Origin of the sequence: Paenibacillus sonchi (assembly GCF_016772475.1) — a bacterium.
In the GTDB taxonomy this organism is placed as follows: Bacteria; Bacillota; Bacilli; order Paenibacillales; family Paenibacillaceae; genus Paenibacillus_AQ; species Paenibacillus_AQ sonchi.
Genome location: NZ_CP068595.1, coordinates 1,901,558 through 1,959,228, shown reverse-complemented (window position 1 = coordinate 1,959,228; position 57,671 = coordinate 1,901,558). Strand labels below are relative to the sequence as shown.

Sequence of the window (57,671 nt, the reverse complement as noted above, 5' to 3'; positions counted from 1 at the left end):
CTCTCGCGCAGACCGGCTCCGGTAATCCGGATAAAGGAAGTATCGTTGCGAAGCTCCGTCAGTGTCTTGGTTCCGCAATACCCCATACCTGAACGAAGTCCGCCTAGAAGCTGATGAACCGTATCCGAAAGCGATCCTTTAAAAGCTACACGGCCTTCAATACCTTCAGGAACCAGCTTCTTATCATCATCCTGGAAATAACGGTCTTTACTGCCTTGCTTCATGGCGCTCATACTGCCCATGCCACGATAGACTTTGAATTTACGTCCCTGATAAATTTCGGATTCCCCAGGGCTTTCTTCCGTACCCGCGAACAAACTGCCCATCATTACAGCTGATGCTCCTGCAGCAATAGCCTTGGTAATCTCTCCGGAGTATTTGATTCCGCCGTCTGCGATAATAGGAATTCCGTATTCACGGGCTACCGTTGCACAATCATAAATGGCTGTAATTTGAGGTACGCCAATACCGGCGATTACACGAGTTGTACAGATCGATCCAGGTCCAATCCCAACCTTGATCACCGAAGCTCCGGCTTCAATCAGTTCACGGGTAGCTTCCCCGGTGGCTACATTGCCGGCTACAATGGTAAGATCCGGATACAGCTCGCGCAACTTGCGGACGGCATCAATGATATTGATATGATGGCCATGTGCGGAGTCTACAGTAATAAGGTCGACCCCGGCTTTTATCAAAGCTTCTGTCCGTTCGAACGTATCCTTCGATATTCCAATTGCTGCGCCTACGAGCAGCCGGCCCTGCGCATCCTTAGCACCATTCGGAAATTGGATGGCCTTCTCGATATCTTTTATGGTAATCAGACCCTTAAGAATGTTGTTCTCATCCACCAGGGGCAGTTTCTCAATCTTATGGCGCTGCAGGATGACTTCAGCTTCCTGGAGCGTAGTGCCCACAGCAGCTGTCACCAGGTTCTCATGCGTCATTACTTCTTTGATCTGAATATTGAAGTCATGAATAAAGCGCAAATCTCTGTTAGTCAAAATGCCAACCAGTTTGTTGCCTTCATCTACGATAGGCACACCGGAAATGCGGTATTTACCCATCAGGACTTCAGCGTCGGATACCCAGTGTTCTGGAGTAAGCGAAAAAGGATTCGTGATAACGCCACTCTCGGAGCGCTTCACACGGTCTACCTCTTCCGCCTGCTGCTCCACGGACATATTCTTATGAATAATACCGATGCCGCCCTCACGTGCAATGGCGATCGCCATGGCTGCTTCAGTGACTGTATCCATACCCGCACTCATCAAGGGAATGTTCAGCTTCACATTCTTGCTCAGTACCGTAGACAAATCCACTTCCTTTGGCAGCACCTCGGATTTACGCGGCACCAGCAGCACATCATCAAAAGTTAATCCTTCTTTGCCAAACTTATCTTCCCACACCTGGGTCATTCCTCCTCAAAATTGTATTTATTCTAAACGCCTGCAAACATTATAAATGAAGAAACCAGAGTTAAAGTCCATACCCGGCAGACACCGAGAATGACTTGTAAGCTGCACGTTTTCGTATCTTCAGATAAGGTTTGAGATGCTTGTCCAAAAATATATTATTGCCATCTTAGCAAAGGGTTTTTGGCCTGTCAAGAATATTACATCAGGGAATAAGTTATTCCGGAAACAGTTGCCGAGTAAGCGAATTCTTGGACGAAAGTCCGTTTGGAGTGGACAGTTCGCAAACCTGATATAGTCCGATTCGAGCCCGATGCAAATGTCTTTCTAATTAGGTCAGAACTCGCATTCTATTGCATTCTCTGCAGCAGATTAACCCCTAGATCAGTCGAAAAGCTGCATAATTGCACTCTGTACATTAGAATCCTCTGGAAAAGCTGTTTTGGACGCTATATTCAAAAATGTCTATTGCACGAAGTGCAGTCAAAAACAAAATCACCTGGCGAGTGATTAACAACACAGGGCAAACGGCCGCAGGGATTCCCCACCGTTCCAAAATCAACGGGGGCATGCTGAAGACGGATCGCCCCATTCCTTCACGATCTATCCGCAGCCGTTACGGACCGGAAAGCCGTTATTGATAGAAGATTCGTCTATTCCGCAGGACAACGGACTGAGATGCCTTTATTTGTCCCTTTTCCCTTTATTTCAGGCTCCATCGAACGATATAACGACTCCTGAGTCCGTAACTGCTGAAAAAGTAAGGTTTTTGGCAAAATAAGGGCTCCCCTGTCCGCTTCAGTCCGCGGATGGAGCCCAATCCTCCTACATCGCTTTATGTCCACTGAGGCTTCCAAGATATCTACAGTAAAGGGAAACCCTATTTTCTTATATAACAAAAAACCACTGTTGAGTAACTCAACAATGGCTTCATGTGCTTGGCGGCGTCCTACTCTCCCAGGACCCTTCGGTCCAAGTACCATCGGCGCTGGAGGGCTTAACGGTCGTGTTCGGGATGGGTACGCGTGGAACCCCTCCGCTATCGCCACCAAACGGGCATTTACAGCGTAAATGCTTCAGGAATTTGATTCCTGAAAACTGAATCCGAAACGAAAATTGCATTTTAGTTTATTGGATAAGCCCTCGACCGATTAGTATTGGTCAGCTCCACACGTTGCCGTGCTTCCACCTCCAACCTATCTACCTCGTCGTCTTCAAGGGGTCTTACATACTGGGAAATCTCATCTTGAGGGGGGCTTCACGCTTAGATGCTTTCAGCGCTTATCCCGTCCGTACGTAGCTACCCAGCCATGCTCCTGGCGGAACAACTGGTGCACCAGCGGTACGTCCATCCCGGTCCTCTCGTACTAAGGACAGCTCCTCTCAAATTTCCTACGCCCACGACAGATAGGGACCGAACTGTCTCACGACGTTCTGAACCCAGCTCGCGTACCGCTTTAATGGGCGAACAGCCCAACCCTTGGGACCTACTTCAGCCCCAGGATGCGATGAGCCGACATCGAGGTGCCAAACCTCCCCGTCGATGTGGACTCTTGGGGGAGATAAGCCTGTTATCCCCAGGGTAGCTTTTATCCGTTGAGCGATGGCCCTTCCATGCGGTACCACCGGATCACTAAGTCCGACTTTCGTCCCTGCTCGACTTGTAGGTCTCGCAGTCAAGCTCCCTTCTGCCTTTGCACTCTTCGAATGATTTCCAACCATTCTGAGGGAACCTTTGAACGCCTCCGTTACTCTTTAGGAGGCGACCGCCCCAGTCAAACTGCCCGCCTGACACGGTCCCCGTACCCGCTCAGGGTACCAGGTTAGAACCTAGATACGATCAGGGTGGTATCCCAACGGCGCCTCCACCGAAGCTTGCGCTCCGGCTTCTACGGCTCCCACCTATCCTGTACAGATCGTACCCAAATTCAATATCAAGCTGCAGTAAAGCTCCATGGGGTCTTTCCGTCTTGTCGCGGGTAACCTGCATCTTCACAGGTATTAAAATTTCACCGGATCTCTCGTTGAGACAGCGCCCAAGTCGTTACGCCATTCGTGCGGGTCAGAATTTACCTGACAAGGAATTTCGCTACCTTAGGACCGTTATAGTTACGGCCGCCGTTTACTGGGGCTTCGGTTCACAGCTTCGGAGTTGCCTCCTAACCGCTCCCCTTAACCTTCCAGCACCGGGCAGGCGTCAGCCCGTATACTTCGCCTTGCGGCTTCGCACAGACCTGTGTTTTTGCTAAACAGTCGCTTGGGCCTTTTCACTGCGGCCCCCTCGGGCTATTCACCCTACCGAGGCACCCCTTCTCCCGAAGTTACGGGGTCATTTTGCCGAGTTCCTTAACGAGAGTTCTTCCGCGCGCCTTAGAATTCTCTTCTCGCCTACCTGTGTCGGTTTGCGGTACGGGCACCTTCTCCTGGCTAGAGGCTTTTCTTGGCAGTGTGAGATCATGACCTTCGCTACTGTAATTTTCGCTCCCCATCACAGCCCAGCCTTTCGGTGTGCGGATTTGCCTACACACCAGCCTCACTGCTTGGACGGACATCCATCAGTCCGCGTCACTACCCTCCTGCGTCACCCCATCGCTCATAGCGGATTACGGTGGTACAGTAATTTCAAACTGTTGTCCTTCGACTACGCCTGTCGGCCTCGCCTTAGGTCCCGACTTACCCTGAGCGGACGAGCCTTCCTCAGGAAACCTTGGGCTTTCGGCGGATCAGATTCTCACTGATCTTTTCGTTACTCATACCGGCATTCTCACTTGTATGCAGTCCAGCGCTCCTTCCGGTACACCTTCAATCCACATACAACGCTCCCCTACCCCTGATGCAAAGCATCAAGCCATAGCTTCGGTGGTGTGTTTAGCCCCGTTACATTTTCGGCGCAGAGTCACTCGACCAGTGAGCTATTACGCACTCTTTCAATGGTGGCTGCTTCTAAGCCAACATCCTGGTTGTCTGTGCAACTCCACATCCTTTCCCACTTAACACACACTTGGGGACCTTAGCTGATGGTCTGGGCTGTTTCCCTTTTGACAATGGATCTTAGCACTCACTGTCTGACTCCCGGCAAGAAGTCCATGGCATTCGGAGTTTGACTGAGCTTGGTAACCCTTGCGGGCCCCGCACCCAATCAGTGCTCTACCTCCACGACTCCATTCACCGAGGCTAGCCCTAAAGCTATTTCGGGGAGAACCAGCTATCTCCGAGTTCGATTGGAATTTCTCCGCTACCCCCACCTCATCCCCGCACTTTTCAACGTACGTGGGTTCGGGCCTCCAGTGCGTGTTACCGCACCTTCACCCTGGACAGGGGTAGATCACACGGTTTCGGGTCTACGTCCACATACTTAGTCGCCCTATTCAGACTCGCTTTCGCTGCGGCTCCGGCTTCTCACCTTAACCTTGCATGTTAAACGTAACTCGCCGGTTCATTCTACAAAAGGCACGCCATCATCCATATAGAGGACTCTGACTTTTTGTAAGCACACGGTTTCAGGTTCTATTTCACTCCCCTTCCGGGGTGCTTTTCACCTTTCCCTCACGGTACTGTTTCACTATCGGTCGCCAGGTAGTATTTAGCCTTAGCAGATGGTCCTGCCGGATTCATACGGGGTTTCACGTGCCCCGCACTACTCGGGATCCGTCTCGGAGGGAACAGGGTTTAGGCTACAGGGCTTTTACCTCTATCGCGGGCCTTTCCAGACCTCTTCGCCTACCATATTCCTTTGTAACTCCATGTGAGACGTCCCACAACCCCAAGGAGCAAGCTCCTTGGTTTAGGCTGTTCCGCGTTCGCTCGCCGCTACTGACGGAATCACTATTGTTTTCTCTTCCTCAGGGTACTTAGATGTTTCAGTTCCCCTGGTCTGCCTCTTCACACCCTATGAATTCAGATGTGAGTGACTGCGAATTACCACAGCCGGGTTTCCCCATTCGGACACCCCCGGATCAAAGCTTGCTTACAGCTCCCCGAGGCAGTTTCGTTGTTCGCCACGTCCTTCGTCGGCTCCTGGCGCCTAGGCATCCTCCGTGTGCTCTTATTAGCTTAACCACGATTTTCTCCGTAGGAGAAATATCGAACATTGAATGAATTCAAAGCTCTTTACTTCCGTCAGGAAAATATCGGTCACTAATAACTATTTCAACTTGTTCACACAAGTTTCAGCTAAAAGATGTTCTAAAACGCATTTTCGTTTCGGTATCCAGTTTTCAAGGATCAAGTGTTTCCGGATTTAACTCCGGAAGAAGATCATATCATGTTTCCAAGCAGCTTGGCTACAAGCAAGTTCTGGAAACCAATATGCCCTTTGAGAGCTTAAACTCTCAAAACTGAGCAACGAGTGAGCAACAGGCCTAAACCTGAGTTTTGGAAGCAAAGCTTCCGATTTGAATGTTCTCATTGCAGAGAACGATTCTCCATAGAAAGGAGGTGATCCAGCCGCACCTTCCGATACGGCTACCTTGTTACGACTTCACCCCAATCATCTACCCCACCTTCGGCGGCTGGCCCCCTTGCGGGTTACCCCACCGACTTCGGGTGTTGTAAACTCTCGTGGTGTGACGGGCGGTGTGTACAAGACCCGGGAACGTATTCACCGCGGCATGCTGATCCGCGATTACTAGCAATTCCGACTTCATGCAGGCGAGTTGCAGCCTGCAATCCGAACTGAGACCGGCTTTGCTGGGATTGGCTCCACCTCGCGGCTTCGCTTCCCGTTGTACCGGCCATTGTAGTACGTGTGTAGCCCAGGTCATAAGGGGCATGATGATTTGACGTCATCCCCACCTTCCTCCGGTTTGTCACCGGCAGTCACTCTAGAGTGCCCAGCTCTACCTGCTGGCAACTAAAGTCAAGGGTTGCGCTCGTTGCGGGACTTAACCCAACATCTCACGACACGAGCTGACGACAACCATGCACCACCTGTCTCAACTTTCCCCGAAGGGCACCTAATGCATCTCTGCTTCGTTAGTTGGATGTCAAGACCTGGTAAGGTTCTTCGCGTTGCTTCGAATTAAACCACATACTCCACTGCTTGTGCGGGTCCCCGTCAATTCCTTTGAGTTTCAGTCTTGCGACCGTACTCCCCAGGCGGAGTGCTTACTGTGTTAACTTCGGCACCAAGGGTATCGAAACCCCTAACACCTAGCACTCATCGTTTACGGCGTGGACTACCAGGGTATCTAATCCTGTTTGCTCCCCACGCTTTCGCGCCTCAGCGTCAGTTACAGCCCAGAAAGTCGCCTTCGCCACTGGTGTTCCTCCACATCTCTACGCATTTCACCGCTACACGTGGAATTCCACTTTCCTCTTCTGTACTCAAGCTGCCCAGTTTCCAGTGCGACCCCAGGTTGAGCCCAAGGTTTAAACACCAGACTTAAGCAGCCGCCTGCGCGCGCTTTACGCCCAATAATTCCGGACAACGCTTGCCCCCTACGTATTACCGCGGCTGCTGGCACGTAGTTAGCCGGGGCTTTCTTCTCAGGTACCGTCACTCCGGCAGCAGTTACTCTACCGGACGTTCTTCCCTGGCAACAGAGCTTTACGATCCGAAAACCTTCATCACTCACGCGGCGTTGCTCCGTCAGGCTTTCGCCCATTGCGGAAGATTCCCTACTGCTGCCTCCCGTAGGAGTCTGGGCCGTGTCTCAGTCCCAGTGTGGCCGTTCACCCTCTCAGGTCGGCTACGCATCGTCGCCTTGGTAGGCCGTTACCCCACCAACTAGCTAATGCGCCGCAGGCCCATCCTCTAACAGCAGATTGCTCCGCCTTTCATCCCAAACCCAGGAGGGTCAAGGAATTATCCGGTATTAGCTACCGTTTCCGGTAGTTATCCCAGTCTAGAGGGTAGGTTGCCTACGTGTTACTCACCCGTCCGCCGCTAAGCTTACCCCGAAGGATAAACTCCGCTCGACTTGCATGTATTAGGCACGCCGCCAGCGTTCGTCCTGAGCCAGGATCAAACTCTCCAATAAGGTTTTTTCGAGCGGCCACTTCCCTGAATTGCTTCAAGAAAATAACCATCCGAAATGTTATTAAAAGAGCGATAGCTCATTTTGAAACATCTGACGAGAATTTGCATTCTCTCGATGAAATTTCTAAAGCGTGAGACACGCTGTGAAACTCATCTATTTTGGATCTCACTTGCGTGAAATCCCACTCACTCGTTGTTCAGTTTTCAAAGATCAAACTCGTTGTCGATGATGATTATCTCGTCACCAGCAACTCTTATAATATATCACGTTCGGCCGATTAATGCAAGCTCTTTTTTTAATTTCTTTTCGAGCTCGGCATTTAACTTTCATGGCCGGAATAAGAATATACCATGTATGAGGATTCGTTGCAAGCATTATTTTTCAATCCATAACGCCTAAGGAAGCTGCATCCTCGCAGCTCCCTTAGGATCATGAAGAGAGCCTTGGCAATTACTCCATACGGTTGCGCATATGCGGGAACAGCAGCACATCACGGATCGATGCAGCATCGGTAAGCAGCATGATCAGCCGGTCCACACCGATTCCGAGTCCGCCTGTAGGCGGCATTCCGTATTCAAGAGCACGAATGAAGTCGTCGTCCATTTCATGCGCTTCATCGTTGCCTTTTTCCTTCTCCTGAATCTGTGCCTCAAAGCGCTGACGCTGGTCGATTGGATCATTCAGCTCGCTAAACGCATTCGCATGCTCGCGGGCCACGATAAACAGCTCAAAGCGGTCCGTAAAGCGCGGGTCTTGGTCATTCTTTTTGGCGAGCGGGGAGATTTCAACCGGGTGTCCAGTAACAAAAGTCGGCTGAATCAGTGTTTCTTCTACAAATTGCTCAAAGAAGGCATTCAGGATATGTCCAAAGGTCATGTGCTTCTCAACCGGAACACGGTGTTCCTTCGCCAAACGCTGAGCTTCCTCATCCGTCATATGAACGCCGAAATCGACACCTGTCACCTCTTTGACAGCATCCACCATGGACACACGGCGCCACTGCGGGGTCAGGTCTACTTCCTGGCCTTGGTAATTAATCTTCTGTGTACCCAGAACCTCCTGGGCGATATGAGCAATCATGCTCTCGGTCAGGTGCATAATATCCTTATAGTCGGCATAAGCTTCGTACAGCTCAATCATTGTAAATTCCGGATTGTGGCGCGTTGAAATGCCTTCATTGCGGTATACTCGGCCAATTTCATACACTTTTTCCAAACCGCCCACGATGAGACGCTTCAGATGCAATTCGATAGCAATACGCATATACAGCTGCATATCGAGTGTATTGTGGTGAGTAATGAACGGGCGGGCTGCAGCTCCTCCGGCGATGGCATGGAGGGTTGGCGTTTCCACCTCAAGGTAGCCAAGCGAATCCAGATAACGGCGCATCGATTGGATGATCCGTGAACGGGTAATGAAGGTCTGCTGAACCTCCGGGTTAATAATCAGATCCACATAACGCTGGCGGTAGCGCAGTTCTACATCTTTCAGGCCATGATATTTCTCGGGCAGCGGAAGCAGCGATTTGGATAGAACCTCAAGGTTATGTACCTTAATAGAGGTTTCTCCGGTTCTGGTTTTGAACACTGTACCGCGAACGCCGATAATATCCCCCAGATCAAGAACGGTAAACGCAGCATATTGTGCTTCCGGAAATACTGTCCTGACGGACATAGATTTGGATCTTCCCGCTAAGGTCCTGAATGTGCGCAAAGCTGGCTTTACCCATTACACGCTTAGCCATAATACGGCCGGCAATGCTGACTTCGAGATTAAGCTCATCCAGTTCCTCTTTGGTCTGCCCATCATACTTGTCCATAATATCTCCGGCACCTGCCGTACGCTCATACTTCTTGCCAAATGGATCGATTCCCAGCGCACGAAGCTCGTCCAGTTTGCCGCGGCGGATGGTTAGAAGCTCACTAAGCTCTTTTTCCGTATTCTCCGCAGTGTTCATTTCCTCGGTCATGTCTTTCATCCTCTCTTACTCACTCTGTCAACTACACAAGAAGAAACGGTTCCGTCCCTATGCAAGAGGACAGCCCGTTCCCGTACAAATCCAAGCTGTATGTGTTTGTGAAAAAAGCTTCCCTAAGGAAGCTTTCTTGACTTATTCCTTATCGGTACCTATTACTTCATTCTAATATCAAGAATTTTATATTGAATGACGCCTGCAGGAACACTAACATCAACAATGGTGCCAACCTTCTTACCAATAATGGCCCGGCCTACCGGACTTTCGTTCGAAATCTTATTATTAAGCGGATCGGATTCGGCGGTACCCACAATCGTATATTCCATCACGTCGCCATATTCCAAATCCTCGACGCTTACGGTAACCCCAATGCTCACCACATCGGTAACGATTTCGTCGCTGTTGATGATACGCGCATTACGGAGCATTTTTTCCAATGTAATAATACGGCCTTCAATAAAAGCCTGCTCGTTCTTTGCGTCTTCGTATTCCGAGTTCTCACTAATATCCCCGTAGCCAATTGCCACTTTGATCCGTTCAGCGACCTCACGGCGTTTTACGGATTTGAGGGTCTCCAGTTCTTCTTCCAGACGCTTAAGTCCGTCCGGTGTAAGGATGACTTCTTTATCGCTCATCTCAACCGATTCTCCTGTCGTATACATTTATTGAAAACACCATACTATATGCGAAGCTGGAGGGATCAGAACCCTCCTTCTGCATTGCCACTGCTGTAACGGCGATTTTATACTGTGAAATTATATTGGAACCGCTACAAAATGTCAATGATGCCCCATATAATGTTCGTGTGTTAAGCAAAAGACAGGAGTTTCTGTGTTTAAACCGCAGTCAGCGAGGGATTAAGGCCTTCCTGCTCTTCCTCTTCTTTAAGCTGTATGACAAATTGGTTCAATATCCGCACCATTTCATCGCGCTTGGTTTCTTCCATAATGACATCCTTCACACGGGCAGCGGCCTTCATGCCTTTCAGATACCAGGCCATATGTTTGCGCATTTCCCGGACAGCCACCGCTTCGCCCTTCAGGCTGATCAGACGGTCCATATGAAGAATGGCTACTTTGATCTTTTCCTCCGGACCAGGCTCAGGCATCAGCTCACCTGTGTTCAGGTACTGAATGGTACGGTACAGCATCCATGGGTTGCCCAACGCCCCGCGTCCAATCATGACACCGTCGCAGCCGGTCTGATCGAGCATCGCCCGCGCATCCTCCGGCGTATTTACATCCCCATTGCCGATAACCGGAATTGAAACCGCCTCTTTGGCCATACGGATGTACTTCCAATCGGCATGACCGGTGTAGAGCTGCTCACGGGTCCGCCCATGAACACTCACGGCCTGGCCTCCGGCACGTTCAACGGCACGCGCATTCTCCTCGACAAAAATATGCTCACTGTCCCAGCCAATCCGCATTTTTACCGTTACCGGCTTATCTACGGCGTCCACGACTGCGGATACCATCTCGTAGATTTTGTCGGGATTCAGCAGCCAGCGCGCTCCAGCATCGCATTTGGTCACTTTGGGTACAGGGCAGCCCATATTAATGTCGATAATATCGGCATTCGATTCTTTATCAACGACCTTAGCCGCTTCAACCAGGGACTTCCGGTCACCGCCAAATATTTGCAGGCTCAGCGGTTTCTCCCGCTCATCCACAAACAGCATCTCGCGCGTACGCAGATTGCCGTGCAGAATCGCCTTATCACTGACCATTTCAGCGCAGACCAGGCCGGTTCCAAATTCTTTGGCAATGAGACGAAATGCCGGATTGCACACGCCGGCCATAGGCGCAAGCACGACCTGGTTCTTCATCTCAATGCCGCCAATCTTCAGCATATTGTATTCACTTCCTTAATTGGTTGTTGGATCTATGATAACGTCCCTCAGGTAGAGGGGTTGGCCAATTCGTCGACGGCAATCCCAAGAACGTCCGCAATTTTATTTAAAATTTGATCTTCCAAACGTCTGTTGCCCCTTTCCACTGCGCCAAGCACAGCCAAGGATATTCCGACAGAATCCGCCAGTTCCTGCTGAGTGTATCCCTTCAGCTTCCGGAATGCTCTGACCCGCCGTCCCATACGTTTGTTGTCCACAAGCGAATTCCTTCCCTTCCGTCAATGTCTTGTAGCGCTGCTGTTATAAACTGCCGGAGTCCGGAAGACTCTTCTTTTTGTGGTACGACATCATTCAGTGGAATAAGCACAAATGCCCGCTCCAGCATCCGGGGATGCGGCAGCGTCAAATCAGGCGTATCGAAGCTCTGGTTCTCCACCCACAACAAATCCAAATCAACCGTTCTCGGTCCATAGCGGACATCCCGGACGCGGCCCAGTTGACTTTCGATGTCCAGCATCTCGTGAAGCAGCGCCTCCGGTGCAAGGGTTGTGCGGAGGACTGCCGCCATATTCAGAAACTGCGGCTGGTCCAGATAACCGACAGGCTCCGTTTCGTACACACTTGAACAGCGGACCACTTCAATCCCGGCATGCTGATTCAGCCTGTTCAATGCTTCCTTCAGGGTTCCCTCACGGTCGCCCAAATTAGCCCCTAAAGCAATATAAGCCTCTGATGCCTCAGAGGTAGAATGTATGGTCATTACGGAGTTCTCACTTTCTGGTTCTGTGCAGTTCTACGGTCACTCCCTGAAAGTGAATGTCGAACGGCGGATGCGGCTTGGTCACCTTCACCGTTACTGCATTGATAACAGTATAAGTGTCCAGTAACGAGGATGCAATATATTCAGCCAATGCTTCTATGAGTTTAAATGATTTTGTTTCGACAATTTTTTTAACGAGGAAATGCACTTCGGCATAATTTACGGTAAGCGTAAGATCATCACTGCGGCCAGCAGCCTGCAGATCAAGCTCAAGCTCCAGGTCAACGTAAAAGCGCTGGCCAAGCTTGCGCTCCTCTTCAAACACTCCATGGTAACCATAGTACTCCATACGGTGCAGTGTCATTTTATCCATGCGGGTTCCCTGCCTTCTGATATCTGTTTTTCGCTCCGGTGGTTCATCGTTTATTCAAGCGCCAATGGCGCCGCAGCATAAAGCATGGCATCGCACATCTGCACAGTCCGCTTAATCCTGGCTACATCGTGTACCCGCACGATTTGGCACCCTTGGGCAATTCCGAATGCCACGGTAGCGGCCGTACCTTCAACCACATCATCCGGCGGGAGATCAAGTACGGTGCGAATGAATTTTTTGCGGGAGGTCGCCAGCAGCAGCGGATATCCAAGCTCTGTCAGACGGTCCAAATTCATCATGGCCTGAAGGTTCTCTGCATAGTCCTTGGCAAAACCGATTCCGGGATCAAGAATAATGTTCTCCGGCTTCACTCCCGCAGCCAAGGCCAGCTTCACGCTGTCCCCAAGATCGGCACACATGTCACTGACCAGCTCCCGGTAATTGCGTTCACGGCGGTTGTGCATTAAAATAACCGGACAGCCCGCTTCCGCAGCTACTGGTGCCATATCCGGGTCAGCTTTGGCGCCCCACACATCGTTAATAATGTGAGCACCTGCTTGAATGGCCCGGCGGGCCACTTCCGCCTTATAGGTGTCGATGGATAAAACCAGTTGGGGAGCTGCACGGTGAATACTCTCAATGACCGGCAGCACGCGGGCCAGTTCTTCTTCCAGGCCTACCGGCTGATGGCCGGGCCGCGTTGATTCACCGCCAATATCAATAATATCGGCACCCTCTTCCGCCATTTGCAGCGCATGTTCGACGGCCTTTTCCGGTTCAGCCCACAATCCCCCATCAGAAAAAGAATCAGGGGTGACGTTCAGGATGCCCATAATCAGCGTTCGTTCACCCAGTGCCAGCTCTGCAGTCCCCAGGCGGTAATTCCGTTTGTATATCAAGGGTCTCATTCCGGTAATCCCGTCCTTTCCCTGTATGCTTCCCGCAATAACGCCGTAATTCTTCCGCAGCATCCGCCGCTGACGGTCTGCCGTTCATTTGCACGCCATAGTGTTGTAACCGGAACAATCTCCTGCACCGAATTGGTAAGGAAAATCTCATCCGCTTCTGCAAGCTGTTCCCACTGGTACATACCTGCTTCAATCCGGATTCCAGCAGCCAGTGCCAGCTCCAGAACCATTTCCCGGGTAATTCCCGGCAGAATGCCTGCGGCGATGTCCGGGGTGTAGAGCACATTATTGGTAATGAAAAAAATATTGCTGACAATGCCCTCGGCAACCATGCCTTGCGCGGTCAGCATTAGTCCTTCCGCACCGTATGCCGCTGAGGCATAACCTGCCAATTCACGCTTCGCGAGTATATTGTTCATGTAGTGCAGCGACTTCAAGCGCACCGGCCCCTCCGGTGTATTGCGCGGCAAGTTCAACAATTGCAGGCCTTTCCCCTCATGGTAGAGGGTGTCCGGGAGACGCGGCAGCTCCTTGATGTAGAGCAGATGGTTAGGCTGGTTGTAGTCTCCGGCAGGCAGCCCCAAAATATCTTTACCGGCTGTTACAGTGTAACGGATATAGGCATCCTGTAATTCATTTTTGCCCATTACATGCTGAATCCAGTCACGCAGCCGGACCGCGTCTCCTTCAAACGGAATCCCGAGCTGCCTGCAGCCCTCCGCCAGCCTGTCCACGTGCCGCTGCAGCAGAAACGGTTCACCCTTGTACGTGCGAAAAGTCTCAAAGAGGCCCATACCATACAAAAAGCCGTGATCCAGAGCGGAAATCACGGCATCTTTGGCATCCACTACCTGGTGGTTGAATCCAATATAATTCATACCGGTTCTCCGGCTCTCCGTTTCAGGAAATTGCGCAGCATGGTATGCCCATGATTCGTAATAATCGATTCAGGATGGAACTGCACGCCTTCAATCGGATACTCCTTATGGCGCAGCGCCATAATTTCGCCTTCAGCCGTTTCCGCTGTGATCTCCAGGCAGTCTGGCAGAGTTTCGCGCTCCACGATCAGTGAATGATAGCGGGTCGCGGTGAACGGAGACTCCAGCCCTTCGAATACGGAGGTGCCGTTGTGGTGGATCGGTGAGGTTTTGCCATGCATCAGGCGCTCCGCCCGGATGACATTGCCGCCAAAAGCCTGTCCAATGGCCTGATGGCCCAGACAGACGCCAAAGATCGGGATAATGCCCTTGAAATGCTGAATCAGCGCAAGGCTTATCCCCGCTTCATTGGGTGTGCAGGGCCCTGGAGAAATCAGAATATGATCCGGTGCAAGCGCCTCAATCTCCTCAATGGTAATCTCATCGTTGCGGGATACCTGGACTTCCTCCCCAAGCTCCCCCAGATACTGCACCAGGTTGTACGTAAAGGAATCATAATTATCGATAACTAAGATCATAATGTTGCTCCTCCTTCGGCGCCGCCGGCGGCACGTGATTCCTGCTGGTATTCGCTGCAGAGAACCGCCTTCACTACGGCTTTGGCTTTATTGTGGCATTCCCGGTATTCCCGGTACGGGTCAGAATCAATCACAATGCCCGCACCTGTCTGGATATAGCCTATTCCGTCCTTCACCGCCAGTGTCCGTATAATAATATTTAATTCCATATTGCCGTTATAGTCAATCCAGCCCATCGATCCAGTATATGGACCACGCCGGACGGGCTCCAGCTCCTCGATGATCTCCATGGTGCGCACCTTGGGCGCACCGGTGATGGTGCCGCCGGGGAACAAGGCAGCCATAACATCGTAAGCGCCCTTGCCGGGCGCGATGGTGCCCTCCACCTGCGAGACGAGATGCATCACATGCGAGTATCGCTCCACGGTCAGCAGCTCCGGCACGCTGACCGTTCCGTATGCAGCGACACGGCCGATGTCGTTGCGCTCCAGATCGACAAGCATGATATGCTCGGCGATCTCCTTCTCGCTCCCGCGCAGCTCCGCCTCCATGGCGGCGTCCTCCGCGGGAGTCAGGCCCCGGCGCCGGGTGCCGGCAATGGGGCGGGCGCTGACCTTGTCCCCGTGCAGCTTGACGAGCAGCTCGGGCGATGCGCTGGCGAGGGCCAAGCCGGGCGAGCGCAGCAGCCCCATGTACGGGGACGGGTTGAGCTTGCGCAGCCATTCATACACATCCTCCGGCGAGGAGTTCAGCTGGGCCTCCTGGCGCAGCGACAGGTTCACCTGGAATACATCTCCTTGGCGGATGTATTCCTGGACCTCGCGGACCGCCTGCTGAAATTGCTCAGGCGGGAAGGCGGTAGTCATGCCCGGCCATTCGCCGGAGACACCGGCATGGGCTTCTATTGCAGCAGCCTCGGCAGTAGCCCCCGCATCGTCCCCTGAATTCCCAGGTGCAGCAGAGATCAGCCTCCACTGCTCCAGCATCCGTTCAGCCCGCCGGGAAGCCTTCTGGTACAGGTCTTTCAGTCCGGCGGGACCGGATGACTGCGCAGCAGCAGACACAGGCATATGGACTGTGCAGTACAGCATGTCCTCCTGGTGGTCATAGATCCACAGCTCTTCCAGTCTCATAAAGAGGTAATCGGGAAATTCCGGATCATCCTTGGCCCAAACGGGCAGCTTCTCCAGAGAACGGACCACATCATAGCTAAGGAATCCAATACACCCGCCGATAAACGGAGGAAGCTCCGTGACTTGAACCCGCGGAGAATTGAAATCCTTCATCCAAAGCTCCAACACCTCCAAAGGATGACCTGTCCGTGAGGTTTCTAATAATGGCTCAGCTGTCCCTGATGCGTCTGACGGGAAACTGTATATTTCTGCTGTGCCCGCTTTGCCTTGCAGCACAGAAACAGGATGCAAGCCAAGGTATGTGTACCGGCCGCCCTTGCCGCTCTCCAGCACCACTGAATAGGGAGAGGCCAGCTCCCAGGCCTTCATCCAGGAGGCGGGCAATCCCCCCTTGGCCTGCGGCGTTCGTATAATAAGGGGGAGTAGGCTCCATTCTTCCTGCGCCCATTGCTCCCAGTCCTGCCACGCTGTTATAATCTCCAAAGCCATCCCCCTAAAAGTTTTGTACGGCGTACGCTTCTTGAAATTCACTTCGCAAAACTTGCTTCGGAAGCATCCGCTTTGTTTTGTATAGCATAAACTTCTTAGAATTCACTTCGTACAAAACTTGCTCCAGAAGCATCCGCTTTGTTTTGCCTTTGCATGTGTAAAACCCATGTACTTATCCTGTGGTTTATTGCCTGTCAGTATACTGTACTTTGAACCGCTTTGAAAAGCCTGAATGATCGTTTTTCCAAAAAAGAGCCTTCTCCATCCCTGTGACAGCGGATAGGAAGGCTCTATGAATTTGCGTATCAGCAATTACACTTCAAAATTGTAAAGTGGAGTGCTCAGGTAACGTTCACCGTTACTTGGGATAATCACTACGACTTTTTTGCCCGCTCCCAGCTCTTTGGCCACTTTGAGGGCTGCGAATACGGCGGCTCCGGAAGAAATACCGGACAGAACGCCTTCTTCCTTCGCTACGCGGCGTGCGGTCTCGAACGCTTCGTCGTTCTCTACGTGGATAATCTCATCATAAACATTCTGATTCAGAATATCCGGAATGAAGTTTGCACCTATCCCTTGGATCTTGTGAGGACCAGGCTTGCCGCCGGCCAGAATTGGCGATGCTGCAGGCTCTACCGCATAGATCTTCACATTAGGATATTTACTCTTCAAAACCTCACCGGCGCCTGTGATGGTTCCGCCAGTCCCTACTCCGGCAATAAAGGCATCCAGTGGTCCGCCAATGGACTCGATGGCTTCAACGATTTCCGGACCGGTGGTTTCGCGGTGGATCTTAACGTTGGCCTTATTCTTGAATTGCTCAGCCAGGAAATAATCAGGGTTCTCGCTCAAGATTTGCTCAGCCTTCTTAACTGCACCGTTCATACCTTCCGATCCCGGAGTAAGCACCAGCTCCGCACCGTAAGCGCGCAGCAGATTGCGGCGTTCAAGGCTCATCGTTTCAGGCATAACAATAACCGCTTTATAGCCTTTGGCCGCAGCAACAAGTGCCAGCCCGATACCGGTGTTCCCGCTGGTAGCTTCGACTATCGTGCCGCCCGGCTTCAGCAGCCCTTCCTTCTCAGCCTCTTCCACGATGCTGATCGCGATGCGGTCCTTCACGCTGGAGCCCGGGTTTTGATATTCCAGCTTCAGGTAGATTTCCGCAGAACCTTCAGGAACCACCCGGTTGAGACGAACGAGCGGCGTGCCTCCGATCAAATCTGTTACACTGTTGACGACTTTAGCCATGAGTGAAAACCTCCTTGGAATGATAAATGAATGGATGCGTAACTTGTGACAATAGTCTCCAGCATAGATCTCCGGGTGTATGAAAAAAACGGCTAGGTCTGCACCAGGATATTCAACACCGCAGCACCAAGTTATAGCGCTGGACAGCGGAATTGGACCATCCGCCGTTACTTATTTCCGACTAATTCAGTGGGTTTTACATTTAAGACCATATTATCAATCTTGCAGGCTGTTGTCAATATATATCGCCGTATCATATTTAGCGCGCAGTTCATTTTCCACCTGCTGAAGCGGCGGGGCTTTCTCCAATGCAAGCTCTTCCCGCACCTGCTGCCTGATTTCCGCCTGATTCTGCTCCCGGGGCACCATGGCTTTCTCCAGCCGGATCACCGCATAAGCATTCCCGGCCTGCAGCGGACCTGCAATATCACCCGCCTCCAGGCCGGCAGCAGTTTGCAGGAGATCCTCCGGCCAGAACGGGTCATCCTCTTCCACCATACCAATACTGCCTCCATGCAGGCGGCTCTCCTCGTCGATAGACACCTCTGTGGCCAGCGCCGCAAAATCCTCACCCTGCTCCAGGCGGTCCATTACCTTCTCTGCTTCTTCGTAGGTGTGTACCTTGATCATGGAGAGCTGCATTTCCTTCTTGGGAGTGAACCGCCCGGCATTTTGCGCTAAATAATCATCGATTTCGCTCTCACTAATGGTAATCCCTGCTGTAGCTATCGCCTGGAGGGTGAGACGGTAGGCCGCCTCCTCACGCACTTCCTCGCGCGAAAGCCCCAGCTCGGACTCCATCTGCTCGTAATACTGCTGTTCGGAGCCATAGCCGGCTATACTGCTCTGCAGTTCCTCCTCAATCTCCTTATCAGTCACGGTAATCCCTAGTGCCTCGGCCTCTTTGCTGACCACAATATGGTTAAGCAGCGTAAGCAGTACTTCATCGCCATGCTTTTTTTTGAGTTCACTTATCCATTGCTGATCTGTTACCGGCTGATCCCCCGCCCTGGCAATGTCCGAGGACTCCCCCTCTGCGGCTTCTCCCTTGAGAATAGCCATGGCCCGCAGACTCCAGAACAATAGACCCCCGAGCATTAATGTTGCGATCGCCAAAAGAATAACGGCATTGCGCAGCAGGCGCTCCTGTCTTGTCATCATCTCATAGCCCTACGATTTCGCTTGATCCAGGATAACCTGCAATTCATCTTTATTAAATACATAAGCCTCGTTGCAAAAATGGCATACCACTTCAACCTGATCATCTTCTTCAATTAACCGCTCCAGCTCATGCTGGCCCAGACTGACCAGTGTTTGCTCTACTCTTTCACGGGAGCACTGGCAGACAAAGCTGATATCCAGTCCATCCATGATGACCACATCGGGAAGCAGCCAGCGGAGCATCTCTTCCGGCTCAAGTCCCTGGTCCAGCACAGCCGTAACAGAAGGCATTGCACCTACTGCCCGTTCGATCTCCGTAATTTCATCATCGCTAAGACCCGGAAGGAGCTGTACAATGAACCCTCCAGCCACCTTCACAGAGTTATCCGTTTCAACCAATACTCCAAGCCCTACAGCGGCCGGAGTCTGCTCCGATACAGCAAAGTAATACGTAAAATCTTCGCCAAGCTCTCCCGAAACAATTGGCACACTGCCGCGGTAAGGCTCCTTTAAGCCCAAATCCTTGCTGATATCGATGAACCCTTCCGTCCCCACAGCCCCGGCGACATCCAGCTTGCCAAGACTATTGCTGGGGAGATGAACATGCGGATTCTGTACATACCCGCGCACTTCTCCGAGGGCATTCGATTCCGCTGTAATTTGCCCAAGCGGCCCGTTTCCTTTGACCATTATGGCCAGCTTTTCCTCGCCCTTGAGCATTGCGCCCATCATCGCAGCAGCGGTAACGGTTCTTCCCAGTGCTGCCGTAGCTGTTGGGTACGTATCATGCCTGCGCCGCAATTCGTCGACCAGCGCCGTGGTACGGACTGCAAAAGCTCTTACTTTGCCGTTCATCGCGGTTCCCCGGATCAGCCGGTCCTTCTTGTTATCCATTGGGTGCGTACTCCTCCTGTCGCCTGCCTTTAAGGCTTCTATATTTTTATTTGTTGCGGTCGTAAATAATACGCAGGCCTTCCAGCGTCAACATCGGATTAACCTCATCGATACATTCCGTTTCACCGGCAATGAGTGTTGCCAGCCCCCCGGTAGCAATCACCTTCAGCACAGGGGCGTTCATCTCCGCCTTAATCCGTCTTACAATCCCTTCAACCTGTCCCGCATAGCCAAAAATAATCCCTGCCTGCATGGCATGGACCGTATTGCGTCCGATTACCTTTTTTGGCTTCTCCAGTTCGATCCGCGGCAGCTTGGAGGCCCGCTGATACAAGGCTTCTGTAGAAATGCCCAGTCCAGGCACAATCGCTCCGCCAAGATAGTTCGCACCGGCGTCAATGCAATCAAATGTAGTCGCCGTTCCGAAATCAACGACAACCAGCGGGCATTGATATTGTTCAATCGCAGCAACCGCATTCACAATCCGGTCAGCACCCACCTCGCGGGGATTCTCATACCGCAGATTAAGCCCGGTCTTAATCCCCGGGCCTACAAGCAACGGCTCCTTGCCGATGTATTTCACGCACATTTCCACAATGACCTGCACAAGCGGCGGAACAACCGAGGAGATAATGACTCCTTCCACATCTCTGAACGAAATGTTGGACATATGGAACAGATTATGAATCAACACCCCATATTCATCTGCAGTGGATTGACGGGCCGTACTGAGGCGGAAATGGTGAAGCAGCTCACGTCCCCGGTATACCCCAAGGACGATATTAGTATTGCCTATATCTACAGCAAGCATCATGAGAAGGGCTCCTCCTTCTTCGCATTCAGATCCAGGCTGATATCCAGACTGGAGAAGGAGTAGGTCAACCTGCCGACAGAGATCACATCAACCCCGGTCTCTGCGATACGGCGCACGGTTTCCAGAGATACGTTGCCGGAGGCTTCCGTTTTGACATGCGGCGCTTTGGTTTTGATGCGTCTCACAGCTTCTGTCATCAGTTCAGGAGACATATTGTCCAGCATAATAATATCGGCTCCTGCCGCGAGTGCTTCCTCTACCTGCTCCAGGCTCTCCGTCTCCACTTCAATGGTCATCGTGTGCGGAATATTGGCCCGGGCCCGCCCGACTGCCTGACGAATCCCTCCGGCTCCCTTGATATGGTTGTCCTTAATCATCACGGCATCGTAGAGACCGAATCTGTGATTGGCACCGCCGCCAACACGCACCGCATATTTCTCCAGCATCCGGTGACCCGGAGTCGTTTTACGGGTATCCACCAGCCGGGAAGGCAATCCTTCAAGCTTCTGCACAAAGGAATGGGTACGCGAAGCAACTCCAGACAGACGCTGCATCAAATTCAGAGCCAAACGTTCTCCGGTTAGAATCGCATGCGTGCTGCCTTCCACTTCAGCGATAATTGTGCCTTTGGTGACAGCCTGGCCTTCCTGCACCAAGGCAGTGAACACCAGAGAGGGGTCAACCACTTCAAATACCAGCTCTGCCACAGGAATGCCGCAGATGATCCCATCCTCTTTGGCATGGATAATCCCTTTGGACTCGTGCCCGGCAGGAATTGTTGTGCGGGTTGTAATATCACCTGAGCCTACATCTTCATGCAGCCAGCCTTTAATCGTTTGTACCAGTTCTTCATTGTAGCCGTTAAACATCATCACTTAATTCCTCCACTATTCCCAGTTCGCGGATCAGGAGCAGATGCTTCTGCCACTCTGCATCATTACGCTGCGGGTAGTCCTCACGGTAATGCGCACCACGGCTCTCATGACGCGCCAAAGCCGCTTCGGTAATCAGCAGACAACAGGTCAGCATATTGGCGAACTCGTATTCCTCGCGTTTGGTCAGAGCCGAATGAAAAATAGGCAGCTGTCGCTTCAATTCATCCAATCCCTTGGACAGCATCTCTTCATTCCGGCGCAGCCCCGCGTACCGCACCATTACCTTCTGCAGCTTCAGCCGGCGCTCGACAATAGCCTGGGTCGGGGATTCCACCCGCCCTTCGTCGCAGCCTGCTGCTATAACACCGCGGCCAAGCGGCGGCAGCTGGCGGATGCGTTCAACAATCCGCCGCCCGAAGACAACCGCTTCTGACAGTGAGTTACTGGCCAGCCGGTTGGCTCCCTGCACCCCGGTAGAAGATACTTCCCCGCAGGCAAAGAGGCGGGCGATATTGCTCTCTCCGTTAAGATCGGTTTTAATGCCCCCCATCATATAATGCGCAGCCGGAGCCACTGGAATCCAATCACTTGTAATATCCAGTCCATAGCTCATGCAGGTCTGATAGATTGTCGGGAAGCGGTGTCTGACCATTTCTGCCGATTCGTGTGTAATATCCAGATATACAAAAGTCGATTTCGTCTGCTCCATTTCGCTGACAATGGCCCGGGCAACGATATCACGCGGGGCCAGTTCCAGCAGCTCATGATAGCGCTCCATGAAACGTTCGCCATTGATGTTGCGCAGGACAGCTCCCTCACCGCGTACAGCCTCGGAGATGAGAAAGCGCGGCGCTCCCGGATAACTGAGTGCAGTCGGGTGGAACTGGATGAATTCCATGTCCCGAATATGCGCTCCGGCCCGGTAGGCAATCGCTACGCCATCTCCGGTTGCCACCTCGGGATTTGTGGTATAGCGGTACAATTGCCCGGCTCCTCCGGAGCATAGGATGGTCGCGTCCGCCTGAAGGAACAAACGGCCGCCGCCCGGACGCTGCACCAAGGCACCTGCGCATTCACCACCGTCGGTAATGAGGTCAATCACAAAATGCTCATCCCATACCTCGATGTTCTTATGCTCCGCTACCTGCTCTGAAAGAGCACGTACAATCTCGTATCCGGTAGCATCTCCATTGGCATGCAGGATACGGCGGTGACTGTGCGCACCTTCCTGGGTGAGCGCGATCACGCCGTTCTCCTTATCAAAAAGTGTGCCTAAACGGATTAACTCACGCACCCCTTCAGGCCCTTCATTTACAAGCACGTCTACAGCCGCCGAAGAATTGAGACCCGCTCCGGCCATCAGGGTATCCTGGCGATGATACGCCGGAGAATCATCTTCAGCAAACACTGCGGCAATGCCGCCCTGGGCATAGCGGGTATTGCTCTCCATAAGCGTTTTTTTAGTTATCATAATGACTTTCCGGTCTTCACTGGCTTTAATGGCTGTGAACAAACCGGCGATGCCTGAGCCGATGACGATACAATCTGTTCGTACCGTTGGAAGCTCCCTAAGGTCGAAATCAACCAAATATTGTGGAATCATGACCGCTTTTCACCTGTTTCAACGAAAGAGTAGCGCATGCTACCGGACTTGTAGCATGCGCTCTAGGGATGTTCTGGCTTTGTCGGCGACTGCGGGCGGTACATAAATCTGCGGCTTCATCGTCTCCAGGCATTTGACCAGTTTTTTTAGATTATTAACTTTCATATTCGGACAAACGAGGAATTTGGTGGCAAAATGAAATTCCTTATCCGGACTGTCCTTGCGGAGCTGATAGCCGGTACCGTCTTCTGTTCCGACAATAAACTGCTTGCGGTCAGATTTCTTGCAATAATCAATAATGGATGTAGTGCTGCCTACATAGTCGCCCATGGCAACTACCTCAGGACGGCATTCCGGATGCACGACAAATTCAGCCTCCGGATATTTCGCTTTCATTTCAACCACATCTTTGACCGTAAGCATATCATGAGTATTGCAATAGCCTTCCCAGATAATCAGCTTCTTGCCGGTCTGATCCTGCACGTATTGGCCCAGGTTCTTATCGGGTACCCAGATAATCTCTTCAGCATCCAGAGACTCAATTACCCTCACCGCATTGGCAGATGTACAGCAGATATCCGTTTCCGCTTTGATTTCGGCTGAAGAGTTGATGTAGGTGACCACTTTGGCATTGGGGTGCTGTGCCTTCAGCTTACGCAGTCCGTCCACGTTCACCATGTCTGCCATCGGGCAGCCGGCACGTTCATCCGGAATAAGCACGGTTTTGTCCGGTGCCAGAATTTTGGCGCTTTCCCCCATGAAGTGGACGCCGCAGAATACGATGACATCGGCATCTGTCTCCGCAGCCTTTTGAGCGAGCAAAAAAGAGTCCCCCGAAAATCTGCCACTTCCTGGATTTCATCGCGCTGATAATAATGAGCCAAAATGATTGCATTCCGTTCTTTTTTTAGCTGTTCGAGGCGCACACGAAGTTCACGATTCTGTTCCTGCTTGCGCTCAAGCGCCAGAGCTTCCACGGTCTGTTCTCCCCCTTATGTTTTACGGCCTAGGCCATCCCATTCTAATCAAATTTCCCGGAGTCTCGCGGGTACGCAGCAGCCACCCGGCGCTGCAATTGCTTAGCCATTAGATTATTTAATATTTAATCACTAATGTACACAACGTTACTCCCACTGTCAATGTAACGAAGCCTCCGGCAGAGGGACCCCAGACCGTCTGTGGGACAAAAAAATCCGGAGAACCCTAAGGCATCTCCGGATCATATTTAGAAACATTCCGTTCAGGTGACAATTAGACTAGGCTGCCGCCGCCGTCTTTATTGCCGTTATTAGAATCATTTCCATCCGCCGGGTCCGGGTTGTTCGGAATATCCTTGGACAAGTCCCCGATCGTGGATGAAGTGTCATCAGTTTTGCCTTGAATCCGGACACGCACATCACCGATGGAATCGATGACAGGCTCGCCTTCTTCGTGAGTCACGCCTGCAGCATCCTCAGGTTTGCCGTCTTCAGTCAGGTAGCCTTGCTCAATCAGTTCTTTAATCTGATCCAGCTCCAGCGTTTCCTTCTCAAGCAGCGTGTTGGCAATCAGGTGCATTTCTTTGGAGTATTTGGTCAGCAGCTCTTTGCAGCGTTCATAACTGCTGCGGATAAAGTTCTGCATTTCCTGATCGATTTCATAAGCGATGGAGTCACTGTAATTCTGCTCATGTCCGATATCCCGGCCCAGGAATACCTGGCCTTGGGAAGTACCAAACTGCATAGGTCCCAGTTTATCACTCATACCGTATTCCATAATCATGCTGCGTACAATTCGTGTAGCCTGCTGGAAGTCACTGTATGCGCCTGTACCGATCTCGCCGATGAATAGTTCTTCAGCGACACGTCCGCCGAGCAGCCCGGTGACTTTATCAAGCAATTCCTGCTTGGTAACAAGCATCCGGTCTTCTTTTGGAAGCATAATTACATATCCGCCTGCGCGGCCGCGCGGGATAATGGTAACCTTGTGAACCATATCCGCATGTTCCAGGAAATAACCGACAATCGTATGACCCGCTTCGTGGTAAGCCACGATGCGCTTCTCGCGTTCACTGATGACGCGGCTGCGTTTCTCGGTACCCACGATTACCCGGTCAATGGCCTCATCCACTTCCGTCATGGAAATATCCTTGCGGTTGCGGCGTGCAGCGAGAAGGGCTGCTTCATTCAGCAGGTTCTCCAAATCAGCGCCGGTGAAACCGGTAGTACGCTTGGCGATAACGTCAAGTCTGACATCCTTGGTCAGCGGTTTATTGCGGGAGTGAACCTTCAGTACAGCTTCACGGCCCTTGACATCCGGACGGTCAACCGTGATTTGACGGTCAAAACGTCCCGGACGAAGCAGCGCCGGATCAAGAATGTCTGCGCGGTTGGTAGCCGCGACGATAATAATGCCTTCATTGCCGCCAAAGCCGTCCATTTCGACGAGCAATTGGTTGAGGGTCTGCTCACGTTCGTCATGTCCGCCGCCGAGTCCGGCGCCGCGTTGACGTCCGACTGCATCGATCTCATCAATAAAGATGATACAAGGGGCATTCTTCTTCGCATTCTCGAACAAATCGCGCACACGGGATGCACCGACACCGACGAACATTTCCACGAAGTCGGAACCGGAGATGCTGAAGAACGGAACACCGGCTTCACCGGCTACCGCACGGGCCAGCAGGGTTTTACCTGTACCTGGAGGGCCCACGAGAAGCACACCCTTAGGAATACGTGCGCCTACCGCTGCGAATTTGCGCGGATCCTTCAGGAATTCAACGACTTCGACAAGCTCCTGCTTCTCTTCATCGGCTCCTGCAACATCCTCGAAGCTGATTTTCTTCTTCTCTTCATTATATAACCGGGCTTTGCTCTTGCCGAAATTCATGACCTTGCCGCCGCCACCCTGCGCCTGATTGAACAGGAAGAAGAACAGGATGAACATGATAACGAGCGGAATAATGGAAGAGAGGAACGTCAGCCAGATGCTGTCACCCTCCATTTTCTTCTGCGTCAGCTCTATTCCGTTATCATCACTGGCAACTATGAGTTCGTTAAGGGCTTCATCTGTAGGAGGAACAAAAGTGGAGAAGTTTTTCGATTTAGCATCTGAAGGCTGTTGCTTGTATTCGCCGGTTACGGCAAAAGCATTGCCTTCGAACTGAATCGTCATGCTCTTCACATTGTTATTCTTGATCTCCTGTCTTAACTCATCGTATCTAGGGAAATCGGCGGATTCATTTCCATTGCTTACAAACTGGACAATGCCCACCACGACTAAAAATAAAATCAAATAAAAACCAGAATTCCGGATGAACCGATTCATCCCCTACCTCCTCTCACAACGCTCAAGTTATTGTACCATAGCCTGCCCAGACTCCTCAAATTGTCAGAGGCCAGGGGTTCTGATCCGTAGATCTAAGGCTGTCGATTAGCTCATTTGGAATAAATTTCAGGCTTCAGTACACCGACGTAAGGGAGGTTCCGATACTGCTCGGCATAATCGAGTCCATAACCTACGACAAATTCATCCGGAATAACAAATCCGGTATAAGCGGCTTCCAGATTAACTGTACGTCCTGCCGGTTTGTCGAACAGGGTAACCACAGTAACTGAAGCGGCATTGCGGCCCTGCAGCATTTCAATCAAATAGCTGAGCGTAAGCCCGCTGTCAATGATGTCCTCCACAATCAGAACATCGCGTCCTTCAACGGAAGTGTCCAAATCCTTGATGATTTTGACTACGCCTGAAGATTTGGTGGATGCTCCGTAGCTGGATACAGCCATAAAATCCATTTCTACAGGGACTGTAATCACTTTGACCAGATCCGCCATAAAAATAAACGCGCCTTTCAGCACACAAATGACGAGTGGCGTGCGTCCTGCATATTCCGTACTCAGCTGGGCGCCGAGCTCCCTGATTCTTTGTTGAATTTCCTCTTCGCTGATCAAGATTTCCTGAATATCGTTCTGCAACTTGCGAACCTCCTAAGTTATACTATGAAAGACTTACTTCGGCCATAACGCTTCTTCGCTCTTCTCCATATCCTCCAGAGACAACAGAAGAACCGAGGCCGTGTGCCGCCCTACTGCGGCATGCATCGAGCGCCTTACGCCCGGAATCCAGACGATATTGCCCAAATCATCACAAACGAGGGGAATCGCAGCGCGTTCGGAAGAAGGTATTTTATCATCAATGTAAATATCTTTTACCTTTTTGCTTCCGTTTAATCCCATAACCCTTATGGTATCTCCAGGCAATCGGGAACGGATGGTGAGTGGCAGAACCAGCTCTCCGCTGTCAAACCACGCCAACATTTTCCCAGAGTCCTCCCCAGTACAGTAAAATTTTCTCTCTCCAGCACCGACATCGTCAATACTTTTCCTATCTCCTTAATTTCAACACGGGGATGAGGCAAAGACAGCCGATATGTATAGCTTGATTCCTGCTGCGGAGGCTTGGACGAGAACACAATAGTATCATATTGCCGCATGCAGATCAGACCTCTGCCCATATTCAAACTCCATACAGTAGGATAATCCTGCAGCGTTCCCCGGCGTACTGCTTCAATCTTGGGGAAATCCAAGCTCGATGAATCCGCCGACAGATAATTTAATATTAGTTTAATCAAACGCCGTTGTAAAGCGGAGGGTATAGCCGTAAATAATGCTCTCTGCATGGTGCATTTTCCGGCATCGGCCAAAACAAGTTCGTTAAAGTATTTTTGTGCCGCCGCCTCCATATACTCATCTTCCGCCTGGACAATTTCGGACAATTGCAGAAGCGATTGCCTCACTTTCGGATTAAACGCTTCAAGCGCCGGAATCAGGTTCAGCCGGACCGCATTGCGTCTATATTCTGTCATTAAATTACTGGCGTCCTCGGCGTATGGCAGGCCCTCCTGCCGGCACAGGCTGACAAGAGCTGTTTTGTTAATACGCAGGAAGGGCCGGATCAGTTCCACCTTTTTTTCGGTGCGTTTCCAGCGCATTCCCGCCAGGCCCGATGGGCCGCTCCCCGGAGCAAGCGCATCAGCACTGTTTCCGCCTGATCGTCTGCATGATGCGCAAGTGCCACCGAACGGGCAGCATAGCGGTGCGCAGTGTCGATGAGAAACTGGTACCGTTTTTCCCGTGCTGCCCCCTCAGGCCCGAGGCCGCTCTCTTTGACGAGTGAGGGAATATCAAACTCCGCCAGCTCAAAGGGAAGTCCAAGCCTCTCAGCCATTGCACGGACTGCTTCGGCTTCTTCCACCGACTCCGGTCTGAACCCATGATTCACATGGGCACATATTAAGGTCAGCGGCATGCGGTTCAGGGAAATTTCATGCAGGATATGCAAAAGAGCCACAGAGTCCGGCCCTCCGGAAACTGCGACTACAATGGTGTCATGGGGCGACCACAGCCCATGCTCGGCTGCAGACTCCAATACGGATTCCACCAGTTCATTCATTTGCTCCATACGGCTCCCTTTCTACCCGGTCGATAGGCCAGAACCGGACCAGCCGTCCAGTTTCACCTATAGTATGTATGATTTCAAAAACGGAATACGTAATAAATCATAAAGATCAGCACAAATAAAGATAGCGCAAATGCACTTTTTAGCCAACCGGGTGTCGCCATCGTTTCCTTCCCCGGTTTTCTTGTGCTGTAAATATGAATCTTCCAGGCTTCCATGGCCGCTTCACTTCCCGGAAATCCGCCTTTCAGGGCCAGACACAGCCAGGAGGACAGCTTCTTGTCAGGCAGGCTTCTGGCCAGCTTCACCAGTTCGTCTGCGCTGCGGGTCTGCGGCAGCTGCGCTGCTGCGGCCTTTAAGCCCTCTTCATTAAGCAGCCGCAGACACAGCACAGCAAACGCAAAAAGATCGTAATTCTCATCCCCCGTGCGGCTTCCGGCATTCCAGTACCCGCGGTCATGCCATTCGGTAAATTGCTTCACGCTGCGGCCCAGCGGGCTGGCGCCGCCGTAATCGATCAGCTCAGCCTCTCCGTAATTGGAGACCAGTACATTCTCCGGCTTCAAATCTCCGAACACAAAACCGCACTCATGCAGGTTCCGGAGTTTCTCCAGCAGCTTGAGGCCCACCAGCCCAAGCCAGGAAGCACCGTTTTTGGCCAAAAAATGATGCAGCGGCCGGCCTTCTACATAACGCATCACATAAAACGGCACGCTGTCCTTATAATCATCCGATTCAAGTAAATAAGAAGACAATGCGGATTCACGATGCGCCCGGTGCTCTTTTCGCTTCCTGCTGGATTGCAGACTGGTCAGCACATTGATTTCCGATTGCAGTTCAAGGGTATCGTTGCCGATCTTCAGCGCATAGCGCTCCCGCCTGCCTTCACGCTGCACGAGATATACAGTTCCGTTCGCTCCTCTTCCCAGCATACGCTCCACGACATAACGGTTGCCCCGCCATTTGCCGCGGATTACTGTGCCGGCAGGAAAGGGCGGATTAGACGACATACCCACCAATCATCCCTTCTTTTTCATCGTAACCGCCATCTGTCGGACGTTCACGGTGTTCATCCAGTGTATCATAACGGTAATGCTCAAGCACCTTGAAAATGGCTGGTCCGGTAGGTGTGGCCCCACGCATCTTCAGCTTGGAGAACAACGAACGGACCTCCGACACATTGTGCGTCCAGTCCATATCGAGCATGGCCTCTTCACTGCTGGAGCGTCCGGGAAAATGGAAAACAGCAATTTCGCTCTTGCCCTCCCGCGCCTCCAGGCTAAGCGCCAGATCACGGATCGCATCTTCTACAGCACCCAGCTTCGGCTTCATGCTCGCACTGGCGTCAATGAGCAGTGCGATGCGCAGCGGAGTGGTCTCGGTCAGCTCATCGACAACCGTCACCACCTGCGAACGCTGCAGTGGAGGCAGCTCTTCCAGCGAACCTTCACCAAGAATTTTTTTTACCTCTTTATTAACCGCCTGCTGAATCGTCTGAACCACTGTCTTGCGGGTCATCATCTGAATCGTCTGTGCCAGCTGCGGCGTTCCGACGATCCGGCTGAGCCCGCCGCCGGCTTTCGCAATATCAGCAATCTCCCGGCTGCCCATCTCTCCGATGGTCCCATAATCAACAACACCGACCACATTGACGGTGATTCCCTCCTGCCGGGCATGCGCCGCAGCCATCACCGGACTCTCCCCTACGTTCGAACACCCGTCAGTAATAAGCAGGATTTGCTTCATAACCGACCACTCCCTTCCTTGTATATGTCTCTAGCATATCCAAGGTAGAGAGATTTCAAACGCCGCTATGCGGGGAAGATGATTACTTATGTGTGAAAAGGCGTCACTGCGATGAACTTTTGGGCTTCCGATCGCTGTTGTCTTCCGATTTCTTGATTGGAAACCGCTGATACAGCGGCCTCAGACAGCAGCGTCAGTTAAATGATAGATTAGCTCACGGTGCGCGGGCGCTCCATCCGCCCAATACCGGGCAGGTGCAGGCTGGACCATTCCGGATGGAAGTGATCCAGGCGGCTGACCACAATCGTCATGTCATCATGAATTTCATTGCCCTGATACCGGATAACCTTCTCCAGCAGATTATCCGCCAGTTCCTGGGGATCATCACCCTCAAGCTCCTGGATTAGTCGTTTCATCCATATCTCTTTATTAACGGCATATCCGGGCGCATCGTAAATACCATCAGTCATCATGATTAGAATATCGCCCGGACGCAGCTGCATGCTGACAAGATCAACCTCTATCTCCTTGATGATTCCGATCGGCAGATTGCTGGCCGTTACCGGAATAACCTCGCTGCCGCGCCGGATGAAGCTGGGAGCCGAGGCAATTTTCATAAATGTAGTCTGCGCCGAGTACTGGTCGATTAGCGCCATATCCACAGTCGCATAGAATTCATCCGGAGAACGCAGGAGCAGAATGGAATTGACGGATTTAACGGCCAGCTTCTCGTCCATTCCGGACTGCAGCAGCTTTTCCAGCATTCCCAGCGCCGCGCTGCTCTCCATGCGGGCCCGCTCTCCATTACCCATCCCGTCACTGATGGAAACCGCAAAGGTTCCGTTGCCAAGTTCAACGGTACTGAAGCTGTCCCCCGACAGCATATCTCCGCCCTTGGCCGCCCCGGCAACTCCGGTATTGACCTCATAGGCTTTGGCTGAACCGAAGGTCACCATCGACAGCCCCTCCCGGGGATGAACTGCCGTTTCGTTCACCACGGCAATATTCTCTTCCAGAATGTCAGAGAGCAGCGGAGCAATCATCTTGCGGCATTCGTCGAAGCCGCGGGTATAAGCATGAACCACTTCAATCTCTACCCGCCCCGGGTCCAGACTCAGGATTTCAATACTGTGGATGGATAAGCCCAGCTTTTCCAGCGCCTCGCGGATCTGGCTTTCCTGGCGGTACATCGCCTGTCCTTCGCGCTTGATCTCATTGGCCAGGTCCTCCATTACCTGGGAAACCCCTGACAGCTGCTCGGCAACAAATTGGCGGCTGTCGTATATTTGTCTCTTCCAGCGCATATCATGCTGGTATAGCTCATATTGGCCTTTCATCACTTCCAGCACTTCCCCAGTTTTGCCGCAAATCCGGCTCCATTCCGGCGGAAGCTGGGCAGCGGTAATATTCGGGCATTCCTCCACAGTTGTCATCATATCGGTCATATAGCGGTAAGTCTGATAGAACTTGGCGTCCCAGCAATGTGTGCGCCGGATGCAGCCCGAGCAGGCTCCTTCCGTCACGGTATTCATGAAATCTTCCATTTCACGATCCGATTTGCCCGCTTCTCCGGCGCGGGAAATCTGGCCGAAGCTGCTTGACAGCTGCCGGAACACCTGGGAGAACTGGGTTACCCGGTCTGCTGTAATATCCCTGACTCTTCTGGCATATTCATGTTGGGAGCGGCTATGGTCAGGTGTGCCCGGCACATACTTGGCAATGGCAGAAATCATCCCTTTAGGTGTTAGAAGAAACAACACTACGGCTGCGCAGGTTTCCCAGGTGGAGGCCATCACATCACCCGGACCGAGAAAATAGACGGACAGAATCGTTGACCCCAGCAGCATTCCGATGGATACTGCACCTTTACGTCCAGATTGCATCATGCCTGCCAGCATACCGGAGAAAGCAAGGAGGCTCATCTGATAGATGGCCCCGATATCTGCGAGGCTGAGGATCAGTCCGGTCACCACACCGACGGCTGCACCGAGCGGAGCACCTCCGGCCAGGGCAAAAATCAAAATCAGAAAACGGGATAGAATATGCTCAAGGGACAGCCCATTGACACTCCAGCCGACAAGGCCAGTCATGACCGAAGCCAGCAAAATAATCAGACAAAGCACTTCATCGTTGCGCAGCGCCCTGCTTTTCTGCTTATAGGTAAAGACCGGAAGCGCCTGCAAAAATACAAGAGTGAGCACAAATCCGAGCAAAGCATCAAGCGTTACCATCATCAGCGAGTACCACGTAATCGATGGCCCCATCACGATTTTAAATAAACCCACCATAAAAGAAGAGACAAACACCATCAGCGGTGCGTAGGAAAGCTCTACTTTTTGAAAGCTCTCCAGCCCTTTATAAATCAGGAAAAAGATAATCAGTTCGGCGGCAACCATCACAGCACCGGGGAATGGAGTGAAAAGGCTTCCGAGAATAATTGCGCCGGCTACAGGCAATATGGAGTCTCTGCGCATAAATACAATAACGGCAAAATAAGCTGCTGCAAAAGGGGACAGCTCGTCCAGTATCATCGCACGGCCCAGCAGAAAGCCCATAAGACTTAGCAGCAGCATCCATTTTTTCACTATGAAAAACTGGATCATCGGCTGCTTCAGACTCCACGCTTTAGCGCGTTCACCCCAGCTATCCTTCTGACCCTTGTCATTGCTTCCAGCTCTTGTCCACTCCGGCAAATTCACCACATTGCTTTTACTCATTTCTCTGCACCACCCGTTTTAGAATTTATGGTTCTCATTATATAGCGGGGGTCTTACGAAAGTTTGTCAGAAACAGAGAGCAGTCTGCAAGAAATTTCCGACAAAAAAGCCTGTCCCGACATTCCGTGGAAAAGCTTGCGCATCCCTTGCGGGACAGCCGGTTGGCGGCTATTTATGGAAACCATTCCCACTTCTGCAGGTCCTGCTGCTGCAGACATTCGTCAGCGATTGCTCTGGAGTTATGTGAAAATGGCTAGGATGCTGTCGGCAATTTATTTCCTGCCGACAAAAAAACCGCCACAAAGTGAAGGCTGAGCGATAAGCAGAACAAAATCACCCTGGCGGGTGAATAGCAACACGGGGCTTATGGCCGCAGGGATTCCCCACCGCTCCAAAATCAGCAGGGCATGCTGAAGACGGATCGCCCTATTCCTTCACGATCTATCCGCAGCCGTTACGGACAGGAAAGCCGTTATGGATAGAAGATTCGTCTATTCCACAGGACTACGGACTGAGATGCCCTTATTTGTCCCTTTCCCCTTTATTCCAGGCTCAATCGAACGATATAACGGCTCCTGAGTCCGTAACTGCTGAAAAAACAAGATTTTGAACAAAATAAGGGCTCCTCAGTCCGCTTCAGTCCGCGGATGGAGCACTCCTGAAAGAGTAATATTGCCCAATTAAGTTTCTTTTTTTCACTTCAATCTCTCTATTGTTGATTTGAAGGAAAAATAAGTTTCTTTTTTCCAACTAACAGTTGTTCATCCGCTTCTTCGCCAGTGCGAATTATGAAAATCTATCGAATCCGGCTCGGCTGATTTCCGCTCTTTGGAGAGAATTCACTGAATTGACCTCTGCTCATAATTTCCTGTAATACAAAAAAACCGCAAAGGGCACTCTGCCCCCGGCGGTTATTAATGATGTGCAGGTATTCAAATTATACGCGCTTGGCTCCACGGCCTCCGCGCTTTCCTTCTGTGTTCTTCTTGATCGAAGATATCCGTTCTTCGCTGTCTTTCAGGAAGCGTGACATTTTATCCTCGAATGAAGGTTTACCGGCTGCAGGCTTGAATGGACGCCCTCCCCGTTCACGATTGTAACCACCGCCGCCTCCACCACTGCCGCCACCGCCGCCGAAACGGTCTCCACCGCTTGGACGTTCAGGTCTTGGAGCTCTGGGGGGACGTACTTCCGATGCCGGCTTATCTACGGCCTGCTTGATGGAAAGTCCGATCTTGCCGTCCTTGTCAACATTAATCACTTTGACGGTTACCACATCAGCAATCTTCAAATGATCGTTAACATCCTTGACGTAGTTATCGGCGATTTCCGAGATGTGAACGAGACCTGTGACACCTCCTGACAGATCCACAAATGCTCCGAAATGCGTGATGCCTGTCACCTTGCCCTCTAACTTGGTGCCCACTTCAATTGCCATAGAATAAAATGATCCTCCCTTAAAAATATACAGACGAATATAAAGTCCATCCAGTCTGCGGTGATTTGATTATACAGTAAAGAACAAATCAAGGCAACACAGCGAAAGCCCCTTTTAGCCTGCTTTATTCCCCTGATTGCTCCGTACGAATAGGTGTTTCGCCTGGCGGATACATATTGTACCATTTGCGGGCTAATTGTCCGATATACTCATCATCTTTCAGGCGGGAGACTTCATATTTCAGTTGATTCAGGGAAGTCGTAACGGTCTCATGGCTTTCCTGTTTCTGGGCGAGCCGTTCACTCTTATCCGCAATCACCGCACTCTGGGCAAAGAAAATATAACCGGCCCAGCCGAAAAACACCGCGACGACGAGTGTCCATATGACTCTTCTTCTCTTCGCACCTGCGGCCGAAGCTTTGTGGTTACTCTCCTTCTCTTCCGCAGAGAATCTGTTCATGCAGCGTACCTCCAGTACAAGGTCAGTGTTTCCGTTTGGTGTGTATCCATGCCATGAATCCCGTGATCCAGGCGCTGTGATAGAGCCGGGAAGCATGAGGCGAGATCCATCTTACAGGAAATACCCAAATCGGCTTCGTTAGACGCAGCAGCAGCTTAAGAATAAATAGAAGGATACGGCCCAGCAGCCGGAATATGCCTCTCAAGAGGCGCCATAACCAGCGGAGTGGAACACCAATCAGCACTTCTATAACTCTCCACAGCAATCTGCACGTATACTGAACCGACTGAATTAACATTACCACAAATCTCCGCACCGTAACACTGAAGATCAAAAAATAGATCCATACGCCTAGAAACAGCCCTACAAAGACATAAAACCTCAATTGTCCCTGATTTCCGGCATAAAGCATGCGGAAGACCAGCAGCGCTGCCCAGAGCCAGTACAGCAAATCCAGCAGCGCATTCAACCACTTGGGAAAGCTCAATTTCAGCGACAGCACCCGGTAGCTGTCATAGGCCAGTCCCATGGCTGTACCGGCCAGCATCATATAGAACAGGGTCACCCACTGAACTGCGGGATTCATTTGAATAGCTTGCCGAGTATTCCCTTATTTTTGCCTTGCGCGCCGGGATCCAGATAAATCAGGGAATGCACATTGCCTTCCAGGGACAATAGGCCATTCTCCAGACTTAAGTTCTTGATATGTAAATGATTCCCGCGGATGGTGAGATGGCCAAGTTCCGTACGGAGCAAAAACTCTTCGCTGTCGAAGCTTTCCACATTCTGCACACCGGTAAGTTCAAGCTGCTTGCGGCTGTGCATGTGCAAATCGTGCTGTTTATTGACCTTTGCTGGCTCGATCATAGCATGTACCCCTCCTTCTTGTTTCTAATCTATGGGGAAGGGAGCGTTTATAGAACAGCCGCCGCAGCAAAAAAGCGCAAGCTCTGCGTGAATGCAGAGCTGCGCTTTTCTCAGTAATCTTACAAATCCGTCTACCAGTCCAGGCCGCTTGTTTTGGCAACAGGCTCTTCGCGGAGCAGTGTATACATGCCTGCAGCTTCGTCCTTGCGGGTCGTCTCGACCAGCTTTTCCACTTTGACCGTTACAAGCTTTTGACCGAATTGTACGGTAATCTCGTCACCGATCTTTACCGTGCTGCTCGGCTTCGATTCCCGCCCGTTGATAAGTACCCGGCCTTGTTCGGACACATCCTTGGCCACTGTGCGGCGCTTGATCAAACGGGAAACCTTCAGGAATTTATCAAGACGCATTAGTTAACGGCTTCTTTGAGCTTGTTCCCAGCCTTGAAGGCCGGTACAGTGGATTCAGGAATTTCGATCGGTGTGCCCGTTTGCGGGTTGCGGCCCGAGCGGCCGGAACGTTTGCGGGTTTCAAAAGTGCCGAAGCCGATAAGCTGCACTTTGTCGCCTTGTGCCAATGCATCGGTAATTTCACCCAGCACTCCGTTCAATACGGTTTCCACATCTTTTTTTGCCAATCCGCTTTTTTCGGAAATGTTGTTAACCAAATCTGTCTTGTTCATAATTTGAAGTTCCTCCTAGGATACAAAAAAATAAATGAAACGCGATAGTACCGCAGGGGTTCTGCCGCAATCGTCATTTCGTCTTTATGATATTCTTGATGCCAACCCGAATTCCTGCCATGAATCGCCGATTTTTTTAAAAAAACAGGCTTTCACCGCAAAAACGGACTTACAGCACTATAAAACTATAAACTGCTCATTGCCGTTTAAATCAGAGATTCGCGCGCATTCACAGCATTGCCGCTTTGCAGGCCGACTATACCAGATGAACAGGAGCTCTATTAAATTTTCTTCCTGCTATATAAACTGAACTTGTGATTTTTTTATTTGGGATTGGTCGTGGCTCCAGAGAATGTTTGGACTTCCGACCGCTGCCCATTATATAACTTGAACCAGCCACCGGGTGTGCAACGGACTGCTGCTGTTTTACAGCTCCCGTTCCTCTAATTTGGCTTCCTGCCAGAGGGCTTCCATCTGTTCCAGACTGCTGTCCTGAATGGTTGTCCCCTGGCTCAGCAGCCTCTGCTCGATATATTGAAACCGGGAGACAAACTTGCGGTTGGTGCGGGTAAGCGCCTCTTCCGGATCTGCGCCGATAAAACGGGCGGCATTGGTTGCTGCAAACAACAGATCCCCCAGCTCCAGCATCTGCTCCTCCGCTGAAGCACCGTTCTCGATCGCTTCCTGCAACTCGTCTGCCTCCTCACGGATTTTGGCCAGAACGTCGTTTACATGATCCCAATCGAAACCCACCTTGGAGGCTTTCTTCTGCAGCTTGTAAGCTTTCATCAGCGCCGGAAGGTCACGGGGCACGCCGCTGAGCGCAGACTCGGCTTCGGGTTTCAGCCCCTTGCGCCGCTTCTCTTCAGCCTTCATTCCTTCCCAGTTCTTGAGCGCCTCCTCGGCATTGCCGGCTTCGGTGTCCCCGAATACATGCGGATGGCGGAAGATCAGCTTATCGTTCAGACCTTCAATGACGTCGTAGACATTAAAGGTTCCAAGCTCCTCTTCCATCTGGGCATGGAGCATAATCTGAAGCAGCAGGTCGCCAAGCTCTTCCTTCATATGATCCGGATCATCCTCATCGATCGTTTCAAGCACTTCATAGGTTTCCTCTATGAGATTCTTGCGGAGGGATTCATGGGTCTGCTCCGGTCCCAGGGGCAGCCCTCCGGACTGCGCAGAATATCAACAATTTCATGCAGACGGGCAAAGCTGCGCCGTCTTGCAGTCTCCGCACGGTTCGCCGGAACGTATACCAGTGACAGATTACCATAGCCCGTCAGCCGGTCCAGCTCGAAGAGCGGTACGCGTTCAATCTGCTCTTCGCCCTCCACCCCAAGCGCATGGCCGACAATGACTTCATACTCCGGCGGATACAGCTCCATCAGGCAGAGCTTGGTCTCCGATGCGGTAAAGCTGTCATACACCTGGCCGATCAGCGTGTGCAGCTCGGGCTGAAGCTGGGAGCTGCGGATGCCAGAAGCATCCAGAAGCTGAAAGCCCTCGATGGGATCAAAGCCAAGACGCACAAACGCCTCGTCCAGGAAGCTCTCGCCGCCGAGAATCTCCAGCTCGATTCCTGCTTCCGGGCAGCGCCCCCGCAGCAAGGAAACGGCCGACTCGGCAACCATGGGATGTCCCGGAACGGCATAGACAATTTCTGCACCTGCCGGCGCCGATGCACATTCCTCGATGATTTTCGCCGTAATCGCCTCATAAACATCAGGAAAAGAAGACAGCGATTCATACAGATAGTCAAAGGACTGTGAAGCAATCTCAAGCTCTTCCAGCGCCTTCATCACGGGATGCTCAGCGGTGCGCACGTAAACGGCAGATGCCGCTTTCAGCTTTTTGATAATTCCCAGCGTCAGCCGGTCCGGGTTCCCCGAGCCCAGCCCGACTACGGTTAGTCTTGCACTCATACGATTTCTACTCCTTCCAGGCGGCCGCTGCCCTCTTAACGGGTGACCGCTCTATGTACTGCTGATTTACGAGAATATCCGAAAGCGCTGACCCAAGCCATGCCTAGGGTGCGGCTGGTTTTCAGGGAAGCAGCCGAAGCTTTTTCAGCTTGTCCGCAAGCGATGGGCCGAAGCCCGGCAGCTGGCGAAGTTCGCTTTCGCTGAGCAGGCGCAGGGCAACCGCGCCAATGGCGAAGACGGCGCAGCCTGCGAGCACGCCGAGCAGGCTCTGCGCCAGGGCCGCAGTGCGGCTGCCGCCAAGGCCCGCGGCATCCGCCGCAGCGCCGGCAGCGCAGCTCACGGCGGCGGCGGCCAGCGCCAGGCCCGCCAGCAGCAGCGCGGGCCGCAGCAGGGCATCTGCGAGGCGCAGCCGCAGATGGCCCTGGCGGTACAGCAGCAGCACGTTCAGCGCTGCTGCGAACCCGTGCGCGGCCACGCTGGCGATGGCCGCGCCGGTAATGCCCTGCTGCGGGACCAGCAGCAGGTTTAGGGCCGCCTTGAGCAGCGCGGCGGCCAGAAGGTGCAGCGCCGGCGCGCGCACGGCGCCGAGGCCCTGCAGCAGCGCGGCCGAGATGATGCTGACCGTGCCGCCAGCGGCGGTGAAGGCCAGCCAGATCATCGTGCTGCTGCCGGAGGCGTCGCCGTAGAGCGCGATGTTGACCGGCTCAGCAAGCACAGCCAGGCCTGCGGAGGCGGCCAGGCCCAGCAGCCAGAACCAGCGCAGCGACAGGCTGCAGCGGGTCTGGATCAGCCCAAGGTCGCCCCGGTACTTGGCTTCGGCGAGTGCCGGGATAAAGACAACGGACAGCGAAGTTGCGAGCATCGTGACGATCTGTACGAGCGGCAGGCCGCGGTTATAGATCCCGAACTGCGCCATCGCTGCCGCCTCACTCCCGCCGGAGGACAGCAGGCGGGGCACCGTGAACACATCCACCAGTCCGATGAGCGGCACGGCCAAAGCCCCCAGCATGACGGGAAGCCCGTATGCCAGCAGCTGTCCGATCCGTATACGTTCTCTCCGGTTCTCCGGGGCAAGCTGTCTTTGCTCTTTCGTCCATGATATTCCCCCTGCTGTCTCTGAGGCAGCCGCAAGCTCAGGCTCCGGCTGGCGGCGGCGGTGCTGCCGCAGATACAGCAGCATAATCAGCAAACCTGTCACACCGCCGCCGGCTGACCCCAGCAGCGCGCCGGCGGCAATGCCTGCCGCATCTGCATGGATAGAGGTCAGATAGAGCAGCAGAGCAATCATAACCGCCACACGCACGGTCTGCTCGGCAACCTGGGAAACGGCAGTAGGGACCATGTTATGCAAGCCTTGAAAATAACCGCGCAGCGCAGCCATAAGCGGAACAACGGCCAGCCCCCACGCACTGCTGCGCAGCGCAGGGGTAACATGCGAATTGCCAACCCATACCGATATCAGGGGTGCGCCCGCATAGACAAGAATTCCGATCAGGACGCCGCTGGAAGCGGTCAGAACAGCGGAGAGCTTCAGAATCCGCCGTCCCTCCTGCTCCGCTCTTCCCGCAGAGGCCTCCGCCACGAATTTCGAAACGGCGGACGGCAGTCCCAGCATTGCCACGGTTACCAGCATCGTATACAGCGGATATACGGTGTTATAGATGCCGAATACGGCATCTCCGCCCAGATTCTGCAGCGGGATTTTCTGCAGGGTGCCAATCAGCTTGGAAAGGATGGCTGCAGCACTAAGAATGAATGCTCCCTGCAGCAGCTTGGAGCCTTGCGACTTAAGTTTCATACACATACCTGCTTCTACAGCTACAACTGCTATGATGGGATGAATTTCTATATTATAACGCATATGGACACCGGACGACAAAAACCCCGCCGTTCCTTTTGATTTGTCTTGCTCAAAAGGTAGGCGGGGCCTTAGTGTCCCGGCGTTACTGCTCCATTTGTTTGCCCAGGAATGCTGCGGCCGTCTCGGCCATTTTCACTTCCATCTGCGCCATTTTTACCGAATCATCCTTGCTCAGCAAGACCACACAGCCGATGGGGTCCCCACCCGAAATAATGGGAGCAGCCACATAGGAGGACACGGTTTCCGGATGGTCTTTACCGATGTCGTAGCTGCCCGCATTCGTCTCAAGCACCGTCTTGCGGTTTTCCATGACTTTCTCAAGAAGTGGACCCACCTGCTTCTCCAGATAATCCTTTTTGGAGCCCCCGGCCAGAGCAATGAAGCTGTCTCTGTCGGTGATCATGGTAATATGGCCTGTTCCTTCAAAAAGAGACTCCGCATATTCCTTGGCAAAATCGCCCAGCTCGCCAATCGGGGAGTACTTTTTCAGTATGACTTCACCGTCACGGTCGACGAAGATTTCCAGTGGATCACCTTCACGGATACGCAAAGTGCGCCGGATTTCTTTGGGGATAACAACTCGTCCGAGGTCATCAATACGTCGTACAATTCCAGTAGCTTTCATTTCACATGTTGCCCCGCTTTCATAAGAAGTTTGGTCCAACTACTGTCCATTATGGGAAAGGATAATCCCAGTGATTTATCGTAATATCTGACCATAGTATTCATCTCTTCCCAGTTCCTTATACATCCTCCGGCATGTATATAAAAGTTTCGGCCCTTGCGCAGACATCGCCCCGTAAATTTCCATAATCCCTTAATTTATGAACGCCAAACAGCCCCGCGCATATAGCGCGGGGCTGTTTGGGTCTAGAATAAATACTGTTATTTGGGTGCTGCCGTAGCAGCCGGAGCTTCAGCGCTTGGTGCGGTTGTAGGCTCAGTTCCGCCTTTGGATGTTCCTGATTCACCAGCAGCCGCAGAGCTCTTCGGCAGATTGATTTTAACATCAAGCGACTCCAGATCCTTTTCGAGGAAGGACTCCAACCCCTGGGATGCGAGTGATCCCTTAATGGTTTCCTTCTGCTCAGCGGTCAGCTTGTCGAAGGTTGTCTCTGTGCGGGATTCCACTTTTATAATGTGATAACCAAAGGTTGTTTTGACCGGATCGCTGACCGTGTTCAGCGGCAGGGTCTGGGCTGCCTGCTTAAATTCCTCCACATAGCCGCCCAGCGCCTTGTCCTTAATTTGGCCGCCGTTCTCCTTGGAGCCGGTATCATCGGAGTATTCTTTTGCCGTTGCCGCAAAATCCGCCCCGCCATCCAGCTTCGCCTTGACTTCCTTTGCCAGCTTCAATGCGTCTGCATCTGTGCGTTCCTTGCCTGCAGCATCTGTCAGGCCAATCAGCACATGGCGGAGCGTAGCTACGGTGAAGTCGCCTTTAGTTTTTTCAAACTCAGTTTTTACCTGGTCGTCTTTTACTTTAAGCAGCATATCCTGATATACGGTAAGCACACGCAGCATATACGAACGGATATCATCTTCAGTCAAATTGGCTTGCTTAAGGGTACTATCGTAAGTGTCGCCAAGGCCAGTTTTGATGGCTTTCACTTGTTCATCCGCTTCCTTCTCGGCTTCCTTCTTCGCGGCATCCGTCGCTTTGCCGGCAAGATATTCAAAAGCGACCTCCTGCTTCAGGATGGACTCCTTGAAAGCATCGATTTCCAGGTACTGCGCCTGCTGCGGTGACAGGAGCTTCATGACCCGTGTATCCATATCAAATTCTGTTTCGGTAATGGTGCCGCCCTTGTAGGTGGCTACCGCTTTGCTGTTGTCCTTAGCACCATTGCTGGTGTTGTTGTTGCTGCTGCAGGCTGCCAGCATGGAGAAGGAAACGGCCGCCGCCAGTGAAACGAGCAGCACTTTCCAGGATTTTGTTTTATTTAATGACATTGTGTAGTTCTCCCTTCGATTTTAGAGACTGTTTGGCCGCCGCCAGGAACTGTTCCAGCAAGTCAAGCAGCTCCTTATCCTCCAGGTTCTTCGATTTCACGCGGATGGTTGCTTTGGCGTCCCTATCAAATTGTACACGTCTTTCAAAGCTATTTCCAACTTTAGCAAGCTTCGCCGTATCAAAAGCACCAGTGCTGCCTTCGTGGAAGTTGAGCGAAACTTCATCGCCCCGCCGGACCATCGATTCCATGCCGTAAAGCTTGCCGTACACTTTCAGGCGGGCAACGGACAGCAGATTGACTACGGCTTCAGGCAGCTCCCCGAAGCGGTCCAGCAGTTCATCTTCCAGCTCAGCGGCATCCTCAAGCGTAGCCACAGCGGCAACCTTCTTATAAATCTCAATTTTTTGAATGCTGTCGTAAATATATTCGGATGGCAGATAAGCATCAATCGACAAATCAATGACCGTATTCCCTTGCTTAAGGGAAGTGTCTTCCTCGCCGAGCACACTGACTTTGCGTTTGCGGATTTCTTCCGCAAGCATTTGCGAATAGAGGTCGAACCCGACAGAGGCAATGAACCCATGCTGTTCGGCGCCAAGCAGATTGCCCGCTCCGCGAATGGAAAGGTCGCGCATGGCGATTTTGAAGCCTGAACCCAGCTCTGTGAATTCCTTAATCGACTGCAAGCGCTTCTCGGCTACCTCAGTTAGCACCTTGTCGCGCTGGTACGTAAAGTAGGCATAGGCAATCCGGTTGGAGCGGCCTACCCGTCCACGCAGCTGGTACAGCTGGGACAACCCCATTTTGTCGGCATCATGGACAATTAGAGTATTCACGTTAGGAATATCCACCCCGGTCTCGATGATGCTCGTGCTGACCAGCACGTCGTACTCCCCGTCCAGAAAGTCAAGGATGGTCTTCTCCAGCTCTGACTCCGACATTTGGCCATGGCCGATGCCGACCCGTGCTTCCGGAACGAGCATGGAGATCTGCGCGGCCATTTCCTGGATTCCCTGGACACGGTTATAGAGATAATAGACCTGTCCACCCCGGGCCAGTTCGCGTTCCACGGCCTCCCGGATGAGCGTCTGGCTGTGTTCCACCACATACGTCTGCACGGGAAAACGGTTCTCCGGCGGCGTCTCAATAACGGACAAGTCCCGCACACCGAGCATTGACATATGCAGGGTACGGGGAATAGGCGTAGCCGTAAGCGTCAGCACATCGACATTTGTCTTCAGTTTCTTAAGTTTCTCCTTATGGGTGACACCAAAACGCTGCTCCTCATCCACGATCAGAAGTCCCAGATCCTTAAAGACCATATCCTGCGACAGCAGCCGGTGTGTGCCGATAACCACATCTACTGTGCCTTGGCGAACCCCTTTAATCGTCTCGTTCTGCTCCTTGCGGCTGCGGAATCTGCTGAGTACCTGGATGTTAAGCGGATAGTTGGCAAAACGCTCGCGGAAGGTCTCATAGTGCTGCTGGGCCAGAATGGTCGTTGGCACCAGCACCGCAACCTGTTTGCCTTCTATCGCCGATTTAAAAGCGGCACGGATCGCCACCTCAGTCTTGCCGTAACCAACGTCACCGCACAGCAGGCGGTCCATCGGCCGGTTCTGCTCCATGTCCTTTTTGATTTCCTCAATCGCCCGCAGCTGATCGCGCGTCTCTTCATAGGGGAACATCTCTTCGAATTCCCGCTGCTCCTGGGTATCCTTCTCAAAACCATAGCCCAGTGCGCTCTGGCGCTCGGCATAGAGCTTGATCAGATCGTCGGCGATATCCTGCACGGATGAACGTACCTTGCTGGTGACCCTTGTCCATTCGTTGCCGCCAAGCTTATAAACCTTCGGCTCCTTGTCTTCCGAGCCTACATATTTTTGAATCAGATCAATCTGGTCGATGGGTACGGAGAGCTTATCTCCTCCGGCATACAGAATATGCATATAATCACGGTGGATTCCGCTGACCTCCAGCGTCCCGATCCCCATATATTTGCCGATCCCGTGATTCTGGTGAACGACATAATCACCGATCTTCAGCTCAGTGTAGCTTTTGATCCGTTCAGCATTATCGATGCCTTTGGATACCTTGCGTGCCTTGCGCTGCTTCTGGGAGAACATTTCCCCTTCAGTAATGACCGCAAGATGTATGGAGGGCAGTTCAAATCCGGAGCCCAGATTTCCTTGCAGGATCGTAGGTTCCTCAATCCCGTAATCATACAGAACCCTGCGGACCCGCTCTATCCGTTCTTCGCCGTTGGCCAGCATAATGACCTTTACGCCTGATTTGTGCCAGCGCTCCATCTCCGATTTCAGCACATTCATCTGACCGTGGAAGTCCTGCATGCCCCGGCTGATGAAGCCCAGAATATTCTGCGGCTGGATATGCGGAACCTGGCGCAGGAAAATCGACATGAACAGGCTCTGAAACGGCCGCTGGTACATAACGGCATCACTCTCTACAGAAAGCTGCAGGTCAGGCAGTGTTTTTCCGTTCTGCAGCAGATGCAGGTTCCATTCCGACTCATCCCGCTCAAGCTGCTTCGCTGTTTCCAGCAGCCGGGCCGGTTCATCGAGCACCAGAAGCGTATCCTGGGCCATGTAATCGTACAGATGGGTACGTTCAGGATATAGAAGGCTGATATATTTATAGATTTCCGGAAAATAAGTGCCCTCGCGGAGCATTTCCAGCTCCCGGCCCATTTCCTCGCGCAAGCGCAGCTTGGCTTGGCGGTCGGTCATTTTCTCGAGCTGGCGTTCCAGCATTGCCGCTGCTTCTGTAGAAGCAGAATCCAGGCGCATCTGATCGGCAATAATTTCTTTGGCAGGTGTGATCTTCACGCTGCGCACCTTGTCGATGGAGCGCTGGTCCTGCGAATCAAAGGTACGGATCGAGTCCACCTCATCATCAAACAGCTCCACCCGGTAGGCCAGGGGAGAAGTCATGGGGAAGAAATCAATAATACCGCCCCGGACGCTGAGTTCGCCGCGATTCTCTACCCGTTCAACCCGTTCGTAGCCCATTTCGATCATGGACATCAGGAAATCATCAAGCACGAGTGTTCCATCCTGCGAAATGGTCAGTTCAGCCCCAGCCATCACATGCGGGGAAGGAAGCAGGCGGCGGACGCCGGAGTAGGGAACTACGACTACGCCACGGAAGCCTTGGGCGCACTTGGTCAGCACATCAATCCGCTGAGCCAGTGTCTCAGGGCTGGAGACCGCCGCTTCAGCGGCTACCAGCTCGTTGGCGGGATAGAGCAGCACGCGGTCCGGAGAAAGCGCTTCCTGTAAATCCTCGGCCATCTTCTGGGCTGAGAACATATTATGAGTCACTACAAGCAGCGGACGCCCCGTTTCTTCATGAAGCGCCGCCAGCATAATTTGCCTGGCCGAACCGGACAAGCCCGAGATGAGCTGCTCCTTCATGCCTGCAGCAACACCGCGGGTAACGGACTGAAAATCGGGATCTTTGGAAAATGCTTCTATAATACCTTGTAACAACAGGCGCACCTCTCTTACTAAACAGGCTGGCACTGCCCCGAAGAGCAGATGCCACCTATTATTATTAGAATCGAAAACAAGCCTTAGCGATAAGGCCAAGGCTTGCGGAAGACAATAGAGACTGCCGCTTCCCACTTTTACTGAAGCGGACTGGCCAGCAGACTGAGCTCAGGGTTATTATCCAAGGCTTCCTTGCAGTAATCGCAGGTCACCTTTACCGTAATCTCGCCGTCTGAATCATACGCTATGATATCTCTGCGCTCCGCAGGGGTCAAGGAATGAAGGCCCAACTGCATTTCTGTAACATCGCTTCTCTGAATGCTTCCCAGAAAAGTCCGGCAGTGCCTGCATACGTAGTTTATTGCCATCTATATGCCTCCTGAAGATAGTATATACCTTCAGTATGCCCCGCGTGACTTCGCTTTAGCCTTAAGGGAATGTTGCATCATCTTGCAATTAGCCGTTGAATTTGGCCATAGTCTGCTCAAACGAATGCTTCAGACTGAACTCTAATGCTGAACCGGTATCCTGAATCATCTTCTCCAGTTTATCTCCATCCTTCTTGGGAAAGGTGGAGAGCACGTAGTCAACGATGGCAAAGCCCGGTTCCGGGCGGGATATCCCCATCCGCACACGGTTGAAGCTTTGGGTTCCGGTATGCTGTATGATCGATTTGATTCCGTTATGGCCGCCGGCGCTTCCTTGGTAGCGCAGCCGGATTTTGCCCAATTCCGTATCCAAATCATCATATACCACAATCATATCCTCAAGCTGCACCTTGTAATAATCCATATAGGCGCGGACAGCTTCCCCGGAAAGATTCATAAATGTCATCGGTTTGATGAGGACGGTCTTAACCCCGTCAATCACACCTTCACCGATAACAGACTTGCATTTGTTCTGATTAAACACTATGCCGTGTCTGGCCGCCAGTTCGTCCAGAGCCATAAAGCCGACATTATGCTTCGTTTTGGCATACTGCGGTCCGGGATTTCCGAGTCCAATAATCCATTTCATGAGGGGGGCTATCCTTTCCACGCTTGTCTCCTCGGCAGAGACGTTCCGTTTTTGGTACAATAACTGTATATTCCGAAGACAGGTGATGAAACATGCTACAACAAGGCGAAATCTTAACACTTCTGCGCCACTTTCAGTACCATATCCAGAATGCTGTGCCTGTTGAGGTATATAGAGGCAGCGTGTATGTTGACATCGGTATGGTGACCGCCGTCGATGAAGGCTTTGTCGAGCTGCAGGGAACCCTGTATAACCGCAGTCTGTTCACCTTCATCTCGCGTCCAGGGTACTAAAAAGCGGCGCCGCATTACGCCGACAAGGGTTACATCTTCCTCGCGAAAGGTGTAACCCTTTTTTCTAGATATAAGGACTTATAGGTCTTACTCCATCCATCATCCTTATATTTCCCGCTGGAACGGAAGCCGCCTCATTTAGAGAGCGGGGAAGCCGTTTCCACTCGATATCTGCCAGTCTATTCGATCTCGAACAATTTGCTGATCGACAGCTCTTCATGAACGCGGATAATGGCCTCGCCCATGAGCGGGGCTACGGATAGAACCTTCAACTTGGAGGTCGGATTGTTGCTGCGAATTGGAATGGTATCCGTCACGATAATTTCTTTGATTGGAGAGTTTTCCAGACGTTCATGCGCAGGGCCGGATAATACAGGATGGGTACAGCAGGCGTATACTTCCTTCACGCCGCCTTCCATCAGGGCATTGGCACCAAGCACGATGGTTCCGGCTGTGTCGATGATATCATCGATCAGAATCGCTGTTTTGCCCTCGATGTTACCGATGATATTCATGACTTCGCTGACATTCGGCTCCGGACGGCGTTTGTCGATAATCGCCAGCGGTGCATTCAGGAAATCAGCCAGCTTTCTTGCCCGCACAACGCCGCCATGGTCAGGAGACACGACCACAGGGTTCTGAATCTGCTTGGAGCGGAAATATTGGGCCAGTATCGGAACACCCAGCAGATGATCCACCGGAATATCGAAGAAGCCTTGAATCTGCATCGCGTGAAGGTCCATAGTAATGACGCGGTGTGCCCCTGCTTTTTCAATCAGGTTCGCTACCAGCTTGGCCGTAATTGGATCACGGGAACGGGCCTTACGGTCTTGGCGCGCATACCCGTAATAGGGAATAACCACATTGATGCTCTTTGCGGAGGCGCGCTTGAGCGCGTCGACCATAACCAGAAGCTCCATAAGATTATCGTTAACCGGACCACAGGTGGACTGCACAATGTATACGTGACAGCCGCGGACGCTCTCTGACAGCTTAACCTGAATTTCTCCGTCGCTGAAGCTGGTGGTATGGGATTCCCCCATGGGAATACCGATATAATCAGCGATTTGACTAGCCAGCTTGGGATTGGAATTGCAGGTAAAAATCTTGAGTTTGGAATCACAATAAGTCATAAAATATAAACCCTCCGTGACGGAATTTAACTTCCAAGTGGCGCCGGCGCGGATTTGCGGGTCCGTCCGGCGCTTTGGCTTCTGGCGCTCTACGATGGACTCGACTGGTCTTTCTTTGCTTTGGCCCGGGCACGGATTTTTTCAGCATACCCTGGCTTGTTTTCCTGTCTTACTCTGGCAATGGCCAGATCATTCTCCGAAACCGAACGTGTGATAGTCGAACCTGCAACAACAAAGGCGCCTTTGCCCACTGTAACCGGAGCTACAAGGTTCACATTGCTGCCGATAAAGGCATCATCGCCAATCTCGGTTCTGGATTTATTATAGCCGTCATAATTGACGGTAATTGCACCGCAGCCCACATTAACATTCTTGCCAACTGTTGCATCGCCAACATAGCTTAGGTGCGATACTTTGGAGCCATCCCCAATGCTGGCATTCTTGATTTCCACGAAATCGCCGATTTTGACCTCTTCGCCAAGCACAGCGCCTGGTCGCAAATAGGCAAACGGCCCAACAGAGGTGCGTGCACCAACCTGTGCCTGATTCAGCACGGAGTGCTTAACTTCAGCACCGTTCATGATTACACAATTCTCAATCTCACTGGAAGGTCCGATGATGCAATCTTCTCCGATTACCGTCTTCCCTTTCAGGACAGTTCCCGGATAGAGTGTAGTGTCTGCTCCAATCACCACATCAGCTGCGATATAGGTTGAAGCAGGGTCAATAATGGTCACACCATTCAGCATATGCTGGCGGTTGATGCGCTGGCGCATCAGACTCTCCGCCTCCGATAAGGCCAAACGGTCATTAACGCCAATAGACTCCGCAGCATCATGAGCCTGATATCCCAGAACGATATCCCCCTGTGCCCGGAGTATGCCGATAACATCGGTCAAATAATATTCCTGCTGGTTGTTGTTGTTCGTGACCTTGTCCAGAGCTGCGAACAGCTTGGCGTTATCAAAACAATAAGTCCCTGTATTGATCTCGTTCACAGCAGCTTCCTCAGGAGTGCAGTCCTTCTGCTCCACAATCTTCTGTACGCCGCCATCTTCGCCGCGTATAATTCTCCCATAGCCTGCAGGCTGATCCATGACCGCCGTAAGTACGGTTGCGGCCGCGTTCTGGCCTTCATGCAAGGCCATAAGCCCTTCCAGCGTTTCTGCAGTTACGAGCGGCGTATCTCCGCAGATCACAATGGTTGTGCCTGCTTCACCGCCGAGAAGGTCCTTTGCCTGCTTTACGGCATGGCCTGTGCCCAGCTGAGTTTCCTGAAGCACATACTCCGCGTCCTGGCCTACATAAGCTTTCACTTTCTCTGCGCCATGACCGACAACTACAACAGTGCGCTGGCACCCGGTCGCTTTTACTGTATCAAGTACATGCCCAACCATCGGTTTGCCGCAGACGGGGTGCAGCACTTTGTATAATTTAGATTTCATGCGCTTGCCTTGACCTGCAGCAAGTACAACAGCCATTCTTTTCAAGAATGCCAACCTCCTACTTCTTTAGCTCACTACTGAATATATCTCATTCCGGGCAAAAAGAAAAGAGAACCATGAAGGCATGGTTCCCTTTTCTTCGAACCCCAATAAAAAACGGCATGGCCTTCAGCCGCCCGAACGAGGGCAGCCGTCCTTCAGAGTCAGCCCTTAGGCTCCCTCTTCAATGACCTCTTCTTCTTCAGTAGCGGCGCGATCATACTCGGCCAGAACCGCGGATTGAATCTTCTCGCGTGTTCCCGAAGAAATCGGGTGTGCGATATCGCGGAATTCCCCATCCGGTGTACGCTTGCTGGGCATTGCAACGAACATCCCGTTATTACCGTCGATAACGCGAATGTCATGAACAACAAACTCGTTATCAATTGTAATGGATGCGATTGCTTTCATTCTCCCCTCAGAGTTGACGCGGCGGAGTCTGACATCCGTAATTTGCATGTGTGTGTTCACCACCTTTTTCCATCAGAGACTTGGTGTATAATTCCACACAGCAAAGCGAATTCCTTCTTTTGGATTCCAAAAAATGGCTGATTAAGAAGAATATTTTTGCCGTACCAGCGTTTTCGACATATTTCGTGAAGTTCTCTGTGTATTCCTCATAGATTCGACATTATAGCCTATCTAGGAGATTTGGTTAGCTGCCGATTAGAAAACGAAATAATTCCCCGGATGTGCAGATATCCGCCGTCCTTTGGAATCGACCTCGCTTAGCTTTACGAGTGAGACATAGTCATGCAGAAGACGTTCCTCATTTTCCACTGCGCCGGATTCTACCAGCACCCCGACACCGGCAACCTCGGCATTGAATTCACCCAGCAGATCAACCATGCCGCGTACAGTGCCGCCAGCCTTCATGAAGTCATCCACAATCAGCACTCTGGACTTCTCCCGGAGCGCCCGTCTGGACAATGACATGGTGTGAATGCTCTTATGTGATCCCGAGACATAGTTGATGCTCACCGCCGAGCCTTCCGTAACCTGATGGTCGCGGCGGACCAGCACTACCGGCAGTCCCAGCTGCGCAGCCGTGGCATAAGCCAGAGGAATCCCCTTGGTCTCTACTGTCATTACCACATCAATCTCCACTCCATAGAAGGCTGTTGCAATAATCTTGCCGGCTTGCTCCATTAAGGATGGAAGACCGAGCAAGTCAGACATATACAAATAACCGCCAGGCAGGATCCGGTCGCTTTGTTCAAGCTGCCCGCACAGGCCGTCCACGAAGGCAAGCGCCATGTCAGTAGGCATCCGCGGGATATAGCGCACTCCCCGGCCGCACCGGCCAGTGTCTGCAGTTCTCCCATGCCTTCGCCTTCAAATACCTCTTTTATAATAGCCAAATCTTCACTGATGGATGACTTTGCTGCTCCATATCGGTCTGCAAATGTAGACAGCGGCAAAAGATCATGCGGTTTCTCAAGCAAAAATTGGGTCATATCTACCAAACGTTGGCTTCTTTTAAGTTTTTTCACGGAATGCTCCTCGCCAAAACCGAATATTATTAAAAATAATATCACTTTTGTACGGATTTATACAAGCATGGTAATCTTCCAGGCACTTTCAGGACAGCGCTCACTTAGCTCAGTGAACGTACGGCGTATACTTCTTTGCAAAAACCGCGCAGCCCGTTATAGATTCTGGCCACCTTCGATTGCTTCGACACTAGGCCGAACACCGTTGGCCCGCTGCCGGACATGAGCACCCCATCGGCGCCCAGCTTCACCATGGCTTCCTTCAGCTGCTGCACCTCCGGGTGCAGCTTCAGGGTCACATCCTCCAGCACATTGCCCAGACCCGCACAGACGGCCGCGAAGTCGCCTGCTTCGATGGCAGCCTGCATCCGGGACGCAGACGGATGCACCGCTATGCTGTTCGAGCGTACGTGTCCGTACACCTCAGCCGTCGATACATTGATCGGCGGCTTGGCCAGGACGACCCAGCACTGCGGCGGACTCGGGATCGGAGTCAGCCGTTCGCCTCTGCCCGTGGCCAGGGCAGTGCCGCCCGTGACGCAGAACGGGACGTCCGAGCCCAGCTCGGCTCCCAGTTCCTGCAGCTCCTGCGCCGGGATGCCCAGGCGCCAGAGCCGGTTCAGGCCGCGCAGGGTAGCCGCGGCATCACTGCTGCCGCCGGCGAGGCCGGCAGCGACCGGGATTCTTTTGTCCAGATGGATATGTACACCGCTCTTCACGTTGTAACGGTCTTTAATAAGCCTGGCCGCCTGGAAAGCCAGGTTCTTCTCGTCCAGTGGAATATAACCGGCCTGGCTTGAGATAATAATGGAGTCCCGCTTCAGCTCGGACAGCTCCAAACGGTCCGCCAGATCGACCATAGTCATGATCATTTCCACCTCATGGAACCCATCCGGGCGCTTGCTAAGCACATCCAGCATCAGATTAATTTTGGCCGGCGCTTTTTCATACATTTTCAAGGCGTTCACCCACCTTCACTTTTCCCGTAAAAACAACTTAACATATTATATGAGAAACTCGTAACGAAGTCCATTAAGATATATAAATCCTCATATTTTAACAAAAGTTCGGCACATGCCGAAAGAGGGTGCTGCCGTCCCGGCAACACCCCTCGTCCAACTGTTTACTGCAAAACCTATTCCGACCTCCGCGCTGCCTCTTCAGCGAGCTGGATGGCCCTTTTTACCATATTGCCGGCATCCTTCGCCCGGATTCCGCCCCAGCCTTCGCGTTCAACAGTCTCATAAAAACCCAGTTCTTTGGCCAGCTCCGTCTTCAGCTCTTCTGACATCATGCCCCGTTTTCTGCGGCTCATTAACGGAATTCCTCCTTAAAAAATGGATGACGAGATTGTTGCTGCTTTAGTATGCTGCCAAGACGCGGCGGCCATTCAGGCAAGATCAAACAAAAAACAGCCTCCCTCGCGGGAGACTGCCCAAAAACCATTAAGCTTTAATATACATAATCCGCATCTGCCCGTCATCTTCACACACTGTGATTTCCACAGATTCCGTAAGGATGTCAGCGTAGCTGTAGGAGACTCGCTTGAAGGTTTGCTGCTCCTGATCCAGTTTGACAATAAATACAGAAGGGTACGTTTCTTCCAGGACACCGGTGCGTTCAACGGTCTTCCGACGGCCACCGTTTGCACGCAACGTGATCTTATGACCGACGTGAGCTTCCAGACTGCGTTTAATTTCCAACAGCGCATTATTAGCCATTGCCTGACGACCACCTCTTTCCTTGTCCATTATACAACTTTCTATAACCATTGTCAAATTAAATAAATAATTATAGATGATGACAAAAACGTTGTCAACGGATTTTTTTTAGCGGGGTTCAATGCTGGCTTTAATCCCTTGTTAGCGGTAACAGTCAAACAAAGTGAAGTAACCGCCTGGACCGCCAACGATCCGCCCTTAAACAAAAAAGCCCCACCAAAGTGGGACTTTCCTGGATGTATAATCCGTTAACCGGCCGCTACATCATGACCGAAGGTGCTACCTTCAGGGTAGACAGGTTCTGCAGGCGGGGCATACCGATGCGGAAACTGCCACGGGTCTCGATTCCCCCCATGCCCTGGCTGCCGCTGATGGTATTGTTCAATACATCCCCCAGGCTGACAGAGTCCCGTATAGAGGTAAAAGATGCCTTTGCCGCTATATATACCGGGTCCAGGGCGTGGATCAATATTCTCCCGGGGGAGCTGGCAAAGTTAGCCCCTGCACCCAGCAGGGCTTCGAAATGCGACTGGCAGGCTCCCGCCACAATCGTCAGCGTGTCAAAATTGCGCTCATATTCCCTTGCAACCTGAACCGCAGTGACAAAGTTCTGCGAATTTTTATAGCTGTTCAGGCTGTAAAGATCGTAAGTATGCTGCTGCTTAAGCACTCCGTCATGTCCGGTAATCACCACAATATCCGGACGCACACGCGGCAGCAGCCGGTATAACGTTTCGGCCATCTTCGATTCGTGGACATGATGGCCCTCTGCGGGAATCCGCAGCTGCTCGTATAGACCAAGGCTCTTCTTCAAGTAAAGGGCATCCCCGTCGAGGTGAAGCACTTTTCCCGGTACCTCAAAGTATGCTGCTTCCTTGGGGGACTGGGGCCATACCCCGGTGAGGCTCTCTCCGCTGCGCTGGCTCTGCTCCTGCCGGTCTTTACGCAGTTTGGTCAACGATTCTGTTGCTTTAATCTGCGCCTGCTGCCCCCGCTCCGTAATACGGGTGGGAGGCACCTGAACCAAGTCGTCCAGGGGGGCATCCGCCAACAGGCGGAATTCGGTGCCTTTGATTACGGCCCCGTTCTGCACAATATTCTCCACCCGGAACGTTACATCGCCACCGTAAGATTTACGAACGACCAAGTCTCCTAAATTCATTTCAAACACCACCTCTATCCCATCGTATGGGCAAAGGCCCCGGTTGGTTCTTAATCGGCGGTGATTTGGCTTACACAATCCCGGCAGCAAGGAGCACAGCACTTAACCGGGCGTACTCCTCAAGGCTAAGTGTTTCCCCGCGGCGGCTTGGCTCAATTCCGGCTGCAGCGAGCAGGGACTCCAGCCGCTCCCGCCCCTCCTCCGGAAAGAACCTGGCCTTGAGGTTATTCGCAATCGTCTTGCGCCGCTGGGTGAAGGAAGCCTGCACGACCTCAAAGAAATGTTTTTCATCCGCAACCTCTACCGGCGGACGCTCCCTCACCTTAAGACGGATAACCGCCGACTCCACGTTGGGCTGTGGAATGAATACCGTACGCGGTACGATACAGACCAGTTCAGGTTCGCTGTAGTACTGCACGGCGATGCTGAGACTGCCATATTCCTTGCCGCCCGGGGAGGCTGCCATACGTTCAGCAACCTCCTTCTGGATCATTACAACGATGTTATCCAGGGGCAGCTTCTCTTCCAGCAGCTTCATGAGTATAGGTGTGGTCACATAATAAGGCAAATTGGCCACTACACTGACTCGCTCGACTGCGGCAAAATCCTCGGCAAACAGTTCCCGCAAGTTCACCTTCAGCACATCATCGTTACGGATTTTCACATGCGGATAAGAGGCCAGAACATCCCGCAGAATCGGAATCAGCCTCTGGTCGATCTCCACTGCCGTTACAGCTCCGGCTACAATGGCCAGCCTTTCGGTCAAGGCACCAATACCGGGGCCGATCTCCAATGCACCGGCGGCCTGATCCAGGCCTGCAGCATCCACAATCTTGTCCAGAATATTCTGGTCAATCAGAAAGTTCTGGCCCAGGCTTTTCTTGAATGAGAACCCGTACCGCTGAATAATTTCCTTGGTGCGTGCCGGGGATGAGATATTGTTGTTCCCGCTCATGAGGTAATGCCTCCCTGATCAATTTGCGCGAGAGCAATCGAAAATTCCTCCCGTGTAATGCCAAACATCGCCAGCCGCTTATATAATTGCTTGCCGTTGCAGTAGCCGATCCCGAGCAGATTGCCAAGCGCCATTCTCCGCTCTGCCGCCCGTGGATGCACCATCATCCCCGCAGCCATCAGGTCTTCCATCCCAATCAGGGCCGGGGCCCCCTCAAAGGAGGTGTGCACACGCTCAAGCGCATGGCGGATTGCCTCCGGGGAGGCATTTTCCACTCCTATGTCACCTTTCCGGGTAGCATCCTTTTCGGGAATGAACGCATGTTTGCAGCCCGGCACCTTGGAAGAGACAATCTTCCGGATGCGTTCGCCCGCATGATCAGGATCCGTAAGGATTATAACCCCTCTGCGTTCCATAGCGAGCGCAATCTTGGCGATGACCTTGCGGTCGACTGCCGATCCGCCGGTCTCGATAGTATCGGCTTCTACAGCCCGCTTTATGGCAACGGTGTCGCTTTTGCCTTCCACAACGATTAATTCCTTGATCATTTTTGTACTCCTTACTCTGCAACGCAAAAAGAAGAGGATTCGCTCCCCTTCTTTTTGGCTAAAGAATGTATAAGTGATGAGCGGCAGCTCTGTAATTCCACGCTCAGATTTCTGAGAATTCCTTAAGTGCTACCCTCACTATATCTTATATACCGCTAATTTGCAAAGCAGCCGCCACTTAGTTCAGTTCTGGCTTCACAGGCCCTATCACATAGATCGTGCGTGATTTCCGGCCAAAGTTACGGGCATGGCTCAGTGATTCATAATACACATCCACCTTGTTGCCTTTAATGGCACCGCCGGTATCCTCTGCACGGCGAAACCCAAGTCCCTCAATGTACACCCACCAGCCGATAGGGATTACGCTCGGATCCACAGCAATGGTCCGCCCTTCCGTTACGCGTGTGCCGGAAGCCGTACGGGTACCAATACCCGGCTCTTCCGATGAATAAGCCGTCATGGATACATTTCTGATCATTTTCTTGTACTCAAAATCTACGCCTGCTTTACTGGCAACATTGTTGCTTTTTGCGCTCACTTTGGATGTTTTAGAAGTCGTTGCTGATTTAGAAGTCGCAGTAGTGGCTACAACAGGTTTTGGAAGCGGTTTGGTACCAATGGCAATGATCTTGTCTTTGGTGACCGTCTGCACTTCCTTGCCAACCATACGCATGGATGCCAGCTCGCCATCTTGGTAGATTTTCTCGATGTGCTGGATCATTACGCCCGGCTTGCCCGCTTGTGCAACTCTTACGGTTCCCTTGGTCAGGGAGGGGTCTGCGGTCTTAATGACACGGAAAGGCAAAGCTGTTGTCCGTTGTACCACTTGCTTGTTGATCCGGACAATTTTGACTTCCATGTCTGCAGAAACTGCGGTGCCTAGCGAAGGGTAAATCTTGTCATAGCTTTCCAGGCCAATGCCCAGTTTGTCAATCGCCTGACCGAGTGTATCTTCGGTCGTGTACAACGTTTTGGTGGTCCCGTCCGTAGTGATCTTAATCGCCTGCGTACGGTTGATGACGACACGGTCTCCGTCCTTTATTTCATCACTAAGGCCAATAGATAAAGCATCATGCGGCTGCAGCGAAATTTGTTCCTTTGCCAGCACATCGCTGAGCAGCGCGTCCCGCGTCTCCAGCGTTTGTACCTTCCCGTCTATTACTAAAGTTATTTCTTTAATGCTTCGACCGTGTACGTACAGCAGAATTACCAGCGCGATAATAATTGAGGCCGCGCCTGCAAGCGAAAGTATGCGAGGATTCACTTGCTTCCACCGAAATGCGAAAGACCTGCTGGATGATTGCGAATCATGGGATACTTCTGGTTGGAATACGCCCACTCTCTCCATCCTCCTTACATAGCCCCGTCGTCCAAGTTGTATAACAAAGGTGACTTCATCACTTCTGACGAAACTAGGTTTGAGATTACACAGGATACGCCCGCATTGCTTTAGCGTTTCCTGCTCATGGATCGCCTGCTCGGCATAACTGCTCCAGATACCTGTTATATAACAGTATGCCGGGAACATTCGCATTATTCAAAAACAAAAAAAGCCCGAAAGAGTTCACAGAGGACTCTTTCGTGGCTCTCCGGTGTCAGAATACGCGGGAATGTTTATGCACGAGGTTTCCTCTCTTACTTACGCTTACGGGGTTAGCTGTCGGGTTCGGGCATAAGAGAGACGCCCTATCTCAGGTCACCCGCTCACGGCGGTTGCCCTCAAATTCACCCCAAAGACCACGTAAAGAAATCAAATAACGTCTGCGGCATTTCTGTGTTGTACTCATGTACGGACATGCGGCAGAGCATTATTGGTTCCCCCGTTCTCCATACGGAGACTCAGCGAGACGATCCATGAATTTGGTGACTGTCACAATAACAACAGCTCACTTCACTGAAAAGATGATATCCTGTTTTGATGCATGTTGTAAAGGAGCATTCAACCACGTTTACGCAAAAAAATGATTAAAATATTGTAATAATCAGCTGTTTCTATGTTAAAAAAGTTTAATATATCGGCTATACTTCTTTTTTCACCGCTTTTACTCCCGTTTTCAGACAATCCCAAATCGTTCCAGGGCGTTCGCATACGTAATTTCAGCTAATTCCTGTAAATCAATCCCTTTTATTTCCGCAGCAGCCTCAGCCACAAGCTTCACATAGGCACTCTCATTTCGCTTCCCCCGGAAGGGGTGCGGCGTCAGATATGGAGAGTCCGTTTCGATCAAAAGCCGGTCCATTGGAGTCTGGGCCAGCACCTCTTTTGGCACCCTCGCATTCTTAAAAGTTACAGGTCCCCCGAAGGACAAATGAAAGCCTAAATCAAGGC

The 57,671-nt window shown here is 52.1% G+C and carries 47 protein-coding genes, 3 rRNA genes, 5 pseudogenes and 1 riboswitch (2 of these 56 running past the window's edge); of the genes and pseudogenes, 3 read left to right on the top strand and 52 right to left on the bottom strand.

Going from position 1 to position 57,671, the window contains the following annotated elements; all coding sequences use genetic code 11:
- On the bottom strand, positions 1-1,406 hold the 5' portion of the coding sequence (guaB, locus tag JI735_RS09055) for an IMP dehydrogenase (protein WP_039832654.1). Its footprint begins 52 nt before the window's first position; the window shows 1,406 of its 1,458 coding nt (coding positions 1-1,406); it begins with the start codon at positions 1,404-1,406; its stop codon lies off the left edge, out of view.
- A gap of 467 nt (positions 1,407-1,873) precedes the next feature.
- Between guaB and JI735_RS09050 the strand changes: the two genes are divergently transcribed.
- Entirely contained in the window at positions 1,874-2,053 is a 180-nt protein-coding gene (locus JI735_RS09050; protein ID WP_202677324.1) for a hypothetical protein, read from the top strand.
- Between the two features lie 295 nt (positions 2,054-2,348).
- Here JI735_RS09050 and rrf read toward each other — a convergent pair.
- The 26 genes and pseudogenes from rrf to spoIIE form a co-directional block, all read right to left on the bottom strand.
- Positions 2,349-2,465 (bottom strand): 5S ribosomal RNA (rrf, locus tag JI735_RS09045).
- Positions 2,466-2,543: 78 nt separating this feature from the next.
- A 23S ribosomal RNA gene (locus JI735_RS09040) occupies positions 2,544-5,471 on the bottom strand.
- A gap of 371 nt (positions 5,472-5,842) precedes the next feature.
- Positions 5,843-7,393 (bottom strand): 16S ribosomal RNA (locus JI735_RS09035).
- The 16S, 23S and 5S rRNA genes sit together here, the layout of an rRNA operon.
- Before the next feature lie 450 nt (positions 7,394-7,843).
- Positions 7,844-9,362 (bottom strand): annotated as a pseudogene (lysS, locus tag JI735_RS09030) (lysine--tRNA ligase).
- Between the two features lie 161 nt (positions 9,363-9,523).
- Entirely contained in the window at positions 9,524-10,003 is a 480-nt protein-coding gene (gene greA, locus JI735_RS09025) for a transcription elongation factor GreA (RefSeq protein ID WP_020425624.1), read from the bottom strand.
- 200 nt (positions 10,004-10,203) lie between these two features.
- Positions 10,204-11,220, bottom strand: a complete 1,017-nt coding sequence (gene dusB, locus JI735_RS09020) for a tRNA dihydrouridine synthase DusB (RefSeq protein ID WP_039833045.1) — start codon at positions 11,218-11,220, stop codon at positions 10,204-10,206.
- A gap of 47 nt (positions 11,221-11,267) precedes the next feature.
- Entirely contained in the window at positions 11,268-11,477 is a 210-nt protein-coding gene (locus JI735_RS09015; protein ID WP_039785042.1) for a helix-turn-helix domain-containing protein, read from the bottom strand.
- Positions 11,429-11,980 (bottom strand): 2-amino-4-hydroxy-6-hydroxymethyldihydropteridine diphosphokinase, encoded by a 552-nt coding sequence (gene folK, locus JI735_RS09010; protein ID WP_020425621.1) that lies wholly within the window; start codon positions 11,978-11,980, stop codon positions 11,429-11,431. The genes JI735_RS09015 and folK overlap by 49 nt, the downstream gene beginning before the upstream one ends.
- Positions 11,981-11,990: 10 nt before the next feature.
- On the bottom strand, positions 11,991-12,353 hold the full coding sequence (folB, locus tag JI735_RS09005; RefSeq protein WP_020425620.1) for a dihydroneopterin aldolase: 363 nt from the start codon (positions 12,351-12,353) through the stop codon (positions 11,991-11,993).
- Between the two features lie 50 nt (positions 12,354-12,403).
- Positions 12,404-13,261, bottom strand: a complete 858-nt coding sequence (gene folP / locus JI735_RS09000; RefSeq protein ID WP_039834153.1) for a dihydropteroate synthase — start codon at positions 13,259-13,261, stop codon at positions 12,404-12,406.
- Positions 13,258-14,139, bottom strand: coding sequence for an aminotransferase class IV (locus JI735_RS08995; protein ID WP_039834154.1), 882 nt, complete (start codon positions 14,137-14,139; stop codon positions 13,258-13,260). The genes folP and JI735_RS08995 overlap by 4 nt, the downstream gene beginning before the upstream one ends.
- The gene (pabA, locus tag JI735_RS08990) at positions 14,136-14,717 is read right to left on the bottom strand and encodes an aminodeoxychorismate/anthranilate synthase component II (protein ID WP_039834155.1); all 582 of its coding nucleotides are present in this window, start codon (positions 14,715-14,717) and stop codon (positions 14,136-14,138) included. The genes JI735_RS08995 and pabA overlap by 4 nt, the downstream gene beginning before the upstream one ends.
- Complete coding sequence (locus tag JI735_RS08985) at positions 14,714-16,333, bottom strand: anthranilate synthase component I family protein (RefSeq protein ID WP_233476315.1); 1,620 nt, start codon at positions 16,331-16,333, stop codon at positions 14,714-14,716. Before JI735_RS08985 ends, pabA begins: the two co-directional genes overlap by 4 nt.
- Before the next feature lie 318 nt (positions 16,334-16,651).
- Entirely contained in the window at positions 16,652-17,590 is a 939-nt protein-coding gene (cysK, locus tag JI735_RS08980) for a cysteine synthase A (RefSeq protein ID WP_020426064.1), read from the bottom strand.
- A 216-nt stretch (positions 17,591-17,806) separates the two neighbouring features.
- Entirely contained in the window at positions 17,807-18,751 is a 945-nt protein-coding gene (locus JI735_RS08975; protein WP_051051636.1) for a peptidylprolyl isomerase, read from the bottom strand.
- Positions 18,752-18,760: 9 nt separating this feature from the next.
- Positions 18,761-19,645 carry an Hsp33 family molecular chaperone HslO gene (hslO, locus tag JI735_RS08970; RefSeq protein WP_039834157.1) on the bottom strand — a complete coding sequence of 295 codons (885 nt, stop codon included), beginning with the start codon at positions 19,643-19,645 and terminating at the stop codon, positions 18,761-18,763.
- A 46-nt stretch (positions 19,646-19,691) separates the two neighbouring features.
- Positions 19,692-20,459 (bottom strand): type III pantothenate kinase, encoded by a 768-nt coding sequence (locus JI735_RS08965; protein WP_020426061.1) that lies wholly within the window; start codon positions 20,457-20,459, stop codon positions 19,692-19,694.
- Entirely contained in the window at positions 20,456-21,331 is an 876-nt protein-coding gene (gene nadC, locus JI735_RS08960; RefSeq protein ID WP_020426060.1) for a carboxylating nicotinate-nucleotide diphosphorylase, read from the bottom strand. Before nadC ends, JI735_RS08965 begins: the two co-directional genes overlap by 4 nt.
- Entirely contained in the window at positions 21,321-22,937 is a 1,617-nt protein-coding gene (nadB, locus tag JI735_RS08955; RefSeq protein ID WP_039834158.1) for an L-aspartate oxidase, read from the bottom strand. The genes nadC and nadB overlap by 11 nt, the downstream gene beginning before the upstream one ends.
- A gap of 39 nt (positions 22,938-22,976) precedes the next feature.
- Positions 22,977-23,914 (bottom strand): annotated as a pseudogene (nadA, locus tag JI735_RS08950) (quinolinate synthase NadA).
- A gap of 274 nt (positions 23,915-24,188) precedes the next feature.
- Positions 24,189-26,243, bottom strand: a complete 2,055-nt coding sequence (gene ftsH, locus JI735_RS08945) for an ATP-dependent zinc metalloprotease FtsH (protein WP_039834160.1) — start codon at positions 26,241-26,243, stop codon at positions 24,189-24,191.
- 110 nt (positions 26,244-26,353) lie between these two features.
- A complete protein-coding gene (gene hpt / locus JI735_RS08940) occupies positions 26,354-26,893 on the bottom strand; it encodes a hypoxanthine phosphoribosyltransferase (RefSeq protein ID WP_039834161.1) in 540 nt (179 codons plus the stop codon).
- 33 nt (positions 26,894-26,926) lie between these two features.
- Positions 26,927-28,379: pseudogene (gene tilS, locus JI735_RS08935) on the bottom strand (tRNA lysidine(34) synthetase TilS).
- A 74-nt stretch (positions 28,380-28,453) separates the two neighbouring features.
- Entirely contained in the window at positions 28,454-29,386 is a 933-nt protein-coding gene (locus JI735_RS08930; protein WP_039834163.1) for a serine/threonine protein kinase, read from the bottom strand.
- Positions 29,376-30,122 carry a vWA domain-containing protein gene (locus JI735_RS08925; protein ID WP_020426053.1) on the bottom strand — a complete coding sequence of 249 codons (747 nt, stop codon included), beginning with the start codon at positions 30,120-30,122 and terminating at the stop codon, positions 29,376-29,378. The genes JI735_RS08930 and JI735_RS08925 overlap by 11 nt, the downstream gene beginning before the upstream one ends.
- A gap of 209 nt (positions 30,123-30,331) precedes the next feature.
- Positions 30,332-32,839, bottom strand: a complete 2,508-nt coding sequence (spoIIE, locus tag JI735_RS08920; protein ID WP_039834164.1) for a stage II sporulation protein E — start codon at positions 32,837-32,839, stop codon at positions 30,332-30,334.
- A gap of 174 nt (positions 32,840-33,013) precedes the next feature.
- Between spoIIE and JI735_RS08915 the strand changes: the two genes are divergently transcribed.
- Positions 33,014-33,154: a hypothetical protein gene (locus JI735_RS08915; RefSeq protein WP_202677323.1), complete on the top strand. Its 141-nt coding sequence runs from the start codon at positions 33,014-33,016 to the stop codon at positions 33,152-33,154.
- Between the two features lie 622 nt (positions 33,155-33,776).
- On the opposite strand, the gene JI735_RS08910 is transcribed toward JI735_RS08915, so the two are convergent.
- The 13 genes and pseudogenes from JI735_RS08910 to pth form a co-directional block, all read right to left on the bottom strand.
- Complete coding sequence (locus JI735_RS08910; protein ID WP_020425553.1) at positions 33,777-34,277, bottom strand: S1 domain-containing RNA-binding protein; 501 nt, start codon at positions 34,275-34,277, stop codon at positions 33,777-33,779.
- A 124-nt stretch (positions 34,278-34,401) separates the two neighbouring features.
- The gene (locus JI735_RS08905; protein ID WP_020425552.1) at positions 34,402-34,737 is read right to left on the bottom strand and encodes an FtsB family cell division protein; all 336 of its coding nucleotides are present in this window, start codon (positions 34,735-34,737) and stop codon (positions 34,402-34,404) included.
- 22 nt (positions 34,738-34,759) lie between these two features.
- Positions 34,760-35,323, bottom strand: coding sequence for a spore cortex biosynthesis protein YabQ (yabQ, locus tag JI735_RS08900; RefSeq protein WP_039834165.1), 564 nt, complete (start codon positions 35,321-35,323; stop codon positions 34,760-34,762).
- Positions 35,320-35,604: a sporulation protein YabP gene (gene yabP, locus JI735_RS08895; protein WP_020425550.1), complete on the bottom strand. Its 285-nt coding sequence runs from the start codon at positions 35,602-35,604 to the stop codon at positions 35,320-35,322. The genes yabQ and yabP overlap by 4 nt, the downstream gene beginning before the upstream one ends.
- A 131-nt stretch (positions 35,605-35,735) precedes the next feature.
- Positions 35,736-36,014 (bottom strand): RNA-binding S4 domain-containing protein, encoded by a 279-nt coding sequence (locus tag JI735_RS08890; protein ID WP_020425549.1) that lies wholly within the window; start codon positions 36,012-36,014, stop codon positions 35,736-35,738.
- On the bottom strand, positions 36,014-36,286 hold the full coding sequence (locus tag JI735_RS08885; RefSeq protein WP_020425548.1) for an HU family DNA-binding protein: 273 nt from the start codon (positions 36,284-36,286) through the stop codon (positions 36,014-36,016). The genes JI735_RS08890 and JI735_RS08885 overlap by 1 nt, the downstream gene beginning before the upstream one ends.
- Before the next feature lie 426 nt (positions 36,287-36,712).
- A pseudogene (yabN, locus tag JI735_RS08880) lies at positions 36,713-38,211 on the bottom strand (bifunctional methyltransferase/pyrophosphohydrolase YabN).
- 121 nt (positions 38,212-38,332) lie between these two features.
- Positions 38,333-40,009 carry a putative polysaccharide biosynthesis protein gene (locus JI735_RS08875; RefSeq protein WP_202677322.1) on the bottom strand — a complete coding sequence of 559 codons (1,677 nt, stop codon included), beginning with the start codon at positions 40,007-40,009 and terminating at the stop codon, positions 38,333-38,335.
- A 145-nt stretch (positions 40,010-40,154) separates the two neighbouring features.
- On the bottom strand, positions 40,155-40,697 hold the full coding sequence (gene spoVT, locus JI735_RS08870) for a stage V sporulation protein T (protein WP_039835470.1): 543 nt from the start codon (positions 40,695-40,697) through the stop codon (positions 40,155-40,157).
- Between the two features lie 260 nt (positions 40,698-40,957).
- Entirely contained in the window at positions 40,958-42,025 is a 1,068-nt protein-coding gene (locus tag JI735_RS08865; RefSeq protein WP_039835471.1) for a peptidylprolyl isomerase, read from the bottom strand.
- Positions 42,012-45,536 carry a transcription-repair coupling factor gene (gene mfd / locus JI735_RS08860; RefSeq protein WP_202677321.1) on the bottom strand — a complete coding sequence of 1,175 codons (3,525 nt, stop codon included), beginning with the start codon at positions 45,534-45,536 and terminating at the stop codon, positions 42,012-42,014. Before mfd ends, JI735_RS08865 begins: the two co-directional genes overlap by 14 nt.
- 137 nt (positions 45,537-45,673) lie before the next feature.
- Positions 45,674-45,904, bottom strand: a complete 231-nt coding sequence (locus JI735_RS08855) for an anti-sigma-F factor Fin (protein WP_020425821.1) — start codon at positions 45,902-45,904, stop codon at positions 45,674-45,676.
- An 88-nt stretch (positions 45,905-45,992) separates the two neighbouring features.
- A complete protein-coding gene (pth, locus tag JI735_RS08850) occupies positions 45,993-46,553 on the bottom strand; it encodes an aminoacyl-tRNA hydrolase (RefSeq protein WP_039835474.1) in 561 nt (186 codons plus the stop codon).
- Positions 46,554-46,645: 92 nt separating this feature from the next.
- Here pth and JI735_RS08845 point away from each other — a divergent pair, with 92 nt between their 5' ends.
- Positions 46,646-46,846 (top strand): hypothetical protein, encoded by a 201-nt coding sequence (locus JI735_RS08845; RefSeq protein WP_020425823.1) that lies wholly within the window; start codon positions 46,646-46,648, stop codon positions 46,844-46,846.
- A 179-nt stretch (positions 46,847-47,025) separates the two neighbouring features.
- Here JI735_RS08845 and JI735_RS08840 read toward each other — a convergent pair whose 3' ends face one another.
- The 12 genes and pseudogenes from JI735_RS08840 to JI735_RS08785 form a co-directional block, all read right to left on the bottom strand.
- Complete coding sequence (locus JI735_RS08840) at positions 47,026-47,979, bottom strand: ribose-phosphate diphosphokinase (protein WP_020425824.1); 954 nt, start codon at positions 47,977-47,979, stop codon at positions 47,026-47,028.
- A gap of 89 nt (positions 47,980-48,068) precedes the next feature.
- Positions 48,069-49,469, bottom strand: a complete 1,401-nt coding sequence (gene glmU, locus JI735_RS08835) for a bifunctional UDP-N-acetylglucosamine diphosphorylase/glucosamine-1-phosphate N-acetyltransferase GlmU (RefSeq protein ID WP_039835475.1) — start codon at positions 49,467-49,469, stop codon at positions 48,069-48,071.
- Positions 49,470-49,634: 165 nt separating this feature from the next.
- Positions 49,635-49,922 (bottom strand): septation regulator SpoVG, encoded by a 288-nt coding sequence (spoVG, locus tag JI735_RS08830; protein ID WP_020425826.1) that lies wholly within the window; start codon positions 49,920-49,922, stop codon positions 49,635-49,637.
- Between the two features lie 207 nt (positions 49,923-50,129).
- Positions 50,130-50,956, bottom strand: a pseudogene (gene purR / locus JI735_RS08825) (pur operon repressor).
- A gap of 104 nt (positions 50,957-51,060) precedes the next feature.
- Positions 51,061-51,915 carry a 4-(cytidine 5'-diphospho)-2-C-methyl-D-erythritol kinase gene (gene ispE / locus JI735_RS08820; protein WP_039835476.1) on the bottom strand — a complete coding sequence of 285 codons (855 nt, stop codon included), beginning with the start codon at positions 51,913-51,915 and terminating at the stop codon, positions 51,061-51,063.
- A 176-nt stretch (positions 51,916-52,091) separates the two neighbouring features.
- Entirely contained in the window at positions 52,092-52,271 is a 180-nt protein-coding gene (locus JI735_RS08815) for a small, acid-soluble spore protein, alpha/beta type (RefSeq protein ID WP_020425829.1), read from the bottom strand.
- A gap of 130 nt (positions 52,272-52,401) precedes the next feature.
- Positions 52,402-52,677, bottom strand: coding sequence for a biofilm formation stimulator Veg (gene veg, locus JI735_RS08810; RefSeq protein WP_019914493.1), 276 nt, complete (start codon positions 52,675-52,677; stop codon positions 52,402-52,404).
- Between the two features lie 259 nt (positions 52,678-52,936).
- Positions 52,937-53,839, bottom strand: a complete 903-nt coding sequence (yabG, locus tag JI735_RS08805) for a sporulation peptidase YabG (protein ID WP_202677320.1) — start codon at positions 53,837-53,839, stop codon at positions 52,937-52,939.
- A 70-nt stretch (positions 53,840-53,909) separates the two neighbouring features.
- Positions 53,910-54,794 (bottom strand): 16S rRNA (adenine(1518)-N(6)/adenine(1519)-N(6))-dimethyltransferase RsmA, encoded by an 885-nt coding sequence (rsmA, locus tag JI735_RS08800; RefSeq protein ID WP_039835479.1) that lies wholly within the window; start codon positions 54,792-54,794, stop codon positions 53,910-53,912.
- Complete coding sequence (gene rnmV / locus JI735_RS08795; RefSeq protein ID WP_202677319.1) at positions 54,791-55,342, bottom strand: ribonuclease M5; 552 nt, start codon at positions 55,340-55,342, stop codon at positions 54,791-54,793. The genes rsmA and rnmV overlap by 4 nt, the downstream gene beginning before the upstream one ends.
- Positions 55,343-55,520: 178 nt before the next feature.
- Positions 55,521-56,681, bottom strand: a complete 1,161-nt coding sequence (locus JI735_RS08790) for a resuscitation-promoting factor (RefSeq protein ID WP_039833106.1) — start codon at positions 56,679-56,681, stop codon at positions 55,521-55,523.
- A 288-nt stretch (positions 56,682-56,969) separates the two neighbouring features.
- Positions 56,970-57,197, bottom strand: a riboswitch (cyclic di-AMP (ydaO/yuaA leader).
- A gap of 199 nt (positions 57,198-57,396) precedes the next feature.
- Positions 57,397-57,671, bottom strand: partial view of a TatD family hydrolase gene (locus tag JI735_RS08785; protein WP_039833105.1) — the final stretch only. The gene runs 496 nt beyond the window's last position; 275 of the gene's 771 nt are visible here — the last part of the coding sequence; the start codon falls outside the window, past its right edge; the stop codon is at positions 57,397-57,399.

What these genes read in the sequence shown, in the direction of transcription:
- JI735_RS09050 (WP_202677324.1), top strand. Translation starts at nt 1,874, where the DNA reads ATGTCTATTGCACGAAGTGCAGTCAAAAACAAAATCACCTGGCGAGTG.
- greA (WP_020425624.1), bottom strand. Translation starts at nt 10,003, where the DNA reads ATGAGCGATAAAGAAGTCATCCTTACACCGGACGGACTTAAGCGTCTG.
- dusB (WP_039833045.1), bottom strand. Translation starts at nt 11,220, where the DNA reads ATGCTGAAGATTGGCGGCATTGAGATGAAGAACCAGGTCGTGCTTGCG.
- folK (WP_020425621.1), bottom strand. Translation starts at nt 11,980, where the DNA reads ATGACCATACATTCTACCTCTGAGGCATCAGAGGCTTATATTGCTTTA.
- folB (WP_020425620.1), bottom strand. Translation starts at nt 12,353, where the DNA reads ATGGATAAAATGACACTGCACCGTATGGAGTACTATGGTTACCATGGA.
- folP (WP_039834153.1), bottom strand. Translation starts at nt 13,261, where the DNA reads ATGAGACCCTTGATATACAAACGGAATTACCGCCTGGGGACTGCAGAG.
- JI735_RS08995 (WP_039834154.1), bottom strand. Translation starts at nt 14,139, where the DNA reads ATGAATTATATTGGATTCAACCACCAGGTAGTGGATGCCAAAGATGCC.
- pabA (WP_039834155.1), bottom strand. Translation starts at nt 14,717, where the DNA reads ATGATCTTAGTTATCGATAATTATGATTCCTTTACGTACAACCTGGTG.
- cysK (WP_020426064.1), bottom strand. Translation starts at nt 17,590, where the DNA reads ATGGCTAAAGTCGTCAACAGTGTAACAGATTTGATCGGAGGCACGCCG.
- JI735_RS08975 (WP_051051636.1), bottom strand. Translation starts at nt 18,751, where the DNA reads ATGATGACAAGACAGGAGCGCCTGCTGCGCAATGCCGTTATTCTTTTG.
- hslO (WP_039834157.1), bottom strand. Translation starts at nt 19,645, where the DNA reads ATGGATAACAAGAAGGACCGGCTGATCCGGGGAACCGCGATGAACGGC.
- JI735_RS08965 (WP_020426061.1), bottom strand. Translation starts at nt 20,459, where the DNA reads ATGATGCTTGCTGTAGATATAGGCAATACTAATATCGTCCTTGGGGTA.
- nadC (WP_020426060.1), bottom strand. Translation starts at nt 21,331, where the DNA reads ATGATGTTTAACGGCTACAATGAAGAACTGGTACAAACGATTAAAGGC.
- nadB (WP_039834158.1), bottom strand. Translation starts at nt 22,937, where the DNA reads ATGATTCCACAATATTTGGTTGATTTCGACCTTAGGGAGCTTCCAACG.
- ftsH (WP_039834160.1), bottom strand. Translation starts at nt 26,243, where the DNA reads ATGAATCGGTTCATCCGGAATTCTGGTTTTTATTTGATTTTATTTTTA.
- JI735_RS08930 (WP_039834163.1), bottom strand. Translation starts at nt 29,386, where the DNA reads ATGTCGTCTAATCCGCCCTTTCCTGCCGGCACAGTAATCCGCGGCAAA.
- JI735_RS08925 (WP_020426053.1), bottom strand. Translation starts at nt 30,122, where the DNA reads ATGAAGCAAATCCTGCTTATTACTGACGGGTGTTCGAACGTAGGGGAG.
- spoIIE (WP_039834164.1), bottom strand. Translation starts at nt 32,839, where the DNA reads ATGAGTAAAAGCAATGTGGTGAATTTGCCGGAGTGGACAAGAGCTGGA.
- JI735_RS08915 (WP_202677323.1), top strand. Translation starts at nt 33,014, where the DNA reads ATGGAAACCATTCCCACTTCTGCAGGTCCTGCTGCTGCAGACATTCGT.
- JI735_RS08910 (WP_020425553.1), bottom strand. Translation starts at nt 34,277, where the DNA reads ATGGCAATTGAAGTGGGCACCAAGTTAGAGGGCAAGGTGACAGGCATC.
- JI735_RS08905 (WP_020425552.1), bottom strand. Translation starts at nt 34,737, where the DNA reads ATGAACAGATTCTCTGCGGAAGAGAAGGAGAGTAACCACAAAGCTTCG.
- yabQ (WP_039834165.1), bottom strand. Translation starts at nt 35,323, where the DNA reads ATGAATCCCGCAGTTCAGTGGGTGACCCTGTTCTATATGATGCTGGCC.
- yabP (WP_020425550.1), bottom strand. Translation starts at nt 35,604, where the DNA reads ATGATCGAGCCAGCAAAGGTCAATAAACAGCACGATTTGCACATGCAC.
- JI735_RS08890 (WP_020425549.1), bottom strand. Translation starts at nt 36,014, where the DNA reads ATGCGTCTTGATAAATTCCTGAAGGTTTCCCGTTTGATCAAGCGCCGC.
- JI735_RS08885 (WP_020425548.1), bottom strand. Translation starts at nt 36,286, where the DNA reads ATGAACAAGACAGATTTGGTTAACAACATTTCCGAAAAAAGCGGATTG.
- JI735_RS08875 (WP_202677322.1), bottom strand. Translation starts at nt 40,009, where the DNA reads ATGAAACTTAAGTCGCAAGGCTCCAAGCTGCTGCAGGGAGCATTCATT.
- spoVT (WP_039835470.1), bottom strand. Translation starts at nt 40,697, where the DNA reads ATGAAAGCTACTGGAATTGTACGACGTATTGATGACCTCGGACGAGTT.
- JI735_RS08865 (WP_039835471.1), bottom strand. Translation starts at nt 42,025, where the DNA reads ATGTCATTAAATAAAACAAAATCCTGGAAAGTGCTGCTCGTTTCACTG.
- JI735_RS08855 (WP_020425821.1), bottom strand. Translation starts at nt 45,904, where the DNA reads ATGGCAATAAACTACGTATGCAGGCACTGCCGGACTTTTCTGGGAAGC.
- pth (WP_039835474.1), bottom strand. Translation starts at nt 46,553, where the DNA reads ATGAAATGGATTATTGGACTCGGAAATCCCGGACCGCAGTATGCCAAA.
- JI735_RS08845 (WP_020425823.1), top strand. Translation starts at nt 46,646, where the DNA reads ATGCTACAACAAGGCGAAATCTTAACACTTCTGCGCCACTTTCAGTAC.
- JI735_RS08840 (WP_020425824.1), bottom strand. Translation starts at nt 47,979, where the DNA reads ATGACTTATTGTGATTCCAAACTCAAGATTTTTACCTGCAATTCCAAT.
- spoVG (WP_020425826.1), bottom strand. Translation starts at nt 49,922, where the DNA reads ATGCAAATTACGGATGTCAGACTCCGCCGCGTCAACTCTGAGGGGAGA.
- JI735_RS08815 (WP_020425829.1), bottom strand. Translation starts at nt 52,271, where the DNA reads ATGAGCCGCAGAAAACGGGGCATGATGTCAGAAGAGCTGAAGACGGAG.
- veg (WP_019914493.1), bottom strand. Translation starts at nt 52,677, where the DNA reads ATGGCTAATAATGCGCTGTTGGAAATTAAACGCAGTCTGGAAGCTCAC.
- yabG (WP_202677320.1), bottom strand. Translation starts at nt 53,839, where the DNA reads ATGAATTTAGGAGACTTGGTCGTTCGTAAATCTTACGGTGGCGATGTA.
- rsmA (WP_039835479.1), bottom strand. Translation starts at nt 54,794, where the DNA reads ATGAGCGGGAACAACAATATCTCATCCCCGGCACGCACCAAGGAAATT.
- rnmV (WP_202677319.1), bottom strand. Translation starts at nt 55,342, where the DNA reads ATGATCAAGGAATTAATCGTTGTGGAAGGCAAAAGCGACACCGTTGCC.